The following is a 57,671-nucleotide window of genomic DNA, read 5'->3' as shown; positions in this document are numbered from 1 at the left end:
GGGCCTCGCCATTCCATGCTCACGACTCGTCATGCCAACTTCGGGAACACTTCATGTCGCTGTGGCGTTTGCTTCGTCCTTTCATGTGGGAATATCGATTTACCTACGCACTGGCGGTACTAACGCTGCTGTTGACCAACGTGGTGGCGATGCTGCTGCCGTGGTGGGTGGGGCGAACCGTTGATGCGCTTAGCGAACGGCAGCTCTCCGCTGTGCAGTTGGCCGAAAGCGTCGCCTTCATTGTCGCCATGGGCCTTGGACTGTACCTAACGCGCTTTTTGTGGCGACGGCTGCTGTTTGGCACAGCTTACAAGCTAGGGTTTCGGCTGCGCAGTCGTTTCTATGCCACGTTACTGACCCTCAGTCCGCAGTTCTTCCATCGCCATTCGAGTGGCGATCTGCTTGCGCGTGCCACCCAGGACAGCGACGCCGTCGAAATGGCCGCTGGAGAAGGGTTTTTGTCCAGCGTCGATGGCTCGCTAATGCTGGTGTCGGTGCTGGTATCGATGTTGATCGTCGTCGATGCGCCGCTGACGCTGCTGGCGGTGCTGCCGTTCCCGCTGCTGGCGTGGCTGTTTTATCAGACAGCGAGGCAGGTCCAGCAGCGTTTTACGGTATCGCTCGATCAATTTTCGCGCCTCAGCGAGCACAGTCAAGAAGCGCTATCAGGCATTCGCACGCTTAAGAATCACGACCTGATTGACGCGGAAATTGCCTCCTTCGCACAGCAGGCCAGCGCGACCTCCGAAGCGGACTATCGCGTGGAGCGGGCCGAGGCGCGCTACGACCCGATCGTGTTTCTGACCATGGGCGCGGCCATGTTGCTGACGCTGGCAGTGGGCACGCTGCGCTATCACAGCGGCGCTATCACCATTGGCAGTCTCACCAGCTTCACGCTCTATCTGGTCGAATTGATTTGGCCGATGTTCGCGATTGGCTGGTGCCTGAATCTGCTTCAGCGCGGGGAAGCAGGCGCGCGACGCTTGAACGAAGTATTCGATGCCCAGGTGGATATCAAGGACAGCGGCACGCGTGAGCAGCTTGAGGGAAGCGAGATGTCGGTATCCATCGCGCAGTTTTGCTATCCCGACACTCAGCGCGAGGTGCTCAAGGATATCGATCTGGCGATCGAAAGCGGCACCACGCTGGGCATTGTGGGGGCCACCGGCAGCGGTAAATCGACGCTGTTAAAACTGCTGGTGCGGCAGTACGAAGGCGACGGTGTTGATATTACGCTAGGCGGTCATGCCTTGCATGATTACCGGTTGGACACGCTGCGCAGCGCTTTTGCCTATGTGCCGCAGAACGCGTTCTTGTTTGCCGCCACGCTGGCGGATAATTTGCGCCTGGGTAAGCCGGATGCCAGCACCGCTGAGCTGAATGAAGCGCTTGAGCGGGCCGCTTTCTCAAGCGATATCGGTGCGCTGCCGGAAGGGCTCGAGACGATGATCGGCGAGCGCGGCGTTACTGTCTCGGGGGGCCAGCGTCAGCGTATCGCGCTAGCCCGAGCGCTTTTGTGCGACGCGCCCATTCTGCTGTTGGACGACACTCTGTCGGCGGTCGATTACGCCACCGAGCGACGCCTGCTCCATACGCTGTCGCAGCAGCATGGCGAGCGCACGCTGGTGATCGTGAGCCATCGACTGTCGGCGGTGGCCCACGCCGATCATATTGTGGTGCTTGAGCAAGGTCGCATTGTGGAGCGCGGTACTCATGCCCAGTTGCTGGCCCAATCAGGGCATTACGCGGCGCTGTGGCAGCATCAGGCGACGCGCCGTGATGATAGTGGGGAGGGCGATCAGTGAAGCTTCGTGATCTGCTGCTAGAGCCGCTCATTAACTCTCCGCGACGCGCCTTGGCAGCGCTGGTGCTACTAATTTTCGCCACCGGCTGCGACGTGCTGGGGCCATGGCTAGTACAGTTTTACATCGATCATCATTTGGTGCCGCAGCATTTTCCCCAGCAGGCGTTGGTGCTGTTAGCGCTGGCTTATATAACCACCCAGATCGCTGCCGCCGCGGGGCGCTATTGGCAGAGCGTACTGTTTGCCCGCTTGGCCGCTGATGCGGTGCGCGATTTGCGCGTGCGGGTGTTCAGCCATTTGCTGCGGCTACCACAGCACCGTATCGATGCAACGCCGGTGGGTGAACTGACCAACCGCGTGACCAGCGACACCGATGCAATGCGCGATTTCTATATAGGATTTCTTTCTTCGGTGCTGAAAAGCGTGGTGCTATTGGTGGGGATCTTTATCGCCATGACGCTGATCGATGTGCGACTGACGCTGGTGTCGGCGCTGTTGATTCCTGCAGGCATCGTGCTGATCTGGGTATTCCAGCGGCTGTCCAATGCGGCTGCAATGGGCGTGCGTCAGCTGCGCTCGCAGCAGAGCGCGCGGCTTAATGAAGCCATTCAGGGCATGCCGATTATCCAGATGTTCCGTCAAGGCCAGCAGTTTCTGGCACGCTTCGATCAGGTGGGGCAGCAGCAGTATCGGCTGCGGCTCAAGATCGTTCGCTTCAATGCCTTACTGCTACGCTCCGGGGTTGATCTGCTCAGCACCTTAGCGCTGGCGGGACTGATCTATGGCTTTGGCATTACCCAAATGGGGAGTGCGCATCAGGCCATTGGCATTGGCGTGCTGTACGCCTTTATCAGCTATCTGGGGCGCGTCTCCGAGCCGCTAATGGATATCTGCCAGCGCTTCTCGCTGTACCAGCGGGCGAGCGTAGCGGGGCAGCGGCTGATCAGCGTATTGGAAACACCGTTGGCAAGCGTTGGGCGCGATCAGCGGCTGATCGAATGGTCGCAGTTGGAGCTACGCGAAGTACGCTTTCGCCATCCCGAGGCCGCGCACGACACGTTGCGAGGCATTTCGGGGGTGATCTCGCCCGGCACCTTCGTTGGTATTGTCGGGGCGACCGGTAGCGGAAAATCAACGCTGCTTGACGTGCTGTGTGGTTTGAAGCCGATCAGTGATGGCGAACTGCTGCTGGATGGCCGTGCGCTATCGGGCATTGCGCCAGCGGTGCTGAGCGAAACCATTGCGGTAGTGCCGCAGGAGCCGTTTTTGCGCTCTACCACGCTACGCGACAACATCCTGTTGGGGCTGGAAGTGTCGGATGCCGAGCTGGCTGAAGCGGTCAGTGCCGCGCGCCTTGATCGCGTGGTGGCGGCGCTGCCCAACGGGCTCGACACGCCGCTGGGAGAGCGCGGGCTGTCGCTGTCGAGCGGCGAGCGTCAGTTGCTGGCGTTGGCCCGTGCGCTGCTGCGCAAGCCGGCCATCCTGATGCTCGACGAGGCCACGGCCAGTATCGATAGTGCTACCGAAGCAGAACTTGGCAAGGCGCTGGATGCGCTGCACGGCAAGGTGACGCTGATTGTGGTGGCGCACCGGTTGGCTACCATCGCCCACGCTGACCATATTTTAGTGATGGATAACGGGGTGATTGCCGAGCAGGGCCGCCACGAGGCATTGCTCGCGCGGCGGGAAGGGCGCTATTGGCAGCTGTGGCAGAGCGCTGCCAGCACTACCTGACAGCCAGCGTTGCGAGACGGCTAGAAGTCGTAGCGCAGACGCGCCTTGCTGACATCCGGCTGATGGTCAGAGGTGTTACTGAACTGGTGCTCAAATGAGACGCTGAAGCCGTAGGCGAATGCGACATTCATGCCGATGTAGTTCAGCGTTTCGCTATAGCGCTGGAAGCGAATCGCGCTCTCCGCAACATAGGGCTGAATACCTGTGACCCAGCCGCCCGCTACCGGGAAGGTGTAGCCTGCGTAGCCTTCCCAACCGTGGGCATTGCCTCTGAAGTATTGGTTGGGATTGAGGTCGGCGGTCGATACCTGTCCATCGCGACCGGCCGGAATGAAGTCCTTGTAGTAGCCGATCATGCCGGCGACATACCAATTGCCCGGGGTCCAGGTGACGGCCGTGCCTAACGACTGTTGATCCCAGGTCGATTTCTCAGGGTTGCCATCCTTGCGCAAATCCGCCTTGTTATAGCTGTAAGCGGCACCCCATTTCAAATCAGGCTCGATGGTATAGTTTGCCCCTAACGCCGCGCCTCCTTTTCGGCGATAGGTAAAGTCGCCCTTGTAGTAGTCGGAGTCAGCGAAGTTGGCACTGGCGTAAAGCTGTACCGGCCCGAAGGTATTGGTGTACATAAAGATATCGCGGGCGCGGTACGAGCCATCGTAGTCGCCGCTGATACCGTTGGCCGGCCCCTGGCCCTTCATGTCCATGACCCAGGTATCGGTAGGTTTGCCCACCACGGTATAGAACACGCTGTCCTGCTTACCGAAGGTGAAGGTGCCGTAAGTGGGGTGAGCTACGCCAACATAGAGCTTGCGTCGGGTGGTGCTATCGCCACCGGGTTTGGCGGTGTGATGGTGCCAACCCAGATCGTGAAGGACGTCGGTGCCCACTTCGTAGCGCCCTAGCAACTGCCAATCGTTGGGAAGGTAGTAGTTGATGTTGAAGTGAAAGCGGGAGCCGTCGTCGGTGCCGCGATGCGCGCGTGCGCCATCATCGATGCTACCCATCTGATTGCTAAAGCCGACACGCACGCTGCCGCCAGCCGTTACTTCCAGGTGATTCAGAAAGCGTGTGCCGTTATCCCGTGGGAGCAGGGTGAGTTCGGCTTTCGCCATCGGGGCACACAAGGCGGTGCTGATCAGCGTTGCGCTGACGGCCGACGCTTTAAACTTTTTCATCAAAACTAGAGTCCGGTCATTTCGTAATGTATTGATTATCTTGTCGAATGGCAGCTAATTCTATCTTAATAGTCTGCTAATAATATAGGACTTAAGGTCACTCTACGAAGGGAGATTAATCGTTAGTACCGAGCGTTATGGAAAAACCGCGTTGGCTGTTGTGCTGCGAACGTTAGCGGAGCACTCCTCACGTCGATGCTGGCGTCGCCTCGCGTGAGAATTATCGGTCGATATAGCAGTTGGCTATTTGGCGCTTTCGCAGCGCTCAGGCACAGTGGTGGTAACCCTATCAAGTGCTTGAACCGAGGAGCCACCTATGTGCGCACAGCGTCAACTGAAACTAGGCGCCTTTATGCGTCCGGTCAGCATTCATACCGGTGCATGGCGATATCCGGGCGCATGGCCCGATGCCAATTTTCGCGCTGACCATCTGATCGAATTGGCTCAGAAGCTCGAAAAAGCCCGCTTCGACGCCTTCTTTATGGCGGACCATTTGGCGCTTTTGAATATGCCGATCAATGCGCTCAAGCGCAGCCATACCACCACCTCTTTCGAACCCTTCACGCTGCTGTCAGCGTTAAGTCAGGTAACGCAGCGCATCGGGCTGGTCGCCACCGCATCTACCTCTTACGACGAGCCGTTTCATGTGGCGCGCCGCTTTGCGTCTCTGGACCATTTGAGCAACGGTCGGGCAGGCTGGAATATCGTCACCACCTCCAACCCGGCCGCCGCGCGCAACTTTGGTCACGAGCACCAGCCCGATCACGCCGAGCGCTATGCGCGGGCGCGTGAGTTTTACGATGTTGTCACAGGGCTGTGGGATAGCTGGGCAGACGACGCCTTTATTCGTGATGTCGACAGCGGTGTCTATTTCGATCCCGATAAGCTGCATGCGCTTAATTACCACGGCGAGTATCTGTCGGTTGCGGGGCCTTTGCATATCGCGCGACCGGTGCAGGGCTGGCCGGTTATCGTGCAGGCGGGCGCGTCGGAGCCGGGCAAGCAATTGGCGGCAGAAACCGCAGAAGTGGTGTTCGCGGCATCTTCCACCCTGGAAGATGGCCAAGACTTCTACCAGGACGTTAAGGCGCGTATGCCAGCGCTTGGTCGCGATCCTGACGATTTGAAGATTTTACCGGGCGTGCTGGTTATTGTCGGCGATACCCAGCAGGAAGCGGAACAGATTCGTCGTGATCTCGATAGTCTGGTCAACTACGACAGTGCCATCGGCTCGCTGTCGGAAGTGCTAGGCGTTGATGCCTCCGGTTTCGACCCCGATGCGCCGCTGCCGGAAATTCCAGATACCAACCAAAGTAAAAGCGGCCAGCAGCGGGTGGTGCGTTTGGCCGAACGTGAAGGGCTGACGGTGCGTCAGCTTGCTCAGCGTGTCGGTGGCTATGCCGGGTTAGCCTTCGTGGGTACACCGCAGCGTATCGCCGATGATATGCAAGAGTGGTTTGAAAGCCGCGCCTGCGATGGCTTCAACATCATGTTTCCGTGGCTGCCGGGCGGGCTCGACGCGTTCGTCGAGAAAGTAGTGCCAGAGCTGCAGCGCCGAGGTATTTTCCGCACCGAATACGAAGGCGCAACGCTGCGTGAAAATCTCGGTCTACCGCGACCGGCCAACCGCTTTTTCACCCGCTAGACGTTCTACGAAGATGGCTAGGGGCGGCGTTTGAACGCCGCCCCTATTGGGTGATGAAAATGGTAGCGCAATGCTGCTACCAGACTGCGTAAGCGCGGGTGTTGTTTTGGCACGTGGGTCCGGCGCTCCGCCGGCCTGCGTATGCTCTTTGGCGGCCGCTTATCCGACAGGTTGCGCTCCTGTGCATGCCACTATGCGCTGGGTAGCGTCGTATTCGGCCCATGGAGGGTTGCACTGACGGAGCGCGGATGGCTTCTCGTTTGCGCGCAGAACTAGCTAGCGGCCACTGCTCGTGCCGATAGTTGCATGCGTCATAAGGAACCTAAAGCGCTCCAGCGCTTCGTTTGGCCGCCTCTGTGTCAGGGGGCGGTGTTGGGCACATAGTTAGCCGTCACATAAGGCCGGTAGTCCTCTTTCACCGCGGGAATGCTGTGCTGCTGGTAAAGAAACTGCGCCGTCGACTTCAGTGCTTCAGCCAATCCGCCGCCCAGCAGCTTGTCGGAACGCTGTGCCTTGGCATCCGGGTAAACGCCGCCTTGCAACTGTGCAGGAATGTCGGCGGGGTTCGCGCCTGTGAGCTTCGCAACGGCCTTCACCGGGGCTGAATCCGCTGTCCACTCGCGCTGGTGCTGCGCATAATCGTCAAACGCTTGCAGCGTGGTGGCGCTGAATTTTTTCAGCGCGTCGGGGTGTGCTTGCGCATAGCGGTCGAGGGTCACCCACACGTCGAAGGTAGGCGCGCCCCATTTGCCCACTTCACCTGCGCTGGTGAGCACCTTGCCGGATTGCTTGATGGCGCTGAGTGCGGGGTCCCAGGTGAACGCAGCGTCGATGTCACCGCGTTTCCACGCGGCAGCAATGCCGGCAGGATCAAGATTCACCAGTTTGACGTCGCGGCGGCTTATCTGCCAGTGCGCTAGCGCATTCAGCAGGCTGTAATGACTGGTCGACACGAAGGGCGTGGCGATGGTCTTGCCCTTCAGCGAGGCGGGTGCGTCGACGCCGCTGCCGTCGCGAGCGACCAGCTCTTCGTTGCTGTTATTCAAGGTATTCACCAGAAATACCTTGATGGGCAGCCCCTGAGAAATCGCTGAAGCAGTCGGCGTGGACCCCACGTAATCAATATCAATGGAGCCAGAGGCCAGCGCTGCAATAATGGCCGGGCCGGTAGCGAAGCGTTTCCAGTGAACCTTTTCGCCCAGTGCCTGCTGGTAGCGGCCATCGGCAATCGCCACCTTGGAAGGATCGGCACCTGTCTGGTAGCCAACGGTGACATCTGCGTGCGCCGTAAGCGACGCTGTCGTTATCGCAAGTCCCGCCGCGAGTGCGGCCCATCGAGTCCATGCCTGCATCAGTGTGTTCCCTTCCAATAAGTAGAGGTGTGCGCTGCTTGGATTGTGGTGCTGCTGTTTTGAAGCGCAGTGGTTATTTGCTCGACAACGAGCAAGAGATGCCTTGTGTCGCCACCAGTGCAGCGGAATGTTTCAAGGCGCTGTAATGGAGGGCTAAACGTGCGATGTGGCGGGCATTAGCGCCAATATTAAAAGAGAATATCCGTGCGATTTCTGGAATATCACCGTAGTGATGCGCGCTAATAGCCATCGCTTTAGCGTTAATAACGATGCCAGGAATAATCTTCCAACGAGTGAGTATTTATTGACCAAGGTGCTGTGCCGTTAGCATGAAAAACGTCTTCCCTGTGAAGGCGTTTTTTTATCCTTGATGCTGGTGGCACGCTGCTATGTCTGATCCCGGCGAACGCCAATTACATCTTAACGTGAATGTGTTTCTGCAAGGCTTTGCGCAAGCCGCCTGGCGCGCGCCTGAGCTTGATCCCAAAGGCACCTTGACCCTTGAGCACTACCTGACCTGCGCCCGGATTGCTGAGCGCGGCAAGTTCGACGCGCTGTTTCTGGCAGACTCCAACGCTACCTCGTCGCTCGCCAGCGGTCCCGTAACGGCACTGGAACCGACGATCGTGCTGGCGGCGCTGGCGCAGCACACGTCTCATCTGGGGCTGATTGCCACTGCGTCGACGTCGTTTAACGAGCCGTACAACATAGCGCGGCGGTTTGCCTCGCTCGACCTGATCAGCGGTGGGCGTATCGGCTTCAACGCGGTCACTACGGCGGATCAGTCGTCGGCGGAGAAGTTTGGCCTGCGCGATGCGCTGGAGCATGCCGCACGCTATCGCCGTGCCGATGAGTTTTTGCAGATTGCCAAAGCACTCTGGACGAGTTGGGAAGACGGTGCGCTGCTGGCGGATCAGCACAGCGGGCGCTTCGTCGATGCCAGCAAACTGCATCCGCTGCACTACCGTGGCGAATTTTTCACGGTGGATGGCGTGCTCAACCAGCCGCGCTCCGCGCAAGGGCACCCGGTGATTGTGCAGGCGGGCGGCTCAGCCGATGGTCAACGCTTGGCTGCTCGCCACGCCGAGGCAGTGTTTTCGGCCTCTGCGTCGCTGTCGGAGGCAATCGACTACGCGCAAGGGCTAAGGCGCGCGGCGGCGTCAGCAGGGCGTGGGCAGAGCGCGCTCAAGGTGTTTCCCGGACTGGGCTTTTTCCTTGGCGGCACCGAGCAGGAAGCACAGCAGCGCCAGCGTGAGCTGATCGGGCTAACGCCGCTGGAACATAACCTGCAACGACTGGCGGGGCGCTTGGGTGTTACTCCTGAGCAGTTGGCGCTGGATAAGCCGCTGCCGCCCGATTTGCCACTGCCCAACGGTGGGCGCGGCGGTCACACCTTCTTCCGAGTGATTCAGGCGCGTTTCAAGGAAACCGGCTTTACTGTGCGCCAATACCTTGAACATTTCGGCGGTGGCGGTGGTCACCGCGAGTTTGTCGGCACACCAGAGCAACTCGCAGACGATATCGCGCAATGGTTCACCGCGGGTGCTGCCGATGGCTTCAATCTAATGCCCGATCTCACTCCGCACGGGCTCGAGACGTTTGTCGAGCAGGTGGTGCCGCTATTGCAGCGTCGCGGGCTATTTCGCACCGACTATCGTGGCAGCACGCTGCGCGATCATCTGGGTTTGCCTTTCCCTACTGCGTACCAGAGCGCCTCTTGAGACGGCCCCGCCCGCTGTGGCGCATCGCGTTGCTGTGCAGCCGCTGGCTGTCACGTTGCTTCTCTATCCCAACCATTGTCACAAGGAGTCGCCATGAGCGTCGCAACCCCAACGTCGAATCCTGTTAGCGCCACGCGCTTCCCATGGGGCGCTGCGCCCAGTCAGCGCTATGAGCAACTGGCACAGCGCTGGCGGCCGCTGTTTGCCACCATTCGCGAGGGCGCGGTCGAGCGCGACTACTATCATCGGCTGCCAAGCGATGAGATCCGGCTGCTGCGCGATAGCGGCTTTCTGAGCCTGCGCTTGCCCGAGCGGCTGGGCGGTAGCGGTGCGACGCTGCCCGAACTGGTGGCGCTACTAATTGAGCTGGGGGCGGCGGATACCAATGTGGTCAATGCGATTCGCTCACACTTCGGCTTTATCGAGGATGTGCTCACGGCCGCGCCGAGCGAGTGGCGCGATCGCTGGCTTGAGCGGCTGGGCGAAGGCGTGATGATCGGTGCAGGCTACTCTGAAGGGGCTAATCGTGCCAAGGCTGGCACCTTCGTGACGGAACTCGAGCGCACCGAGCAGGGGCTGGTGCTCAATGGCGAGAAGTTCTACACCACCGGCTCGCTGTTTGCTGATTGGATGACGGTGGGCGCGCAGGATGGCGACGACACGCGCGCCGTGCAGGTGCCGACCCGTCAGCCGGGCGTTGAGATAATCGATGATTGGGACGGCTTCGGCCAGGCGCTGACGGCCAGTGGTACGGCGCGCTTTACCGATGTTGCTATCGATCCCGGTTGGGTGCGACCTGATACGGCACGCTTTCCTTATGCGGTGCCGTTCTTCCAGACCGTGCACCTGGCATCGCTGGCGGGCATTGGGCGCGCGCTGGCGGAAGATCTCGCGCAGCAGGTGGCCAAACGCGATCGCATTTACACCAACGGCAACGCATCACGGGTGAGCGAGGATCCGCAAATTCTACAAGTAGTGGGGCAGGTGCATGGCGCTGCTTACGCGGCACGGGCATCGGTGCTGCAATCAGCGGCGGCGATCCAGCATAGCTACGAGGCAGCGCTCAGCGAGACGCTATCGCCGGAGCAAATAGAGCAAGCGCATGCACAGGCACATCTCGAGGTGGATTGCAGTGTGTCGGTGGTGACCAAGCTGATTCTCGACGCTTCGACGGTGCTGTTTGACGCGCTGGGGGCCTCTGCCACGCTGCGGCCAAAGGGACTGGATCGCTATTGGCGCAACGCCCGCACCATTACCTCGCACAATCCGCGTATCTATCGCGAGCGCCAGTTGGGTAACTTCGCGGTCAATGGCACGCCGCCGCCTAACTTCTATCGCGTCGGCAAGGGCGATGCATAGGTGCGGGCCGCTAAGGCCGCACGGCATGGTGCGGAAGGTGGCGGGGCAGCGTCGACGTTTCGGGACGCACATCACGGCGCTGTGCACTCAGCGCGACGGTGATGATTGAGGTGTAGGGCCGCAAGGTGGCGCGCCCGCGCCCGCGCCCGCTTGGCATTGGCAGCGCGGCCAGCCTTGAGGGCGAATGCACATTTCGCCAGCAGCTCCGGCGTTTTAGCCTGGTGTTGCCATTGCTGCGTTACCTACCTTCGCGTGCCCCTTCATTAGAGGCGGCGTAACCGTCTATGATGGAGCACCATTTTCCTTCGTTAGAAGTGCTGTTAAATGTCCGATGCTACTGCGCCATTGCCTCCCGCTAGCCTGAGTGAACTCGAAGCCCAGCTCGCTCGTGAGCTGTCGTTGCTTAACTTTCCGCCCGCTGCATGGCTGCCTGAATACGTGACGAGCGCCGGCGAACGCGTGCTCTCAGTAGCGATTGTCGGTGCAGGGCAGTGCGGGCTGGCCGCGGCATTCTCGCTTAAACGGCTCGGCATTGATGATCTGCGTATTTTCGATCAGGCCCCCTGCGGCAAGGCGGGACCGTGGATCGACTATGCGCGAATGGAAACGCTGCGCTCGCCCAAACACCTGCTCGGGCCTGCCTGCGATATTCCCGCGTTAACCTTCCAAGCGTGGTTTCGCGCTCAGTTTGGCGACGATGCCTGGCAGGCGCTGGAGAAAATTCCGCGCCCGCAGTGGCAGCAGTATCTCGAATGGTACCGTCAAGTGCTGAAGCTTGAGGTGGAGTTCGACACACGCATAACGCGAGTTGCCGCTGAAGGAGAACTGCTTCGCCTTACCCTTGAACGCAGCGATGGGCACCGCGAACAGTTGCTTGCACGTAAGGTGGTGTTCGCCACCGGCCGTGATGGCCTTGGCACGCCTTCTATTCCTGAGCGTATTGCGCAACTGGACCGTCGTTACTGGGCACATTCTGCCGACGCTATTGATTTTGCGGCGCTGAAGGGCAAGCGCGTAGTGGTGGTGGGGATGGGCTCGGCGGCGATGGATAACGCTGCCGAAGCGCTTGAACACGGCGCGGCCGAAGTCAGGCTGCTGGCGCGGCGCCCCAGCATGCCCACCATCAACAAGCTGATGGGCATTGGCAGCCCCGGCTTCACCCACGGTTTTCCGCGCCTAAGTGCGGCATGGCGCTGGCGTATCATGTATTACTCAGCGGCCACCCAAACGCCGCCACCACACGGCTCGACACTGCGCGTTAGCCGCCACGACAACGCCTATTTTCACTTCAATGCCGGGCTTGCCTCAGTCACACAGCAAGGTGATCGAATCCATCTGGAAACGGTGAACGGTCAGCGCTTCGAGGCCGACTATGTGATTGCCGCCACCGGTTTCAATGTCGATATCGCCGCGCGAGCCGAATTGACCGATCTCGAGCCCAGCATTGCGCGCTGGCGCGATCGCTACACCCCGCCCGCCGAACTGGAGAGCGCGGGATTGGGCGCCTTCCCCTGGTTAGGAGACGGCTTCGCAATGACCGAACGCCACGCCGGTGAGTGCCCCGCACTCGGCAACCTGCACGCGTTCAATTACGCCGCCTCGCTATCGCTGGGCAAGGTCAGCGGCGATATCCCCGCCGTCAGCATCGGCGCACAGTGGCTCGCCCAGGCAATCGCCGGGCAGCTTTACTGCGCGGATATCGACAACCACTGGCAAGCGCTACTCGACTACAGCAAGCCGGAACTCGACGGCAGCGAATGGCGCGATGCCGATGGTGGAGAGGGTGCTTAGCGGTTGCGTTGAAACGTCAGGTTTCCCCGCACTGCATCGCACACCACCACGCGTTAGCGTAACGGCACTCAGGGGTTGTGCGTTACCCAAGACAGCTTCAGGCAAGCATTCGTGGCGGTGATACGCTATTTTATTCCTTCGTGCGCTATCGATTATTGGCTTTGGACTGATTCGACGGCGTCTTCTACGCCCTTTGCAGTGGGTGACTCACAGCGGACGCGCCGTGCGCCGCTCTCCATATCGACAAGGAGCTCTTACGTGAAACGTGCCACCTTTCTCACTCTGTCTCTTCTGGCGGCCGTGCCGTTGGTACTGTCTCCTTTGGCAAGCGCTGCCGAACGCGTCAATGTGGCGGTCGAAGCTGGGTCGAAGCCGCTAAGTTTCGAGGACGATGAAGGCCAGTTAACCGGCTATGAAGTCGATATCCTGAAAGCGGTCGACAAAGCCTTGCCCGATTACGAGTTCAACATCGAAGCGGTCACCCCCAACGCGGCCGAGGTAGGACTGGTGACCGGGCACTACGCGCTGATGGGCGGCGGACTCTATAAGAACGCCCAGCGCGAGAAGCGCTACTTATTTACCGGTGAACCTACCGGCGCCAGCGTCATTACTATCTACGTAAAACAAGGGCGCGACGATATTCATAGTTTGGACGATCTGATCGGCAAGAAGGTGGCCCCGGTCACCCCGAGCGGTGGCATTTACACCATGCTGAAGGAATTCAACGAGGCGCACGAGCACAAGATCGATTTCAAAGGTGCTCAGGGTATCAGCAGTGCCGACAAGCTTAAGCGTTTGGATAGCGGCGTCTACGATGCGATTGTGTCGCCCAATAACGTTGGTTTCGATCAAATCAACAGCCAGTTGGGTCTGCACACCGAAGCAGTAGCGCCCATCAAGGTGAATTCGACCTGGTTTGCGCTCAATAAGCGTGAAACGCGTCTCAAGTCAGAAGTGGATCGCGAGCTAAAAACGTTGCGTGAAGACGGTACGTTAAGCAAGCTGAGTGAAAAGTGGTTTGGCACTGACAATATCAAGTACCTGTCGTCGAACAACGATGGTGAATAATAGTGCCGGGTATTAGCACCTGCTGGAGAAACAACATGCCGATCAACCCGGAGCGCTGCGCATGTTGCTAGGCGTTGATATCACGTACATGGTCACGGTATTCCCACGGTTGCTGGGCGGAGTACCGATTACGCTGCTGTTATTGCTAGTGTCGTACGTGCTGGCGATGTTGGGCGGCGCGCTGTTTGCGGCGGTTCGCATTCAGCGTATTGCGGTGCTGAATGGCCTGGTGGGGCTGATGCTGTCGTTTTTTCGTTCGCTGCCCAACGTGCTTACGGTTCTGCTGATCTATTATGGCGTGCCGGTGTTGGCCAACATGCTTGGCATTCAGCTCGACTGGGGCAAGGTAACGTCCTGCATTGTGTCGTTGACGCTGGTGTATTCCTGTTATTTCGCCGAGTACATTCGTCCCGCGTGGCAGTCGGTGCCGCGCGGTTTGCGTGATGCCGCCGATGCGATTGGCATGTCGCGTGCGCAGCGCACACGGTTTATTGTCGCGCCATTGGCGACACCGGTTGCGCTCCCTTCGCTGACCAACGGCCTGATCGACATGCTGAAGGACACGTCGGTGCTGTTCATTATTGGTATGCCCGATATTTTGGGCACGGTGCACAGCATTATTTCCAACGATTATGGGGTGAAGAAGCTCGAAGTCTACCTGGCGGCGGGTATCATCTACGCGGTAATGATCGGTGTACTTACGCTGGGCATGAAGCTGCTTGAACGTCGCTTTGGCCGCCATCACCATGCGGAGGCTGCCGCGTGATTTTCGACCTCGATACCTTCTTTACTTCGCTGATCGATATTCTGGATGCAGTACCGCGCACGCTGTTCATGGCGATCGCCGTACTGTTTTTCAGTATTGTGGTGGGCGGCCTGCTGGCAAGCATGAAGCTATTTGGCGGGCCGATCCTGCGCTTGATTCCCTCGCTGTACGTTGGCTATGTGCGCGCCATGCCGATGATTATTCACCTCTACCTGATATCGCAGCTGCTCGAGCGCAACGTGCCGGGCACCGATCTCACGCAACTGCCGGTGGTGATTGCGATCTATTCGCTCTATGTCGGGGCAAGCCAAACCGAAAACATCCGCGCGGCACTGTTGTCGATTGATCGTGGTCAGTTCGATGCTGGCTATTCGATTGGCATGGATCGCAAGCAAACCTTGCTGCACGTGGTTTTCCCACAGGCGCTAAGGGTGGCGCTGCCAGTGTTCATGAATACCTACCTCACCATCATCAAGGGCCTGTCGCTGATTTTCGTGATAGGCGCGGTGGATATCTTTGCCCGGGCGCAATTAGAGGCCGCTAATAACTTCGCCTATATCGAATCCTATCTGGCGGCGGCGCTGATCTACTGGGTGTTAAGCGTAGTGTTGACGATGCTGGTGACACGCGCCGAGCGCTTCTTTTCGAAACATGTCGCGGTCACCGACTGACCGCGCCAACTGCCGAGACGTGAGATGCTGGAACTGCGTCAGTTATGCAAGTCATTTGGTACTGCGGCCAAGCCAGTGCCAGTATTCGACACCATCAATTTGCGGGTGGCCGAGGGCGAAGTGCTGGCCATTGTAGGAGGTAGCGGGGCGGGCAAGACCACGCTGCTGCGCTGTACCAATTTTCTCGAGACGCCCACTGCCGGACAGGTGAGCGTCGATGGGCTAACGCTCGATGCCAACTCATCGCAGCGCAATATTCTAGCGCTACGGCGCAAAACCGCGATGGTGTTTCAGCACTACAATCTGTTTCCGCACCGTACCGCGTTGGGCAATGTGACCGAGGGGCTGGTGCGGGTTCAGGGGTATTCGCGTGAGAGTGCTGAACAATTGGCCCACCAATGTCTCGATCAAGTAGGTATGGCGCGCTTTGCCGATCATTATCCAGAGCGCTTGTCCGGCGGACAGCAGCAGCGCGTAGGGATCGCTCGCGCCATGGCGCTAAAGCCGAAAGTCATGCTGTTTGATGAGCCGACATCGTCGCTCGATCCCGAATGGGTAGATGAGGTGCTGGCCGCGATGCGCACTGTCGCGGAATCGGGCATTACCATGGTGGTGGTGACCCACGAGATGGAGTTTGCGCGCCATATCGCCACCAAAGTGGCCTTCATGGATGACGGCAAGCTGCTTGAAGAAGGCACTCCCGATGAGATTTTTACTCGGCCGAAAGAGCCGCGCACGGCTAAATTTCTGGCTCGCTATTTGAAACGGGCTACCCTATAGGGGCATGGCGTTTTTAGTGGGAAAAAGGTAGTAAGGAGCCTTTTTCCCGATCAATAACAACTTCCTGGAGTTTGCATGTCAGATGATATTCTCGACCTTTTGTGCAGCGAGCAGCACTCATCGTCGCTCGCGTTCGCACGCGAAATCCGATCAGGCGTAACCCAGCACACCCAGCGTGCTTTTAACCTGCTGTTTCGCACCCAATCCCACCATCCCTCCCGTGCACTTCGCTTCAAGATAGCCGAGAAAGTTGCCAGGGTAGAGCAGCGCCCTGAGCTGGAGCATTGGTATCGTGATCATGCCCCTAGTGAAGCGCCCGCTGAATCGGAGCATCAGTGCAACGAAGTGTATCGCTTCGCTGAGCGTATTATCGCTTCGCCCATTGAAGGCGAAGCCAGCTACATCAATGCGTTGAGCGAAGCAGGCTTAAGTGACGACGAGATTGTCACGGTGGCACAGTTGGTCGGATTCGTTAGCTTCCAATGTCGGCTGTTGACCGGCATGAAACTGCTACAGGGGGTTGGCCGAACCGAGCGCAGCGAGCCACCCGTAGCGGGGCGCTGGCTGCGCCACTCGACGACGCAGCGTGGCTCCTCGGCACCGACGCGGTTTACGCGCGAGCAGTTGGCATGGGAGCCGTGGCTGGCACCGCGCAGCAGCGAGGATTTCTCCAAGGAAGAGTGGGAATCACTGAGTCACCACGGTCAAACCGGCTCGCTGTATTTCAGGCTGCTGGGGCGCAATATGCCGGTGTTGGAACAGCGCACGCTGATTGACCGCGGTATTTTCTACACGCCAGGGGGCTTGCCGCGCGGTGAGCGCGAACTCGCGGCGACGGTGACCAGCCGCGTGAACGGCTGTATCTATTGCGCTTCCGTGCATTCCCGTAAAGCGGTGCACTTTCTGAAGCGTGAAGATGTCGTGGACAAGCTGCTGAGCGTAGCTGAAGGGGGCGTACTTAGCGCCGGTCAGGATTCGCGTACGGCGGCGATTATCGACTTCGCTGGCGCGCACTCAATGGCCCCTTCGCAGGCGTCGCTGGATGATATCAAGCGGCTCAAGGATGCCGGCCTCGATACGTTGGAGCTGCTCGATCTGGTGCAGTCGACGGCGTTTTTCTCATGGGCCAACCGGCTGATGCTAACGCTGGGCGAGCCGCGCACGCTGCAATAGCTGTGCACACCGCCACGCTGCGACGGTCGCTAGCCGCCTGTCGCAGCGATGGTCGCGCTGCTTCAGCCTTCAGCCATCATCGGTGCCGCTGATGATGGGTGCCAAAACGCGGCTACTTCTTGCTCGCCAGCAGCTGCACTTCCTCAATCAACTGGCGTAGCACATCCGAATGCTCTTCTTCGCGCCATGAGAAATAAAGATCGGTGATGCCGATGCTGCCCAGATCGTGAATCTTCACCGAGCTGCTGTGATGCACACGGTCGAGGTAAGCGGCAGGCACCCACGCCGCCCCCGAGCCCCCGCTAATGCACGCCAACATTACCTCGTAGGATTCCATCTCAATCACGTTGGGTGATGACAGTCCGCCTTGCTGCAGCCACTGATCGAACCTCAGCCGATACGAACAGTTTTTCTGGAAGCCGTAGATATCGACGCCTTCCAAATCCATCGACGAGGTCACCTTGGGATGATCCTTGTCGGTCACCAGCACCAGCTGCTCGCTGAAGACATATTCATTGCCAATGCCCGGCGCATCGACCGGCCCATCGTTAAGCACCGCATCCAGAGTGCCGTTGAGCAACTCGTCGCTTAACACCTCTGACGGCGCCTGACGCACATATATTCTGGCTTCGCTGATGCGCTCGCGCACGCTGCCGATGGCTTGCGGCAGATAGGTTTCCAGCGACACATCCAGTGCGCCCAGCGACAAGTGGTGGCCGCGGTTGTACTCTTTCATGGCGCGTTGGGCGCGATCGAAAAGCGGTAGCAATTGATCGGTGTATTGCAGCAAACGGCGGCCGGCAGAAGAGATCACCAAGCGATTTTTAATGCGCAAGAACAGCTGCTGATCGAATTCTTCTTCGAGCTGATGAATACGCGTGGTAATGCTCGATGGCGCGCGATGCAGCTGCTGCGCGGCGGCAGTCACCGAGCCGCTTTGCGCCACTGCCTGGAAGGCGCGAATTTGGTTGATGTCCATATCACTCCCTTGGATCGGTATTACCAAGAGTATCGGTGTTCTCGCTATCCGAGTCCAAGAATAGGCGGGGTTAGAAAGTAACTGGCGCTCTGTTACGCAAATGTGAAAAAAATAAGCCATGGTTGATGTTGTTGCGTATCGTCCGCACACCTAGATTTAAGATAGTGATAAGCTTTTCGGTTTGCCGCGCGCCATGTGCGTGAACGATGCAGTCGCCATTGACCAGTGAGTCCCAATAAAAGCCACGCAATGTCGTGTTAATAAAAGGAGAGATAGGCATGTCGTTCAATCCAGAACGTTACGACCACATGAAATACGGACGTATGGGTAAAAGCAGCCTGAAGCTGCCTAAGCTTTCGTTAGGGCTTTGGCACAACTTCGGCGGCGACACGCCATTTGAGGTGTCGCGTGCCATTCTGCACAAGGCGTTTGATCTTGGTATCACCCATTTCGATCTCGCCAACAACTACGGCCCCGAGCCCGGCCACGCTGAGGCGCTGGTGGGTAGCCTGCTGAAACGTGAGTTTCGTACCCACCGCGACGAGCTGCTGATTTCATCGAAAGCGGGCTATGACATGTGGCAGGGCCCTTACGGCTTCGGTAGCTCGAAAAAACACATCATTGCCAGCTGCGATCAGAGCTTGCAGCGCTTGGGCGTGGATTACGTTGATATCTTTTATTCCCATCGCCACGACGGCGAGACGCCCATCGAGGAAACTGCCGATGCGCTGGCCAAGCTGGTGCGCGATGGCAAGGCGCTCTATATCGGTATCTCTTCCTATAACAGCAAGCGCACTGCCGAAATGGTGTCCGAGCTGGAAAAACGCGGCGTGCCGCTGAGCATTCATCAGCCCAGCTATTCAATGCTGAACCGTTGGATTGAAAGCGACGGCTTGCTTGATGAACTCGAGAAAGTGGGCGCTGGCTGCATTGTCTTCTCGCCGCTGGCGCAGGGACTGCTGACGCCCAAATACCTCGACGGCAAAACCAAGCCGACGCGCGGCTCCTTCAGCGAGAAATTCCTGACTGAAGAGAACCTCGATAACATTCGCTCGCTGAATGAAATTGCCAAGCGTCGTGACCAGTCACTGCCGCAGTTGGCGCTGGCGTGGGCGCTGCGCGATGAGCGAGTGACCTCTGCGCTAGTTGGCGCAAGCAGCCCCGAGCAGTTGGAAAGCAGCGTTAAAGCGCTCGATAACCTGGAGTTCTCCAAGGATGAGCTTGCGGAAATCGATCGCTATGCGAAGGATGGCGGTATCAATTTGTGGGCGGCATCGTCCAACCGCTAAGCCATCAACAGTGCGGCGCGGTAGCTAACGGCTGAAGCGTGGTCACCGCGTGTTGATGCTTTTAATGCCAGCGATGCCCACCCAGGCACCGCCATGCGGGTGAAACGCCCGCAATGTTATACACCCATGTCTTCACACAGGAGGCAAGTCGATGGAATATCGTCAGTTGGGCCCTAACTGTGGTCTTCGTGTCAGTCCGCTGTCCTTGGGTACTATTACCTTCAGCGGCACCAATGGATTCGAAACCTTTGGTCACGTGGATGTAGCGGGGGCCAAGCGTTTATTTGATATTGCGCTGGAAGCGGGTATCAATCACATCGATACCGCCAACATGTACTCGCTGGGGGCGGCCGAAGAGGTTACCGGTGAAGCCTTGGCTTCCGAAGCCAAGTACAAGGATCTGCTGGTTACTTCCAAAGTGCGCATGCCGGTAGAGGATGGCCCTAACGGCGGCGGAGCGTCGCGCTGGCACATTCTCGATCAGGTCGAAAAATCGCTGCGTCGCTTACGTCGTGATCACATCGATCTTTATTACATCCACGAGTGGGATGCTCAAACGCCGATGGAAGAGTACCTGCAAACCATGGATGGACTGGTGCGGCAGGGCAAGATTCGCTACTACGGCGTTAGCAACTTTTCGGCCTGGCAGCTAATGAAAGTGCTTAACGTGTGTGAGCGCAATAACTTCATCAAACCGGTTAGCCAGCAAATCTACTACACCCCGCAAGCGCGCGAAGCTGAATACGAAGTTATTCCAGCAGCCATCGATCAAGGCATCGGCAATCAGGTATGGTCGCCGCTGGCAGCGGGGCTTCTCACCGGCAAATTCAAGCGCGGCGGAAGCGATCCAAGCGAGGAAACGCGTCAGGGGGCAGCCGATTGGGCGAACCCGGCCGTGTCCGACCGTGAAAGCGTCTATCGCGTCGTTGAGGCGGCCGAGAAAGTGGCGAATGCACACAGTGCGTCTATTTCTCAGGTAATTCTCGCGTGGCTGCTGGCGCGTCCGGGCATCAATCAGGTGGTCGTAGGAGCGCGTAACGAAGATCAGTGGAAAGACTCTGTTAAAGCGTGCGAGCTAACGCTTAACGATGAAGAAATCGCCCTGATCGATGCGGCCAATCCGCCGGCATATGCATACCCATTCTGGCACCAGGCGGTGTTTGCTTGGGAGCGTCACGGCAAGGCGGAGGCCGACATCCTGCGTGTGATGAAGCAATATCATGGCATGTAAGCGCCCGGCTCGCCTTGCGCGCAGCAGCCGATAGGGGCTGGCTGCTTTAGGATCATTGGTTCGGTTCGCCTTCAGGTACCAAGCGAGGCGGCTGGGTCGAGTGATTCCGCATAGGCGTCGCGCTCCGCCGGGCTATTCACTGCGCTGGCGCGACAACACAATGCCGCCCGTTCTGAACACTCAGAGCGGGCGGCTTTTCAACGTATTGCTTACATAAGAAGAGGCTAGCTATGCCAATTGCACTTTGGGTGCTGGTAATCGGCTCGTTTGGCGTGGGAATGGCGGAATTCGTGATCGCGGGGATATTGCCGCACATCGCTTCCACCTTTAATGCCAGCATTCCTGCTGCAGGCTACATGGTCACGCTCTATGCGCTAGGGGTGTTCATTAGTGCGCCGCTGATGGCGATGTTGGGTACCCGTTTCAGGCACAAGTACGTGCTGGTGGGCTGCATGGGTATCTTTATCGTCGGCAACCTGATCACGGCCCTGGCGCCGACGCTCGGTATTGCCTTGCTTGGTCGTATCATCACTTCGCTCAATCAGGGGGCGTTCTTTGGTATCGGTTTCCTGGTGGCGATGTCGCTGGTAGCGAAAGAAAAGCGGGCCAGCGCCATCGCTTACGTCTTCTCAGGGCTGACCGTCGCCAACCTGGCAGGCATTCCGGTGGCGAGCTGGCTGTCGCCGATAGTGGGCTGGCAGCACCTGTTCTACGGGATGGCACTGATTGGCCTGGTGTCCGCGCTGGGGATTGCGATCTTCGTGCCGTCGCGGCCGGTAGAAGCCACGAGCATCCGCACAGAAGTAAAGGCGTTTTTCGATCCGCAGGTGGTGATGGCGATGGGGGTAACGGTATTGGGCCCGAGCGCCTTTATCGATGCGATCACCTACATTTCGCCGATCGCTACTGAGGTGGCGCACTTTTCGGCTGGCAGCGTGCCGTGGATCATGGTGATCTTCGGATTAGGTCTAGTGATCGGTAATCTGCTGGGCGGACGCTTTGCCGATCGCTCGCTTTACGGCACCTTGTTTACCTCCTTGGCGATGCAAGTCGTGGCGCTGGTGGTGCTGTGGCTGGGTGCGGAAAGCCGGATAATAGTGGCAGTGGCTATCTTCTTTGTAGCGGCGTTTGGATTTGCCGGCACTCCGCCCATCCAGAAGCTGGTAATGGATCGCGCCCATGCGGCCGGTGCATCGGTGCTGGCGTCGTCGGTGAATATCGGCATGTTCAACTTGGGCAACGCGTTGGGCGCATGGTTTGGTGGCGTAACCATCAGTGCAGGATTTGGCTATCAGTCGGCGGGATGGAGCGGCGCGCTGCTGGCATTGGCTGCCTTGGTCATGACCGCGGCAACCTACGCCACTCGCCACGCCAACAAAGCACATTCAGGTGAATAATGGGCATCAACCGTCATGCGACTGCCGCGATGATCAGTGGTGGCAACGGCGGTTGACGCGCGTGAGTTCGGGTAGCAAAATAAGCGCTATGAATACTCTATATGTCTCTGCACTCGGTTTTGATTGGTGGCGCGCTCCCTGAGCGCGGCGCCTTCGCTTGTCTGCCTATCAGTACCGAGATAGAGCCTGTATAGAAGAAGATGCCGCCCACCGAGGCGGCATTTTTTTGGCTGGCGAGCGTGGGTGGCGATAGATGAGGCGCTGCACTGCGCCAGCCAATGACATCCTTAAGGGGGTTCCTGTGAACGTCTTGATGATCGATAACTACGACAGCTTCACCTTTAATATCGTGCAATATCTCGGTGAGCTTGGCGCCACCGTGCAAACGCTGCGCAACGATGCGGTCACGATTGAGCAGGCTGAAGCGCTTGAGTTCAGCCACTTGGTAATCTCCCCCGGCCCCTGTTCGCCCGATCAGGCAGGCGCGTCGATGGACCTGATTCGTCACTTTGCCGGCAAGGTACCGATTCTTGGTGTCTGCCTTGGGCATCAGGCCATCGGTCAGGTGTTCGGCGGTAAGGTGATTCGTGCGCCGCAGGTGATGCACGGTAAAACCTCGCTGATCGAACATACCGGGCAAGGGGTATTCGAAGGGCTGGAGAATCCGCTCGAAGTGACTCGCTATCATTCGCTGGTGGTTGAAGCTGCGTCGCTGCCGAGTGAGCTGGAAGTCACCGCGGTAACGCCTGACAACGATGTAACGCCTGGACTGGTGATGGGCCTGCGTCACAAAACGCTGGAGATTGAAGGCGTGCAGTTCCACCCCGAGTCGATTCTGTCGCGGCAGGGCCACGAGATGCTCGGCAATTTCTTGAAGCGTCGCTCGGCGACGCGCGACGACAAAGTTGCGGAAGCAGCGCTGTAAGCTGTCACGCTGCCGCTACTATCAATAAGGGTTAAGCATGATCATACGCGAGGCGCTGGCGCGGCTGACCTCTGGACAGTCACTTGATTTCGCCACCATGCATCAGGTGATGCAGCAGCTCATGGCCGGTGAACTGGGCGATGCACAAATCGGTGCACTGCTAGCGGCGCTCGCCACTAAAGGCGAAACCAGTGCTGAAATCTCGGCCGCCGCGCAAGCGATGCGCGATGTGATGCAACCGGTTTCCATCGCTGCGGCACAGGCGGTAGATATTGTCGGTACCGGTGGCGATGGCGCGAATCTGTTCAATGTGTCGACGGCGGCTGCCTTCGTCACTTCGGCGGCAGGCGTGCCGGTAGCCAAACATGGCAATCGCAGCGTGTCGTCGTCGTCGGGCAGTGCTGATCTGCTGGAAAAAGCCGGCATCAACCTTGCGCTTAGCGCCGAGCAGGTGGCGCGCTGTATAGATGAAGTGGGCATCGGCTTCATGTTCGCGCCTAACCACCATCAGGCGATGCGTCACGCCGCACAACCGCGCCGCGAACTGGGCATCAAAACGCTGTTCAACATCCTCGGCCCGTTAACCAACCCCGCTGGCGTTCAGCATCAGGTGATCGGTGTCTATTCGCCGCATTTGCTCAATGTGGTTGCTGAAGCGTTCCAGCAGTTGGGCAGTCAGCACGCGTTGGTGGTGACCGGCGACGATGGCCTCGATGAGTTCTCGATTGCGGTGCCTTCTCAGGTGTGTGAGCTGCGTCAGGGTGAACTGCGCAGCTACAGCGTTGCCCCTGAACAGCTCGGGCTTAAGCGTGCATCGCTCGACTGCCTGCGGGTAGAGAATACCGAGCAGAGCCTGGCGCGGGTAATGAGCGCACTGCGCAACGAGGCGGGGGCCGCACGTGATATGGTGGCGCTTAACGCTGGCGCTGCCATCTATGCCGCCGACCGCACAGCCACGCTCGAAGAGGGAGTAACGCTGGCGCTTGAGGTGATGGCATCGGGCAAGGCGGTTGCGCGTCTTAAGGAACTGGGCGACTTCACACGTTCTCTTTTGTAACGACATCAGCGGTAGCTTTAACGAGGTAAAGCATGAGCACTATCCCAACGGTTCTTGGCAATATCCTGACGCGCAAGCGGGAAGAGGTTGAAGCGCGCAAGGTCGAGCGGCCGCTTGAACAACTGATCGAGGCGCTTGAAACAGCTCCTGCACCGCGCGGATTCGTTGCTGCACTGCGTGGGCGTATCGCGGCAGGCGATGCGGCCGTGATCGCCGAAGTTAAAAAGGCATCGCCTTCCAAAGGCGTGATTCGTGAAGACTTCGATCCCGCTGCTATCGCTCGCAGCTATCAGGACGGCGGCGCAGCCTGCCTGTCGGTACTGACAGACGTCGACTTTTTCCAGGGCAGCGACGCTTATCTGCAGCAAGCGCGTGAGGCATGCCAACTGCCTGTCCTGCGTAAGGACTTCGTGATCGATGAATATCAGCTTTACGAAGCGCGCGCGCTGGGCGCCGACTGTGTACTGCTGATTGTCGCCGCGCTAAGCGACAGCGAACTCGCAGCACTGCACCAACGCGCCGTCAGCCTAGGGCTGGACGTTCTGGTCGAAGCGCACGACGCCGAAGAGCTAACGCGCGCGCTGGCGCTCGACATTGACCTGGTGGGTATCAACAACCGCGATCTGCGCACCTTCGATACCACCCTCGACGTAACCTTCGATCTGCTACCGAGTATTCCCGAAGGCGTTACGCTGGTCACCGAATCCGGCATCATGAACCGCGAAGATATCGACAGGCTACGCAGCGCCAACGTCAACGCCTTCCTGGTTGGCGAGCGATTCATGCGTGAAGCAGAGCCCGGTAAAGCGCTCAACGAACTGTTTTTCTGAGCTTAGGTGCTCCCATAAAACGAACAGCAAGCTCGGTAGGGTAACAGCGCCGCCAAATGGTTTGATGGCAGGTTTGCTGCGCAGGTAGGCGGTAATAAAAAGCGCCGCGCTCTGTGAAAAGGGGCGCGGCGTTTTTTTGTTTAGCGAATGATGGAGGCATATCGCCTAAGAAGGGTGCCGGAAGTGCGGTGAATGTGAGAGTAGACTCACTGACAGTAGCTTCGTTTCAGCAACTGCTGCTGAGTATTGTGGGTGGACAGCATCAATTGTACAATAAACTGTACAAACAGAGGGCTTGCCATGAAAAACATTAGTTACAGTGAGGCGCGTCAGAACCTTTCTGCCGTCATGTATGAGGTCGCAGAAGACAATGCACCGATTCTTGTCACGCGCCAAAATGGAGCGGCTTGTGTTCTTATGTCCCTGGATGAATACAACGCATTGGAAGAGACGGCTTATTTGCTGCGTTCTCCCGCTAACGCACGCCATCTTATGGATTCGATCGAAGAATTGAGAAACGGTAAAACCGTCGAGAAGGGCACGATTGAGTGAAACTTATTTGGTCAGAAAAGGCGTGGGCTGACTACATTGACTGGCAGCAGACTGATAAGAAAGTCGTTAAGAGAATTAATGAGCTTGTGAACGACGCCCTGCGTACCCCTTTCGCAGGGAAGGGCAAGCCAGAGCCTTTAAAACATAGCCTATCCGGCTTCTGGTCGCGACGCATCACCGCAGAGCATCGTCTCGTGTATACCGTTAACGAGGACAGCTTGCTGATAGCAGCATGTCGCTATCATTACTGATGGTATTGCTCGTTTCGAGGGCTGAGTGCACTTCTTTTGCTACTCAACGCGTCGGCTTTATTGTTCAACGCGTTGGGTTATTTCACGATATAAACCATTTGCTCTAATACACTCGCTAATTTTCTTCATTAAAATCGCCGCGCTCTGTGAAAGGGGCGCGGCGGTTTTTGTTAAGCCTTCGCATCCTACGTGATTCGGCGATTGCGATAGATACTCGCCCATTCCGGATAGGAGCCCAATTGGAGCCAGTTCCGTGGTGACGTGGGCTACGCTTCCTAGTCCTGAAGTGCCTCCTCTGCCCGTTCATTGGTAATGTTTTGAGTTGTATCCATCATTATTCTCGCTAATATTTAAGCCTTATTAAGTAGTGATAAATGCTTTTCGAGCGGAACTGATAGCGTTCATCGCTGCTGGTACACCGGCATACACGGCAACCTGGTAAATAATTTCGACGATTTCTTCCCGAGTGACCCCAGTGTTAAGCGCCGCACGCATGTGAAAATCGAGCTGTCCTTGAGCGGTACCCATCGAAGCCAACATGGCAACGGTGAGCATCTCTCGGAGGCGTAGATCAATACCCGGGCGTGAAAGAACATCTGTAAAGGCAAAGCCGAGGATTAATTCAACTGCCTCGTGATCGAAGGAATCGAGGTTATTAGTGACCTTTTCAGGTGCTTCTTTTTCGAGCTGTTTTAGAAGCGCCAGGGCGCTGTCTCGACGATTTGAGGATGTGGTCATGCGTTAACTCCCTTCATTCCTTCAGGAGTGTAGCGTTCACCGATGATCGGAAGCTGTTTGATGGCCATTTCTAAAACACCACACTCGTCTTTCGATAGAATGATTTCGGATGCCAATACATTCTCCTCAAGATATTTCAGACGTTTTGTTCCCGGAATAGGCACGATGTAGTCACCCTGAGCGAGCAACCAAGCGAGTGCGAGCTGCGCTGACGTACAGTTTTTCTCATGGGCCATCGTCGCGATCACATCAGCGATTCTCCGGTTGGTTCCAATGACTCCTTGTGCAAAACGGGGCAAGCTGGCTCTAAAATCGTCGCCTTCAAATTCTTCGTCTACTTGAAAGCGCCCGGTCAAGAAACCTCGACCCAAAGGAGAATAGGGAACAAAGCCGATACCTAATTCACGACACGCGGGTAAAACGTTATCTTCTACACCACGTGACCAGAGGGAATATTCTGTCTGCACGGCTGTTATAGGATGAACAGCATGTGCCCGTCTAAGAGTTTCTTCACTGACTTCACAAAGGCCGATTCGAGCAATTTTGCCTTCTCGAATAAGTCCGACCAGTGTCTCCATGGTTTCTTCAATTGGATGATTTAGATCGACGCGATGAACGTAATAAAGGTCAATCTGTTCAATGCCCAAACGCCTTAGAGATCCTTCACAGGATTGTCGCACATAAGAAGTACTGTTATTTATCTCACGTGTGTACTCACGGGGCTTACGAACGATGCCGAACTTGGTTGCGACTTTGATATTCGCACCGCTCTGACGAATAAACTTTCCGATCAACTCTTCATTGTGGTGAGGCCCATAAGTATCGGCAGTATCGAAAAAGTCGATACCCATATCAGCGGCTCTGGATAGTACGCGAAGTGACTCATCATCGTCTGTTGGGCCGTAGAACTCACTCATACCCATACACCCCAAGCCAATAGCCGAGACTTCGAGATCTGCACACAGTTTCCTTTTCTTCATGATTATTTCCTCCCGACTGTATTGACGTTACAGTGGCATAATCAGTCCGTGAAAAAACTGGAGAAAAATAAAAAGATGGTTTCCAAAAATGAAAAACAACTATCCCAAAAACTTGTTTGGGATGATGTTTACGCGCTTTTGGCCATTGCTCGCCACGGTACTTTGAGTGCGGCTTCTATCCAAATGGGAACAGGCATTGCTACGCTGTCGAGACGCATTGATCGGTTAGAGAAAGCATTGGGAGTGCCGTTATTTGTGCGTCAGCAAAGTGGATACAAGCTGACCGAAGAAGGTAGTAATTTGATTGAAAAAGCAGAGGCGATGGAAGCGGCGGCTATCGCACTGACTTCCGGATCGGATCGCTCGACTCAGATGTCAGGGACCGTTCGGCTAGCCACTGCTGAAAATCTTGCTACCGGGCTTATTCTCCCTAATTTGAGAAAACTTCAATCAACTTACCCAAATATTGTCGTCGAAATTGTCACCAACGTATCCACCGCTAATATTCACCGGCATGAAGCAGACTTGGCCATCCGTATGGTGAAACCAGAGCGAGGCAACGTCAGCTTTCGCCGACTTGGCACTATGGGATATGGACTGTACGGCAGTGTTGACTGCGCGAATCGGTTAGCTAGATCAGCCGGCCGCGGTAGTTACGAAAGCAGTTCATTCATAGCCTGGTCAGACATGTTTTCGCACCTTCCTGCTGCGCAATGGATGGAACGCGTATTACGAGGCAGACGCCCGGCGCTGATCGCAACGTCCTTAACCACACAGATTTCCGCAGTCTCCGCTGGACTGGGGTTAGCTGTACTTCCTCACTTTGCTGCACGTGACGCAGGATTAGTCTGCATCGATGCGGATATAGGCGTGCAACAGCCAATTTATTTGGTCATTCAATCGGATTTGGCACAATCTAGCCGTACGCGAGCTGTAGCCGACTTTCTCAGTGAGTTAATAATTGACAATAGGGTACTTTTAGAGGGCGCAGAAATATTCACTGGCTGACTCCCAGCGAAGGCACGCTGATCCAACGCCTCCCGTTTCGTTTTTCATTATTGGAAAAGGGTTTCCCTTTCTCCGGTAAAGATTTCTAGATAAAGAAAGTTATAAAATCTTTCTGTAGCCAATGCGGTGTGATGCCTCACTAATAGCGATATAATAACATCTTCATAAAAATACTTATTTCGAGACGTAGTTGTTTTGAATGCGCACTTATATGTTGCGTGTTGTGCGCAATAACTTATTATATATTAATGAATGTTCTATTTTTTAGAAAAGAGGGCTCAATTATAAAGCGCCGCGCTCTGTGAAAAGGGGCGCGGCGCTTAGTGTTTGGCGACTGATGGGGAAAGTTGGCTAACCAGAGTGTTGGCCTTATTGACCAACGCCCTTAGTTACTTCAGGAAATAAACCATAACGCCGTTGATGGCGCTGAAGGTGGCGACCAGCATGCCCATGGCGGTGATTAATTTCCACGTTTGGCTGTTAATCGCTTGGTAAACGCTGACCAGGTCGTGTTTGGTCGCATGGCTGCTTTTTATAGCCGCCACGTCGGCGCTGAGATCTTGGATAGTGAGTTCCAGCGTGTCGACGCGTTTTTCCAATCTGTCCATTGGTGGCTCTCCGCCGTTACCAGTGCTGCTTTGGCTATTGTCGATGCTTCTTGATGAGGCTGGCTTGTGAGCCATCCCGATTACCTTGTTAGGGTAGCGCATGGTATATGTTTGTCCCAGTGATCGTGGCGATGGCTGCCCCATTGATCCGTTCTCTCTATCAACTGGGCTTGGTGTAAAACGTATTGTTTTTCATGAAGTTGTCGAGGTAAAGCAGAATTCTCGAGCCGCGTTGCTGTTTAAGCTATGTGACAGCGGTGGAATGAATGCTATGTTGCCAACGCAGGTGGGTAGGGGCTCGGAGATTCTTTAGTCATCTCGCTTTAATACGGTCGCTCATATATTTCACCCAAAAAAAGCGCCGCGTCCTTTTCACAGGGCGCGGCGCTTCGCATTTAGCCACCAGCCGCTTCAGCTATTCGCCGATGGGATCGCTGGGCTGATGCTCATTGTCGCGGCCTTGTGGGTGCTCGGAGGTGTCGTTGAGCTGGCTGAATAGGGTGGGGTCGTCCGAGATGACGGCGTTAACGCCGCACTGCCACCAGGGCGCGAATGCATCGGGGTCGTTGACGGTATAGCACACGACTTCGAGGCCTTTTTGGCGCATTTCCTTCACGATGTCAGGGTTGAGATTCTCCCAGTTGGGATGAATGCTGACTGCGCCAACGCGCTCGACGTCCCACTGCCACACCCGTGGCACTTTCTCATCGTAAAGAATGCCGAGATTCAGCGAGGGATCGAGGCGGTGTGCGCGGTAGAGCGCTTCCTGATTGAAGCTTGAGAGCAGTAGACGCTCACTTGGAAGGGCGCCGCTGAGATGCGGCACTACGGCTTCGGTGAGGCGCAGTGGATCTCGCGCGGTGCTGACCTTGATTTCAAGGTTGAGACCAAGCCCGAGCTCGTCGACGGTAGCGAGGGCTTCTTCCAGCGTGGCGATACGCTCACCGGCAAATTCAGGTGAAAACCAGCTGCCTACATCGAAGCGACGTGCCTCGGAAAGTCCGATTTGAGAGAGATAAGCGCGGCTGTTGCTACAGCGCGCCATGTGCGCGTCGTGCCAGATAACCGGCGTGCCGTCGGCAAGCAATTGAACGTCGAGCTCAACCCAACGAATACCGGCCTCGGCGGCCGCTCGGATGGCAGAGAGGGTGTTTTCGGGCGCTCTTGCAGCGAATCCACGGTGACCCATCAAGCGTGGCAGTAGCATTGATATTTCCTGACATAGAGTGAAAAACGAACAGCGCGTCGATCGTGCATCTTTCGAACGTACCGGACATGCCGAAGCGCTGCTGGTTGCAGTGCTTCTCAGCAGGTGTCGCGCTGCAGTACCGCTCGAAGAATAGCTGTCCGGCCGCGCGTTGACGTGTGCAGTATTCCCAGCGCTGTACCACGCGGCTCGGCACTCACTCGACCATAAAAGGCGCGCAAGGTGGGCGCAATAATGATGCGTGCCTGATTTTCCGCAGCAACCTCGTTATAGTGCCCGCTACACGCCAGTTAATCACCTTTTTGTGATGGAATTATGATGAGAATGATTGAGATAGCAGCGGGGCAGCAGCGTGACGACTGCGTAGCGCTGCTGTGCGCAGAAGTTTTCGGTAGCGCTGCCGGCCTAACACCGCTGGTGCGTTTCGCTGCGATAACCAGCGAATTATTGCCTAACCACGCGGCGCGTATGGTGGCATTAGCCGATGATGGTGCGCTGAAAAGCGTGGCGTTACTGGTGTTGGAAGAGCAGGGGCGTGCCGCTGAGCTGACGCTGCTGGCAACCCCCAAGACGTTGCGCGGCCAAGGCTACGCAACGGCGCTGGTAGAGCGCATTACTGCCTCCACCGCGCTGCGGGTGTCGGTTACCCAGCCGACACTTGAAGCGTTTTTCTCGTCAGCCGGGTTCTCACGCTGGCTTGATGCGCCCGCAGGTGAGAATGCGCGAGTAGGGCTGAACGCTCAGCATCCTGCGCAAAACGTGGCGGAACTCGATGAGGTTATTGCCGTTGACGACGCGCGTATTGTGCGCACGTTCAAGCACGATCCCGCCACCTTCGAGCGTTTCAAACAGCAGTTTGTCGATGGCTTGGCGCGCGCCGAGCGTTATTTCTCGGTGGTGCACTAAGCTCTCCAGAGCGCGCTTCAACTTGGGCCGTTACTGAGAAGAAGGCGGCCCTGATTTACTGCTTCGAGCGTCGCCAGTAGCGCAACTTATCGAAGTAAAGATAAACCACTGGGGTGGTGTAGAGCGTTAGCAGTTGGCTAACGATCAGGCCGCCCACAATGGTAACCCCAAGCGGGTAGCGGTAGGCGGCGTTCTCATCGTGTCCAATCAGCAGTGGCACTGCGCCAAGAATAGCCGCCATCGTGGTCATCATGATCGGCCGGAAGCGCACCAGCGCGGCCTCGGTAATCGCCTCCTGGGGCGATTTTCCATAATGTCGTTCGGCGTGCAGGGCAAAGTCCACCAGCAAAATGGCGTTCTTTTTCACCACGCCGATCAGCAGCACAAGGCTGATCATCGCCACCATCGTGAAAGGCTCTTTGACCAGCAGCAACGCCAGCAGCGCGCCCACTCCGGCTGACGGCAGCGTCGACAAGATCGTGAATGGATGAATGTAGCTTTCGTAAAGTATGCCTAGAACCAGATAGACGGTCGCCAGTGCCGCCAGCAGTATCCACGGCATGGCTTGGGAGCTCGATTCAAAGTCGGATGCCGAGCCATTGAAGTCGACAATGATATCGCCCGGCAGCATCAGGCCATCCACCTTGTGTTTGATGGCTTCGGTAGCGTCCCCTAACACCACGCCATCCGCTAGATTGAACGAGATGCTAATCGACGCAAATTGATCGAGGTGATTAACCTCAACAGGTGACACCGAGCGCTCTACGTGTGCGAACGCGGTAATCGGAATCTGCTTGCCATCGTCATTCACCAGATACTGGTGGCTCAGTGAATCAGCGCTGGCCTGATAATTCTCTTTCACGTGCATGATCACGTAATACTGATCGGTGCCGCGATACACGCTCGATACCTGGCGCTGCGCGAAGCTGTTTTCCAGCAAGGTATCGACATCGCGCATGCTGATTCCAAGCGCGCTGGCACGCTCGCGATTAACCACCAGATTCAGCGCTTGGCCGTTAGCGCTGTGGTCGCTGGTCACCCCGGTAAGCTGCGGCATGCTATCCATTGCGTGAGTGACCCGGTCAGCATACTTGTTCAGCTGTGCAACGCTGTCGCTGCGTAGGGTCAGGTCGTATTGGCCGTTACCGCTGCCGCCACCGATATCCTCTGCCGCAAACATGCCAATGCGTAGCCCGGCAAAATGGCTAACGCGCTGGGTTAACTGATTGGCGATGGTTTGGGTATCGGCGTCACGGTCATTCTTCAGCGACAGTGACATGAACGCGCTTGCGCCACCGCCGTGGCGACCGCCGGTACTCACATAGCCGGCCACGCTCTCCACCCGCGGGTCTTTCATTAGCACATCGCGCACCTGCTCAATCTTGTCGCGTGTGGCGCTGAAGCCGAGGCTTTGGTCGGGGCGAATCGAGGTTTGAATGCGTCCGGTGTCCTGAGTGGGAACGAACGCTTTCGGCACCACCACGAATAGGTAACCGTTGAGTCCTATCACGGCAAATAGCGATAGCAGGGTTAGCCGGTGGTGTTTGAGCGCGACGGCCAAGGTAGTCGCGTAACCGCGCTGCACCAGATTTCCCATTGCAATTAGCCAGCGCTCTGGGCGCCTTACTTTATGGGTATGACGTGACGCAAACAGATACGCACACATCATTGGCGTTAGCGTCAGCGATACCACCATCGAAATCAGTAGCGCAATCATCAGTGTGGCGGCAAACGAGCTGAACAATAACCCCAACAGATCGGGAAGCAGCATAATGGGGATGAGCACCGCCACCAGCGAAAGCGTCATCGAGACCACGGTAAAGCTGATTTCAGCGCTGCCCTTGAGCGCAGCAGAGAAGGGCGGCTCGCCACGATCGATATGTCGCGCCACGTTCTCAACCACCACAATGGCATCGTCGACCACAAATCCCACCGACACAATCAGTGCCATCAGTGTCATGGTGTTAAGCGTATAGCCGCACATGTATATAGCGGCGAAGGTGCCAATCAAGGTGATAGGAATGGCGACGCCGGGTATCAGCGTGGGGCGTAGCGAGCGCAGAAACAGGAAGATAACGCCGACCACCAGCAATACCCCAATGATGAGCGTTAGCTGAGTTTCGGTGAGCGATGCGCGGATACCCGGCGAACGGTCCATGGTGACGTTCAGCTCAGTGGCTTCAGGCAGCAGCGAGGTCACATTGGGCAATTCGGCGCGAATTTGATCGACGGTGTCGACGATATTGGCGTCTGCCGTTGGCCTGACCACCAGAATGACCGCGCTGCGCTGATTATAGAACCCGGAGCTGTAAGGATTTTCGACGCCTTCGCTCACCTCGGCCACATCGCCAAGGTGCAGAATGCGCCGGCCGTTATCGCTGCTGTGCACAATCAGCGAGCGATAGTCTGATGCGTTAAACAGCTGGCTGTTAGTGCCTAACATCAGGCGCTTGTCGCCGCTATCTATATTGCCGTTGGGTTGCAAGGAGTTGGCGTTATCCAACACGTTGCGCACGGTATCGAGGGAAATCCCTGCATGCTGTAGCTCGAAGGGATCGACGCCCACGCGAATGGCGGGAGAGGAGCTACCGCCCACGCTGATCGAGCCAACGCCTGAAATGCGCAGTAATCGCGGGGAAATGGTGCGATCTGCCAATTGATAAAGCTCGCCTTGAGAAAGCCGTGGCGAACTCAGGCTCATTAGCAATATGGGGGCGTCAGTGGGATTGACCTTGCGGTAGCTGGGGCGACTGCGCATAGCGGTTGGCAGCAGCGCCTGTGCCGAGTTGATGGCCGCCTGTACCTCGCGTGCCGCCTCATCGATGTTCTTCCCGAACTTGAACTGCACCACGATCTGGGTGCCGCCTTCAGAACTGGTGGAGCTGATTTGCTTGATTCCCGAGATCTGCCCAAGCGAGCGCTCCAGCGGCGCTGCCACGGTAGAGGCCATGGTATCCGGATTGGCGCCGCTCAAGGAGGCATTGACCATAATGACCGGAATACGCATGTCGGGCAGCGGCGCCACCGGTAGCATGAACCACGCCAGCCCGCCCAGCAGCAGCGTCGCTACCGATAGCAGAATGGTAGCGATAGGGCGTTTGATAAAGGGCGCAGTGATATTCACTGCGACGGCCCCTCATTGCCATCATGATGATGGGACGATGCATGGCGAACGCGTTGCCACCAGTCGGATAGACGCTCGAAGTAAAGATAAATCACTGGCGTGGTGTAAAGGGTCAGCAGTTGGCTGACCAACAGCCCGCCCACCAGCGAGAAACCGAGCGGTTTGCGAAGCTCAGCGCCGTAGCCTGAAGCAAACATTAGCGGTAGCGCGCCAAGCAGGGCGGCGAAGGTGGTCATCATGATCGGCCGGAATCGCAGTCGGGCCGCCTGGAAAATGGCTTCGCGTGGACTCATCTGCTGATGACGCTGCGCATCGAGGGCGAAGTCGATCATCATGATGGCATTCTTCTTCACGATCCCGATCAGCAGAATAATCCCGATAATGCCCACCATTCCCAGCTCCATGCCGCCCAGCTTCAATGCTAACAGTGCGCCGATGGCTGCTGAAGGCAGCGTCGACAGAATGGTGAGCGGATGAATATAGCTTTCGTACAGGACGCCAAGCACGATATAGGCGGCCACTATGGCCGCTACAATCAGCCACAGCGTAGAACTATTGTTGTTGGCATACACCTGCGCCGAGCCCTGGTATTCAAGGCGGGTGTCGTTATTCAGGTGGGCGCCCTGACGCGCCTTGTCGATGGCAGTAAAGGCATCAGAGAGTGAATAGCCAGCGCCCACGTTGAAGGAAAGCTGGGTCGAGGGCAGTTGGTTGTCCTGATTCAGCGCCAGTGGTGCTTCGCGTTTTTTGACGGTTACCAGTGAGGTAAGCGGCACCATCTTGTCGTCTTCGCCGCTCAGATAAAGCCGCTCCAAGGTGCTCGCATCGCGACTCAGCGATTTTTTCAGGCCAAACACCACGCGGTATTGAGTTGCCTGACTGAAAATCGTCGATACCAGCCGCTGGCCGAAGGCGTTGTAAAGGGTCGCGTCGATATCGCTCATGCTGATGCCAAGGCGACTGGCGGTGTCGCGATCGACTTCAAGATAAAGCTCACTGCCCTTGTTTTGCATGTCCGAGGTTGCATTGCTGATCGCCGGCGAGGCGTTCATGCGTTCCAGCAACGCACTCACTTCCCGCTCCAGCACGCTACGATCTGGATGAGTCATGCTCATCTGGTACGGCTCGCGGCCAATCTGATCCTCCAGCACCAGTTCCTGTACCGGCTGCAGATAGAGCTTGATGCCGGCGACCTGCCGCGCCTTGCGGCTGAGGCGATCCATCACGGTTTGGGTATCATCGCGTTCGGCAATCGGCTTCAGCACGATCGACAGTCTGCCCGAGTTGAGCGTGGCATTGGTGCCGTCGATCCCGATCATCGAACTGACGTTCTGTACCGCAGGATCCTCTTGTACCAAGCGAGCGAGCATCTGCTGACGTTTCGCCATGGCGTCGAACGAGGTGTTTTGGCTGGCATCGGTAATGCCCTGCAGCATGCCGGTGTCTTCACTGGGCAACAGCCCCTTCGATATCGACACGTAGAGAAGGGCAGTAACGACAAAAGCCCCCAGTGCCACCAGCAACGTCGCAAACTGATGGTTAAGCACCCAGCCAAGCGTTGTGCCATAGCCACGTTCGATACGGCTGTTAACGCTTTGCTCATCGTACTGAGCGATGTGACTGCCCTGATCTGAACCTTGAGCAGTAGCGTGGTGCGCATCGGCTGATCCGTCAGCGTGGTGATGCGGCGGCTGGGCATCTGGATGATGGTGCTGGATGGGCTCCAGCAGCTTGGCGCACAGCATCGGCGTCAGCGTTAGCGAAATAAATGCCGAGATAACAATGGCGCAGGTGAGCGTTAGCGCAAATTCGCGGAACAAGCGGCCAATCACATCCTGCATGAACAGCAATGGAATCAGCACCGCAATCAGTGAAATGGTCAGTGAGATAACCGTGAAGACAATCTGGTGCGAGCCTTCCAGCGCGGCCTTGAGCGGCGGCTTGCCACGCTCAAGATGGCGAATAATGTTCTCCAGTACCACGATGGCATCGTCTATTACGAAGCCGGTCGCGATGGTAAGCGCCATCAGACTGAGGTTGTTAACGCTGAAGCCGAACAGGTACATCGCCGCGAAGGTACCGATCAGCGTTAGCGGCACTGCGACGCTGGGAATCAGCGTCGCTCGCAGGTTGCGCAAGAACAGGAAGGTTACCAGCGTCACTAGCGCAATCGCGAGTACCAGCTCGAACTGCACATCCTTGATAGAGGCGCGAATGGTTTGGGTGCGGTCCGCCAACGGCTCGATATGCACGCTAGGCGGAAGCTGAGCTTGCAGCCTTGGCAGTAGTTGCTGAATTTGATCGACGGTAGAGATAACGTTGGCGCCGGGCTGGCGTCGAACGTTCAAAATCAACGCCTCTTGACCATTGGCGTAGGCGGCCAAGTAGCGGTTTTCAGCGCCTTCGCTTACGTCCGCGACATCGGAGAGCCGTACCGCTGCGCCATTGCGGTACTTGATGATCAGGTCACGGTATTCGTCCGCCGAGGCAAGCTGATCGTTGGCATCGATGCTCAGCGTGCGGTAGCGCCCGTAGATGCTGCCCTTGGCAAGATTGACGTTGGCGTTATCAACGGCTTCTCGAACATCCTCAAGGCTCATGCCTGCCGCTGCCGCCTTGCGCGCATCGATATCCACCCGCACTGCCGGCTTGTTACCGCCTTCCAGATTGATCATGCCGACGCCCTGCACCTGACTAAGACGCTGGGCAATGCGTGTGTCGATCAGGTCATAGACTTTCGCCAGCGGTAGACTGTCGGAGGTGATGGCCAGGCTCAGAATAGGGGAGTCCGCTGGATTGACCTTGCGATAAGCAGGCGGCATCGGCAGATCAGAAGGCAGCAGCGACTGCGCCTGGTTAATGGCCGCCTGCACGTCCTGCTCGGCAACGCCAATATCAGTATCGAGCGAAAAGCGCAGGGTAATGATCGACGCGCCGCCGGTGCTGTTCGACTTCATGTCCTGCAGCCCGGAAATTTCTCCCAACTCGTTTTCCAGTGGAGCAGTCACGTTCGACTGCATGACCTGCGGCCCTGCTCCGGGGTAGAGCGTCTGCACCTGAATGGTGGGAAATTCGACCTCCGGCAGCGAAGCCACTGGCAACATGCGATAGCCCAGCACGCCGGCGATCATGATCGCCAGCATCACCAGCGAGGTGGCGACGGGCCTGAGAATAAACGGTCGCGATGGATTCATGAGGGATCGCTGTCGGTTGCCTGGGTGTCTTGCGCCGTTTGCTGATCGCCGGGCAAGTGGTGGCTAACGACGTTGACCGTTGCGCCGTCGCGCAGGCGGTCGATGCCATCAACGACTACCTGATCTCCTGCCTCAAGGCCGCTTTCGATAGCCACCTGTTCGGCGCTGGTAGCGCGCTCTACAATCTTGCGCCGTTGTACCTTGCTGTCACTGCCTACTACATAAACGAATGAGCCGTCCTGCGCGCTTTGCACGGCGGTTTCGGGAATTACCACCGCATTGGGCAGGCGCGCTAGTTCTACCTGAACGTTAACAAACTGATCGGGGTAGAGCGCTGTACTGGCGTTATCGAAGCGCGCACGCATGCGCAATGTGTTGGTTTCGCTGTCGATCTTGCTGTCGATGCTTTGCAGGCGGCCCTGCGCAAGCTGCTGCTTTTCGCCGCTTTCAAACACCTTGACTACCACGCCTTGCTCAAGGCGCGCAGCAATCTGCTGGCGATAGCTCGCGGGCAGCGAGAACACCACGGAAATCGGATCAAGCTGGGTGATGGTCAGCAGCGGAGAACTGCTGCCCGACGACACCAGGTTGCCGGGATCGATGTTGCGTACCCCGACAATCCCATCGACGGGCGAGGTGATGGCGGTGTAGCTAAGGCTGGCTCGGGCATTTCGGACCGCTGCCTGCTGCGCATTTACGGTGCCTTGATATTGGCGAACCTGATCGCGCTGGTCGTCGAAGGTTTGTCTCGAGATGGCGCCGCGCTCGAGTAGCTTACGATTGCGCTCTAAATTCTGCTGCGCATTGCTCAACTGCGCTTGAGATTGCGCTAATTCGCCTTGCGCCTGCTGCAATGACGCGTTGGAGGTGCGATCGTCGATGCGGGCGATAAGATCGCCACGTCGTACGTGATCACCTTCATTCACATTGATCGATTCAAGCGTTCCTTCCACCTGAGGAATGACATTGACCGTGGCCAGCGACGTAACCGTGCCCAGCGCTGATACGTAAACTGGAAAATCTTCACGAACTGCTGGCATCGCTGATACGGCATCGCCGCTTTGACGCTCGCTGTTCGTCGACGATTCGCCGCTGTCGCGATGGCTGTACCATCCAATGCCGATGACCAGTAGCACGATGACGGCCACCACCAGCCCAATTCGTTTTCTAATCGTCACGCTGTTGCTCATAGAGGAGTGGACTCGTCTCATGCCTGGAAAGCGGCTAGTGGATGCAAAAGAACATTGTTGGCCAGTCGTTGGTCGCTAGCCGTTTATTTAATACTCTATCTCGCTGAGCCCGGTGCTTAGAAGGGCACCGCCAATGAGTGCTGAAGCGATGCTTATAATTGTAGTCTAAGTGTTATCTCAAACTTAAGGATATAGTGTATCAATTTAGAAGAGAATCAATAGCATGTGGGTAAAAATATGTAGTAATTCTCGGCATTGTCTATTTCTTTATACGCAAAAAAAACCGCACCCTTTTCAGGGCGCGGTATGTGCGGGTATTGCTTGCGTGTCTATCGTTAATAAGCGGTGCGAAGCGTTATGCCGGGAATAGGGCTAAGATCGCTGGCAGCGTCGCCCTGGGTCTCGGCTTTGAAGTAATCGGCAGTGCTCTTGGCGAGCGGTTCGCGGCCACGAATGCGATCGGCAATTTTCTCGGCCATCATGATGGTGGTGGCGTTGAGGTTACCGGTAACAATCAGCGGCATCAGCGAGGCGTCAACCACGCGCAATCCTTCCATGCCGTGCACGCGCCCCTGTCCATCAACTACCGCCAGATCGTCGTCGCCCATGCGGCATGAGCCACACGGATGGTAAGCCGTTTCGGCGTGGCTTTTGACGAACTCATCCAGCTCCGCGTCGCTCTGTGCGCTGGCGCCCGGCGCAATTTCAGCGCCGCGGAACTTGTCGAAAGCGGGCTGATTGATAATGTCGCGCGCCTGACGAATACAATCGCGGAACTCAATCCAGTCCTGCGGATCGCTCATGTAGTTGAACAGAATGCTCGGTGCATCTTCAGGGTTGCGCGAGGTCAGTTTGATACGGCCACGGCTGCGCGAGCGCATTGAGCCGACGTGTACCTGAAAGCCGTGAGTTTCAGCGGCGCTCTTACCGTTGTAGCTGATCGCCAGCGGCAGGAAGTGATACTGCACGTTGGGCCAGGGCTCTGCTTCATTGGTACGCGTAAAGGCACCTGCTTCGAAATGGTTACTGGCACCAAGCCCTGTGCCTTTGATCATCCATTCGAGGCCGATCTTGGGCTGATTCTGGATTTTCAGTGCAGGATAGAGCGACACTGGCTCCTTGCACTCGTATTGAATGTACATTTCGAGGTGATCTTGCAGGTTCTTGCCTACGCCGGGCAGTTCGTGCACGACCTCGATTCCCAGCTCGTTGAGCCACTGTGGATCGCCAACACCGGAGCGTTGCAGCAGTGCCGGCGACGCAATAGCGCCACTGCATACCAGCACTTCACGACGTACCCGCACCTGCTGGCGCGTGCCGTTGCGCAGATACTCGACGCCGCGCGCCTTTTTACCTTCGAACAGCACGCGGTCGGTGGTGGCGTGGGTTTCGATGGTAATATTGGGGCGCTGTTTGGCGGTGTCGAGATAGCCACGGCTAGTGGCGGCGCGGCGGCCTTGCGGGGTCACCGTGCGGTCCATCGGGCCAAAGCCTTCCTGGCGATAGCCGTTGAGATCGTCGGTTTCGGCGAAGCCTGCTTGCTTGCCGGCTTCAACAAAAGCGCGGTTGAGCGGGTTGTCGTTGACATTGGAGGTCGCTACCGACACCGGGCCATCGCCGCCGTGGTAATCATTAGCACCAATATCGCGGCTTTCGGCCTTGCGATAGTAGGGCAGGCAGTCGGCATAGCTCCAATCCTCAAGACCGGGCTGCTGCGCCCAGTTATCAAGGTCCATGGCGTTGCCGCGGATATAGCACATGCCGTTGATCAACGATGAGCCGCCCAGCCCTTTACCGCGTCCGCACTCCATGCGGCGATTGTTCATGTGCGGTTCCGGGTCGGTTTCATATGCCCAGTTATAGCGTTTGCCTTGTAGCGGATACGCCAGTGCAGCAGGCATTTGGGTGCGGAAATCAAGGCGGTAATCGGGACCGCCGGCTTCCAGCAGCAGTACGGTTACCGAAGGATCTTCGGTCAATCGAGTGGCGAGCACGTTGCCCGCTGAACCTGCACCTACGATGACGTAATCGAATTCTCGAATCTCGCGGTCAGCCATCAGGTAACTCCTTGTCAAGGATGCCGCAGCGTTGTTGGCGCGGCATCAAGATCGTCGGGGCCGACGCCGCTGGCGCCGGAAGATGGGAGGGCAATGCGATAAAGTGCGCAGTGCCAAAGGCTAAGCGTTGTGCCTGCGAACAAGCAGTACTTACCCGCAGCACGTAAAGGACATCGCTGCGTGGCGCTTGCGGCAAGCGTCGCCTTGGACGACGCCTGCATGCCAATGTTGTTCGCGGGTCGCGTGCTTAGAACGCGGGTGGGAACTCGCCCATTTCAATCAGTACCGACTTCGATTTGGTGAAGTGCTTGAGGGTTTCGGCACCATTTTCGAAGCCAACGCCGGACTGCTTGTAGCCGCCGACCGGCATTTCAGCGGGGGATTCGCCCCAGGTGTTCACCCAGCAGATGCCTGCTTCGATCTGATGGATGACGCGGTGCGCACGGTTCAGGCTCTCGGTAAAGACGCCGCCCGCCAAGCCATAGCTGGTGTCATTGGCGCGACGCACGACTTCTTCTTCGCTGTCGAAGGAGAGAATCGACATTACCGGGCCGAAGATTTCTTCCTGCACGATGCGCATGTCATCGCTGCAGTCGGTATAAACGGTGGGGGCAACATACGCGCCCCTGGCCAGTTCACCTTCGGTCATGCGCTCGCCGCCGGTCAGCAGCTTGGCGCCGTCCTGCTTGGCGATATCGAAGTACGACAGCACTTTATCGAGATGCTCGAAGCTGACCAGCGGGCCATAGTTGGTGGCAGCGTCGAGTGGGTCGCCGGCCTTGAGCGCTTTGATGCGTTCCAGCACTTTCTGCTCGAACTCTGCCTTGATGGAGCTTTCGACAAAGACGCGCGTGCCGTTAGTGCACACCTGACCGGTAGAGAAGAAGTTGGCCACCATCGCACCTTCGACAGCACGGTCAAGATCGGCGTCAGCAAATACGATCAGCGGTGACTTGCCGCCCAGCTCCATGGTGACTTCCTTCAGCGAGGAAGCCGCAGAAGCGGACATCACTTTTTTACCGGTACCCACTTCGCCGGTGAACGAGATCTTGTCGATGTGCGGATGGTCGGTCAGAGCGATACCCACGTCGGCGGCGCCATGTACGACGTTGAATACGCCGTTGGGCAGACCGGCTTCGGTATAGATTTCGGCCAGTTTCATCGCGGTTAGCGGGGTAACCTCGCTGGGTTTGAACACCATCGCGTTGCCAGCGGCCAGTGCCGGTGCCGACTTCCACAAGGCAATCTGGATCGGATAGTTCCAGGCACCAATGGCACCACACACACCAATCGGCTCGCGACGGGTATAGAAGAAGGCGTCGCTGCGCAGCGGCTGCTGGATACCTTCAAACGCCAGCGATGCACCTGCCATGTATTCGAGGACATCCGCACCGGTCACAATATCGACAGCGCTGGTTTCGCTGAACGCCTTGCCGGTATCGATCGATTCCAGCTTCGCGAGCTCATCGTTGCGCTCACGCAGCAGCGCCACCGCACGGTTAAGAATGCGCGCACGCTCCATTGCTGTTTTGGCGGCCCATTCGCGCTGACCACGGCGTGCCGCAGCAACGGCGCGATCGACGTCGGCGCTGGAGGCTTCCTGCACCTGAGCGATCACGTCACCGGTTGCAGGGTTAACGGTATCGAAGGTTTTGCCTGAAGTGGCGTCGACCGGTTTGCCGTCGATGTATTGCTGGATGATCGGCAGTGTGCTCATGAAACGTCTCCTGATAGATGAAGAGTGCGTAATCAATCGTTGAGTGCTTATGCGTTACTGTGCCAGTGCTGCTTGACTGTCACATGAATGAAGCTGTTCGTTGGCGAAGTGGCGCGCAATGCGCAGCGCGGCATCGACATCGAAGCGCTCGGGCATTAATGCGCCGCGCAGCCACAGGCCGTCAATCAAGGCGGCTAAACCACGGGCCGCGTCGCGTGCCTTGTCAGGCGGCAAACGCCGACTGAATTGATAGCACAGATTGGAAAAAAGGCGTCGATCATTGACGCTTTGCAGCCGTTTGAGCTGCGGCCGATGCATGCTCGATACCCAAAAGGCCAGCCAGGTTTTCATGGCTGATTCGCTGACCTGACTGCGGTCGAAGTTGCCCTCGATAATGGCGTTAATGTGGCCTTCGACATCGTGATGGGCGGTGGCGCGGCGGCGCTCGGCAACGGCAGCGCTCAATTGGCTCAAGACTTCCCGCATGGTCGCTTCAATCAGACCATCCTTGCCGCCAAAGTAGTGGCTGATAATGCCCGCAGAGACTCCGGCACTTTTCGCGATTCGTGCAATGGTGGTGTCTTCCAGACCGAAGTGATCGATGGTGACCAAGGTCGCATCGATTAACTGACGGCGGCGAATCTGTTCCATTCCTATCTTTGGCATGAGGCGTTCCTGATGGTGCGACTCAGATGGCGGGCAGTGTAGATTATTTTTATTGAACGTTCAATCAACAAAAATAACGCCGGTAGATGAGCGACTTACGCAATGTCGCTACTCCCTTGGTAGCTAAAGCGAGGTAAGCGACGTGCTTTTCCGATACCATGACATCGCATAGATGAATCCATCGGGCATGGCAGCGGCGTCTGCGCCAACAACCAAGGACGATAGTGCGAATGCGGGTACTGGCGGCACTCAACAATAGCGACAGCGCTCCGGGCGTTTTTCTAATGGTGGCAGCGCTGGCGGCGTTGATCGTTGCCAACTCACCACTAGGCGAGGGCTATCACGCGCTGTTAGAGATTCACGCGGCGGGGTTATCAGTGGAAGAGTGGATTAACGACGGCGTAATGGCGCTGTTCTTCCTGACCGTAGGATTAGAGGTGAAGCGCGAATTCGCCGTTGGCCAGCTCAATCGCTGGTCACTCAGGGTGCTGCCCGGGTTGGCTGCGGCGGGCGGGGTGGTGGTGCCGGCGCTAATCTACGTCGCGCTTAACGCTCACTCTGCTGAAGGGTTGCACGGCTGGGCGATCCCGACCGCCACTGATATCGCGTTTGCGCTTGGCGTGCTGGCGTTGGCAGGCCCGCGCGTGCCGCTCTCTCTAAAGGTATTGCTGACCGCGATCGCGGTCATTGATGATTTGATCGCGGTGGTGATCATCGCGTTCTTTTATACGGCGCACATCGAAATGCTGTATCTGGGACTGGCGGCAGTGATCACGCTGACGCTGGTAGAGCTTAATCGGTTGGGGGTAGTGAAGCTGACACCCTATCTGCTGCTGGGCGTGGTGCTATGGTGGCTGGTGCTCAAGTCGGGGGTGCACGCGACGCTAGCGGGAGTTGTGCTGGCGCTTACCATCCCGTTGCAGGGGAACAAGGTCAGTCGGCAGGTGCACCCGCTCGAAACGCTCGAGCATGGGCTGGCGCCGTGGGTCGGCTTTCTGGTTATCCCGCTGTTTGGCTTCGCTAATGCGGGTGTATCACTGGCGGGATTGAACGTCGAGATACTCACCCAGCCGGTGCTGATGGGCGTGGCGCTGGCGCTGTTTTTCGGCAAACAGCTGGGTATTTTTGCGACCATTCGTCTCTGCGCGCTAACGGGCATTGCGCCTCGGCCTGAGGGCGCTAACTGGTGGCAGGTGTACGCGCTGGCGGTGCTGTGTGGCATCGGCTTCACCATGAGCCTGTTTGTCAATTTGCTGGCCTTCGATCATCCCGAACTACAGCAGTATGCACGCTTGGGCGTCTTTATCGGCTCGCTGCTGTCGGGCGTGCTCGGGTGGGGGCTGTTGCGCTTCTTCAGTCGCCGCTCGGCCGTGGAGCACTAGAAGCAGGCGCATGGCCTTGCAGGCGCTTGGCGGTATCTGGCGCTGGTTGGCTCGATCATCTGCGGCGGTAAATAAATCTCAGCTGCCGTTGTTAGCGCCTACCCGCGACGGGCGGGTGGGTAAGCAATGTTGCCTCGAGTGCTGCTAGAAAGCATCACGGCATCTTGCGGGCCCTGCGCCGCCCGTAGTGCGTTGTCAATATGCGGCGTACGCTTGCGCTAACGCACGCCCCTCATGCGGAAGATCGGTATCAGACTCGCCAGTACTACCACCATGGCCGCACCAAATAGCGCATTGAAGTTGTGCCCCTCGCCCATGCCCAAAAACCATGGCGCTACGATGGGGGATATCACCTGCGGTGCCATTACCGCCATATTGAAAATCCCCATATTCTTTCCCGCGCTGGTGTTTTGGTCGGGCAGCACGTCGATCACCATGGCCTGATCAACCGCCGCGTAAATTGCCGAACCAAGCGAGGTGGTCGTGACTGCCAGCAGAAATCCCCAATAGTTATGGGTCAGCATGAGCAGCAGCACGCCTAAGGCAAACAGCAGGATGGCACCAATCACAAAGGGTTTGCGGCGGTCGAGTCGATCCGATAGCCAGCCGGTCAGCGACGATGCCATAACGACACAGGCGCCGGTCACCGCTGTTGAAATGAAAATTCCGCGAGCCACTGCTACCGCATCAAACCCCAGCCGATCGGTCAGGAAGTAAACCTGATAGGCCCCCACCATCGAACTTCCGAAGAACAGCAGGAAGGTGTTTAGCCACGCCAAAGAGAAGGGCGAATGCGAGAAAGGGTGACGGCGAAACTTCAGCATCGCCGATTTGATGTCCAGTAGCGGGTGCTCTTTAGGCGGCAAGGCATCGGGCAGTGGCTCCTTGAAGAAGCATACAAAGACCAGCGTGCACGCCAGCCCGATTAACGCAGGAATCAAAAACATGCCCAAATGCGCGGTGCCGACGATATTAATGACCACTACTCCCGCCATGATGGCGAGGGTGGTCGACATGCTGTGCAGTGCTGAAACGAAGCCACGCTGCTGTTTGGGCACCTGATCAGGAATTACCGCCACCAGCGACGCGAGCGCCGCATTAATGGCAACCTGCGCCAGACACCAGAAGGCCACCAGCGCCAGCAGCGATGTCGCAACGCCCAGCCCCCATAGCGCGAGTGTCGCTAGACACATACCGGATAAAATCCACGGCCGTCGCCGCCCCCAGCGAGTACGAGTCAGGTCTGAAAGGTAGCCGCACACCGGGTTCGCAATCATCGAGCCAAGCGAGCCTACGCCTAGAATAATCCCCAGATAGGCCGCTTTGTGATCGGGAAATAGGTCCGCCACGCGAATCGCCATGGTGATGCTGACGGGTGTCATGACAGCCAGAAATATCCCGATGTCTGCCAGCCAGTACAGCAGAATAAACAGACGGGACACGCGGGTGGTGGAGGGTGAGTGAGCAGCCGGATGGGAAGTGCGCGCGGTGGATTCAACCATGTCAACTCCGATCCAAAGGGCGTCTCACGAGGCACTGCAATGCTGTCATGGGGGCCTGTCATGTAGTGAGACAACAGGCACTGCCGGTAAGGACAGCGGTGGCGCGTTGTCGCTGGAAGAGCCATTTATCTTGTTACGCCTATTCCGCTATGACAAGCAGCGACACCGTATTCACGACTAAACGCTAAAGGTTGAGCGACGCCACCGAGCAGTGGTTGCGTCTAGGCAGCTACGCTAGCACCGAGCGCATGCACGATAGACGATGACACGCTGTCCGGCGGGGCCAACCGCGGGCGCACTCACTGCGGCGGTTGTTGAGAGCGCCGGTCACGGCTCACCCTCAAGGAGCTTGCCCATCATTGTTGTTGCGGTAGCAGCACCAGTTCATCGCTGGCCATCAATCGACCCCAGGTGATGCATGCGTGAAGCAAGCGGGGCGGTCGATGGGGCTATCCCAGTGGGCCGCCCTGAATGGTGTCGCGTAGCCCTTTGATAATGCGCTCGCCGGTTTCCTGTTGAAGCTCTTGATACCAGGCGTGGGTGAGCGCCATATCCTTGCCATGGGTAACATCACAGCGCTTGCGCGCCTTCAGCACTAGATCACGTACGCGCGCACAGCGCTCACGTTCGTAGTGGCGCAGCGCCGTGGCGATATCACTGTGGGTACGCACGCATTCGCCCAACACCACGGCGTCCTCCATCGCGGCACAGCCGCCCTGACCGATATCGGGTGTGGTGTTGTGCGCGGCATCACCGAGTAGCGCTATGTTGCCGCGAACCAGCGTATCGAACGGTTCGATATCATGAATCTCAATGCGGTTAGTGGTGTTGGGATCGAGCGCTGCAATCAAGCGCTGTACTGGGGCCGCCCAGCCATCGAAGTAGCGAGTGAGGTCATCGCGCAGGGTGCTACGGTCCTCGGCCAGTCCGGCAGGCAGCGGTACATCGAAGAAGAAATAGAAGCGTCCATCGGCGATGGGCATTAGCGATACACGCTTACCTTCCCCAACAAAGGTGGTCCATTGCTCGGCAGGAGCAATTGCCTCGTCGATCTCCACCAAACCGTTCCAATTGACATAGCCCGCATAGCGTCGCTCGGGGGCAAAGCCCAGCACGTGGGGGCGCAAGGCCGAGTGGCTGCCGTCAGCGGCAATCAGGAAGTCGCCATGGGCCTCGGAGCCGTCAGCAAATTTTACGCTAACGCCGTGATCGTGCTGTTCTGCGCTGACGACTCGCTTACCGAACTGCACTGAATCACGTCCCCAAAAGTCGAGCATATCTTGCTGCAGCAAGCTGCGGGCGACCGGAGAAGGACGCTCGCCGGTTTGCTCGATAAGCGGAGCAAGGCTGAACTGAGTCAGGTCCTCTGCGCTGCGGTAGTCCTTATAGGCGAGAAAGTGCATAGGCCCGCCGTGGGTATCGATAATGTCGCCCATCCCCAGGCGTCGCATGCACTTCACGCCGTTCGGCCAGATCGAGAGAGCGGCGCCTACTGGCTTGATCTCCTTGACGGCTTCGTACACATCACAGTCGATGCCTGCTTTTTTTAGCGCCACTGCGGCACACAGGCCGCCAATACCTGCACCGATGACCAATGCTTTCATGCGCTTCTCCTTGTCGTGTGGTGTATCGCAATAGAGCAATTTGCGTACCAGCTTTCGTTATCGCGGTCTGTTAAGGGGCGCTATAGTGAAAAGTAGTCGATGCCGCACCTTGATGGTGCAAAAACGGTAGACGGGTGCGCTTTTTTGAGTCAAAAGTTTCTTTTCATAAATTTCTGAAACTGTTATTTCATTGGTAAATGAATAGCCCGGCCATCGATAAACATCGTGCAAGCAGTGCATGTGATTGAAAGTAAAGAGAGAGTGAACGGATTTTTACGTTTCGTCTCACTCTGGCCTGCTTTGTGCACTAGCAGATAACGCTTGGTCACAACGGTCTAAACTACCATGTCTGATAACAACAGCTTGCTCTACGGTCTCGATCAGCGCGTTCCCCCGTTGCCTGCGTTTTTCAGCGCGCTACAGCACGTGTTGGCCGGCGTGGTGGGAGTAATTACGCCGCCGCTGATTATTGGCGGCGCGCTGGGGCTCGGTGAATGGCTACCTTACTTGATCAGCATGTCGCTGTTGGTCTCGGGTATAGGCACCTTCTTACAGTCGAACCGCGTGTGCGGCATTGGCGCAGGCATGATCTGCATGCAGGGCCCCAGCTTCGCCTTCGTGGGCGTTGCTATTGCTGGCGGTATGTGGGTCAAACAGCAGGGCGGCGGTGCGCACGACGTGCTGGCGATGCTGTTTGGTGTGAACGCGGTGGCGGCACTGGTGCCGATCGTGGTCAGCCGCTTCATCGAGCCGCTCAAGAAGGTATTCACGCCCATTGTTACCGGCAGTGTGATTGCGCTGATCGGCATCAGCCTGATCAAGGTTGCGATGGTGAATTGGTGCGGCGGCGAGCAGGCGAAGGACTTCGCCAGTCCTGGCAATATCGCGCTCGGCGCTATCACCCTCGCCGTGATCGTGCTGCTGGGCTGTGCCAGAAACCGCTGGCTGCGGCTTTCATCCATCGTCATTGGTATGGCGATCGGCTGCGTGGTAGCAGCGCTCAGTGGCAAGTTTCACTTCACTGGGGTAGGCGATAGCTGGTTTCGCCTGCCGGCGTTGTTTCCTTTCGGCTTCCATTTCAATACCGCTATCTTTCTCCCCATCGCACTTATCTCGCTGGTATGTATTCTCGAAGCGGTAGGCGATTTAACCGCTAACTGCCTTATCTCTGGCCGGTCGATCACCGATGCGGAATTTCGTTCGCGGTTAAAGGGCGGCGTGTTGGCCGATGGCATTAGCTGCGTGCTAGCCGCCATGCTGTGCGCCTTTCCGAATACAACGTTTGCGCAAAATAACGGCGTTATTCAGATGACCGGCGTCGCCAGTCGCTTTGTTGGGCGGTACATTGGCGTGATTTTGGTGCTGCTGGGACTGTTTCCGCCATTTGGCGAGCTGTTGCGGCAAATTCCTGCGCCAGTGCTGGGCGGCGCGACCATGGTAATGTTTGGTTGCGTGGTGGTCGCAGGTATCCGCATTATCACTCAAGCGCCGCTTGAACAGCGTGACGTTATTATCGTCGCACTTACCTTTGGAGTGGGATTGGGCATTCAGGCAGTGCCTGAGTTTCTGGCTCATTTCCCGTCATTTATCGCTAACCTGCTGGGATCAGCGGCGGCTAGCGGTGGTCTGGTCGCGATCGTCTTGAGCATGGCGATTCCGCATCAGAAGTCCACCACAGCGCCTGAAGGAGAACGCAGCCATGATCGCGCTTGATCACTTTAACCACCTGCCGCGCGCTAAAGCGCAGCCGCTGATTGCTCCCTGCGTAGCGATACCTGGCTGGATCGACGCCTTGCTTAAGCATCGCCCGTATTCGAATCACGCGGCGCTGATGGACTTCGCGAATAAGCTGACCCAGCAGTGGGGAGAAGCAGAGCTTGAGCAAGCGCTGAGTGCGCATCCGCGCATCGGTGAGCAGCCTGGTGGTAACCAGGCTCACGCGGCGCTGTCGCGTCAGGAGCAGTCGGCCGTCGATCAGCACGACGCGCGGCTCGCTGAACAGCTGCGCGAGGGCAATGCCCGCTACGAGGCGCGCTTTGGGCGAGTGTTTCTGATCCGTGCCAAAGGCCGTAGTGGGGAAGAAATTCTACAGGCGCTAACCCAGCGGCTTGCTCATGGTGATGCAGAGGAAGTCACCGAATCTCTGCAACAATTGCGGGAGATTACCTTGTTGAGATTAGCAGGAGTGATAGGCGAATGAGCACATTGAGCACGCATATTCTGGATGTAGCGAGCGGTAAACCTGCCCAAGGCGTGGTGGTTCGGCTGATCCGTGAAGGTGACCTGGTTGCCAGCGCAACCACCGATGCACAAGGGCGTATTCCTGCGGCGGCATTTGGCGAATGTGAGGGAGGGTGCTATCAGTTGGTGGCAGAGATAGGCGACTGGTTTGCACGTCATCAGCGCGACACTCTGTATACACAAGCACAGATCGATGCGGTGCTATCAAGCAAAGCGGACGAGCATTATCACCTGCCGTTTCTAATCGCGCCGGGAGGCTGGTCGACCTACCGCGGCAGCTAAGTGTGCCAGCGCCGGCGATGTACCGCGCAACGCTGCGGAAGTCGCACCCTTAGGGTGAGGGCCTTGCGCGTAAGACAAGGCGTGAATAAGGCGTGCTTCGCATGGCAGGCGTGTGCGAGCGTGGTATTGGCTAGCTCATCAAACTCACGTGAGCGGCCACAATCCGCCAACCGCTTGGAAAGCGCGCCCAGGTCTGCTGCTGGCGGCCGATCCGCTCGCTTCCTTCGCGGGTAAATTCGGTGCTGCATACCGCCATGTCATCGCCAAAGGTCACGATATGGGGATTTCGTAACTCGCGGGCCAATCCTTTGGACGGGCGGGCGTCTCGAAAGGCGCGGATGGCATCGATACCGTAGAGATTCTCTCCGGCACCCAAACGCACGGTGTGCTCATCCTGCCAAAACAGCTCATCCAATACCGCGATATCATTGCTTACCAGTGCTTTTTCATAGCGATAGAACGCCGCTGTTACCTCAGCCACTACTTCTGGCTGATTAATTTGCTGTTGTTGGATCATCGCGTACTCCCATTATTGTTTATTGACGAAGGACGCTTATCGCCAGCGACACATCGACGATGCGAAAACGACGCGGAAACCGTTGTGATATGCCGTGGCGGAAGGGGCGTCGTTCACGCCCCAACGTGGTAGCCACCCCCTGTAAGATACTCGCTAAAAGCCCGCGGCTGAGCCATTACTGCGGGGGTCGAATGCGCCTTCCAGCAAACCATCGGTGTAGCGGACCACAGCGCCTGCGTGGCCGACCACTTCACTAAAATCGTCCAGCAGCTCAACGTCGTGCCCCAGCGCCTTCAAGCGCGTTACGGTGGCGTTGGGTAGGCGACCCTCGACTTTCAGCGAATCCGACGCTTGTCCCCAGGTTCTGCCCAGCACCCAGCGCGGTTGGGTAATGCTCTGCTGGAGCGACTCTCCCTGTAAAACGTAGCGGGTGAACAGCGCGGCCTGCGTTTGCGGCTGACCATCGCCGCCCATCGAGCCATACACCATGACGCGACCGTCGTTGAGGCGTGCGGCAGCGGGATTGAGGGTATGGAACGGCTGTTTACCCGGTGCCAGCGCCAGCAGATGAGTGGGGTCGAGGCTAAACGACGCACCGCGGTTTTGCCACACGATGCCGGTATCGGGAAGCACCACGCCGCTGCCGAATTCGTGATAGATACTTTGGATGAAGGAAACCGCCAAGCCACTGCTATCGATGGCGCCCATCCACACGGTGTCGCCGGGGCCCTTTCCAGCGCCCCAGTTGGCCGCTTGCTGGTCGTCGATCTGGGTGGCGAGCTGTTTCAGCGAGGCGGGTGCGAGCAGTTGCTGAACATCCACATCGTAGTGCAGCGGATCAGTGATATGCGCATCGCGCAAGCCGAAGGCCAGTTTGGTGGCTTCGACAATACGGTGGATGGTCTGGGCATCGTCGGTTTGGTGCGGGGCGAGTTGGTCAGTGATCCCGAGTATCGCCAGCGACACCAGCCCTTGAGTAGGCGGGCCCAGATTCCACAGCGTGCCCGTTGAATGGTGCAGCGTTAGCGCTGAGCGCCTTCGGGCGCGGTGGCGATGCAGGTCGGTGAGGGTAATCGGCAGTCCAAGACGCGTCATTCCTTGCGCCAGCCGCTCGGCCAGTGCGCCTCGATAGAAGCTATCGAGCCCTTCATCGACCAACTGTTGCAGCGTTGCCGCTAGCGCTGGCTGTGTGAAGCGACTGCCGGTGGCAGGCGCTTGACCATCCACCAGAAAGGTGTCGGCAAAGCCGGGCACATCGCGAAGTTCGGCCAACTTGTCGGCGCTGGCGTGCGCCTGCGATGCCGTTACCGGCGCGCCGTCGGCAGCGTAACCGATGGCGTCTTCCAGCAGACGTGCGAGTGGCAGTGTTGTGCCATTAAGCTCCTTCGCCACCTTGAGCGCCTCGTCCCAACCGCTGACGGTTCCCGCTACGGTAAGCGCCGCACGCGGCCCTCGATGAGGAATATGGGAGAGCCCTGCGTAGGCATCGAGCGTTGCCAGACTGCCTGCCGCGCCGCTGGCGTCGATGGTAATCGGTTCGCCTTCGGGGGGCACGATCAGCCAAAAGCCGTCACCGCCGAGGCTGTTCATATGCGGATAGACCACCGCAATGGTTGCCGCAGCCGCCACCATGGCCTCTATGGCACTGCCACCATCGCGCAGCACAGCAGCCGCACTTTGACTGGCCAAATGATGGGAAGTAACCGCCATCCCGTGAGTAGATACATTGCTCTGCATAGGGGTAAACCTCTTGATCCAGTGATGATTCAAGCCTGCAAGCTTTGTTCCACATCAGGCATCAACACAGCCGTTATACCGTTAGCGGCGAGCTAATGAGCATGTCGAGGACATCGTTACACTGGGCAAGAGCCGTTATTGTAAGCCGCGTGCAGCTACAAAGTCGTCGTACCAAAGAGCAGAGTCATAAGCGACGGTAACGATGGGGAGATTCTTGAATCGTTTCGCCGCTTTTACCCGTTTGGCTACTGCGAGATTGGCAGCACTGCTATTGCCGATCAGAAGTCCGGTTTGCGCATAGCACCAGCGCTGAGTGTCGAGTACTTCTTGTAATTGCACGTGTTGTACTTCGTCGATAAGCGCCCAATCGAGGAAGGGCGCGGGAACGCCGACTGAAATACCTTCGATGCGGTGCTCGCTGAATAACGATGACTGCATATCGCAGCCATCGGGTTCGACCAGGAGGGTGGTCACGTGGAGGTGAGCGTCCTGAAGAGCTAGCGTGATGCCCATCAGACTAGCGCCGGTGCCTGCACCGGCAATTAATACGACGTTTCGTTGCATATTGCCAGCCTGTTGTCGTTGTAGTGCCAACTCTTGGCCTGTCCCTTGGCGGTGGGCGGTAGTGTTGGGGATGATTCCGCGCCTTTCTTTGTGGGGTTAGCGGTGTTAGTGGGTTACTCGGTGGCGGATTTTAGCGTTTGCGCAGGTTTGCATTGTCGGTATTTTTATCTGGACGATTGATTTTGAATTCTGCGCAGCCTTTCACTTTTAGCGTCTTTTCAAACGTTATTGATGGATACTGAAGGGGACCTTGCAGGCCCCTTCACACCGCCTGCGTCGGGCGCGTCAGACCATCCGCTTGCAAAACCGCGCTGCAAGCGGGTGGTCCTGTGCCTTCCTTTGATTGTTGCGATAGCCGCTGGCTAGGCCGCAAGATCGAGCGCTTGGCTATCGAGATTGACGCCAACCACCACGGGGTCGTGGTCGGACGCACGGAATGCGTCGGGGGCATAGAAGTCGTTGATCTGCTCGTCGCTCTTAAATTCGGTGTTGTAGTCGAAAATAATCGGTTCGTCTGAGTTGATGTGCCAAGTGGAGGTGCCGGTCACTTGCTGCTGCATGCTGTCACTGGCGAGCGCATGATCCAGCGAGCCCCAGGCGCCGTCGAAGCTGTAAGAGTAGTCATCGTCGAGCAGAGAGTAGCCCTGTTGCTCGAGCAGTGTGATGGGGTCTTCCTGGGCATAGCTGTTGAAGTCACCAACCAGCAGATAATCGCTGTCGTGACTGTCGGTGGGGTCGGTAGCGAGCCAGTCGGCAAGTTGCTGGGCCGCCTCGGTGCGCACGCCGACGTTGTTACCTTGGCCGTCACCGATGTCCTCTTGTCCGTCGAGCACGCTGCCTTTGGATTTCAGGTGATTCACCACCAGCGTGAAGGTTTCGCCGCTGCTGTTCTCTCTGAAGGTTTGGGCCATTGGCGGGCGGTTGCCATAAGCGAAGGCGCCGTCGTCGTTGATCGCCGCGTTACCTTCTGGGGTGACACTGCTGGCCTTGTAAATCATGCCAACGCTGATGGCATCGCTGCCGGGGGACAGGATGTTGCCGTTAGCATCGCGTGGAGTGATGTAGTGCCAGTCGGCGTCAGGATTGTCGGAATTCAGCGCAGTGACCAGGTTAGCGATGGCACTATCGTCGCCATACCCGTTGTTTTCGATTTCCATCAGGCCAACCACATCCGCGTCACTGTCGTTGATCGCTGTCACAATCTTGTGCTGTTGACGCTCGAATTCCTGCTCGTTATCCGCACCGCGGGGGGCGTGCTGCGTACCCGCTGGCGTTGTGGTGGTGGCGCCCTTGGTATCAAGGGTGTTGAAGTAATTCAGCACATTGAACGATGCCACCTTGAGATTCGCATCGCCGAGGGCATCGGCATCGGGATGATCCGGGCGTGGATTGGCGGGCTGGAAGTCTTGGCCTTGCTGGGTTTGCACGCGCCATTGCTGATGGTTGAAGTCGAGGATGCCTTCGGCGCGCTGCAGCGTGTCGCCCGAGCGCAATGGATTGTCCATCGATAGCGGTTCGCCGCCGCGCCCAAATAGCACTTCGGCAGGGTTCTGCGCGTTGCTGGCGTCGTCGAGCACAATGGTGCGTGCTTCGGTGTCATCGAGCCACTGCTGATAGCCGGCCTGATCGGGGCGGTGATCTTCGGTGTATTGAATAACGCGACCGCCCGACGACAGGGTAACGCTGCCGTAGCGCCCTAGCTCGTAGGTATCGGTGACGGTCAGTGGGGTGCCATCCTCGGCCTCGAAAGCAACGCGCATCCCTTGATAGGAGAACAGGCTGGAGGTGTCGAATACCGGCAGGGTGACCGTGGTCATCGAGGGCAACGCCTGATCGTGATCGAGCACATCGAGCTGCGTCACGTTCTTCAGCTCGTTTTTGCCTTGATAGTTGTCGACGGTCGCGCTCAGGCGCACCTTATCGCCTTCATGGAGCGTCTCAGCCTCGGGAGCGTAAACGAAAATCCCTTCCGACGTCGTATCGTCGTCGTCCCAATCAGCGTCTTCTTCTTCAATAAAGAAACCACTGAGCCCGTCCTGAGCGTTCATGGTCACCACGGCCTCAACAGTCACCTGATCGCCCACTAGCGGGCTAACCGGGCCGCTGCCCTGGATACTCGAAATCAAGGTAACGGCGTCGGGATCTGGGGGTGTATCCCCGTCGTCCGAGTCGTCATCGCTGCCGGGCTCGCTTGAGAAGGTGCCCAAATCATCAAAGCTATCGACCGGGTAGCTCTCCCACTGCGAAGAATCGAAGTGCGTAGCACCATGGGTAACGTCGGCGTCGCGACGTAGCGTCACGTCCTTGGCAAAGTTGTGATCGTCGCCGATGGTGCCGACAATATCGAGCACCTCGCCTGAGCTATCGGCGAGCGCGATTGCGTCGTTGCCGTTGAAGTTAACCACGCCGCTGGTGATGTCAGCATGGCTGAGTAAGTCGGCATCCGCACTGGGATGAGCGATGGTCAGGGATTGCCCTGCGCCTAACGCGCCTTGATTGCTAAGGTCGAGCACGCTGTTGGCGGTGTGGTTGCCGTTGCTGTAGAGCGACAGCGTGACACCGTCCAGCGCCAACGCTGAATCCCCGATATTGGTGATTTCGATGGCTTTGTTGTAGCCGCTGCCTTCTACGTATTCCGAAATAATAAGCTGATTGGACGCGCTAGCATTCTGTGATTGCGGCTGGGCCACAAACGACCGGGCAGGCGAATACCACAAGGATTGGTTGGCGGGTTGGTTAAGCGATAGCTCAAGCGATGCGGAAGCGTGCTGGCTGAACAGGTCGTCACGCGAGTGGCTGTAGCGTGCTGTGCGGTAATCATACGCAGAATAAGGCAGCATAACGGTACTCCAAGGAGCGTGCAGATGGCGAAAGGGGCAATCACTGATAGTGAGCAGGGTGCACTCACTGTGTTGCATTCAGGTGTCAGCAGGCGGCGACGGCTGCATGGATATCACTATTCACTATTGAAATTCTGCCAACAGCGTCCATGATCAGTGTTAGGGCGCAACAGCAGTCCCACCTGGCGAGGAAGCGCTAACGTTCGTCGCCTATCTAATTGGTATAGCATCCAGGAGTGACTAATGAGCGGAAAATTCGAACTGTTTGTGGGTAAAAACGATAAATTTCACTTCAATTTGAAGGCAGGTAATGGTGAAGTCATTCTCTCCAGCCAGTCTTATAGCTCGAAGTCATCCGCTCTCAACGGCATTGCCTCGGTGCAGAAAAACAGCTGCGATGATGCACACTACGAGCGCTTAACGGCCAAGGATGGATCGCCTTATTTCACGCTCAAGGCGGCTAACCAGCAGGTGATTGGCACCAGCGAAATGTACAGCTCCACCCAGTCGCGCGATAAAGGCATCGAGTCGGTCAAGGCAAACGGTGGCAGCGAGAAAATCGATGACAAGACCCAGTAAGTTCTTTTGATGCACCTGCTGTTGTGAATGTCGATCGACAGCAGCGCACATAGCACCAAACGGCCCACCATGTTGCCATGGCGGGCCGTTTTCGTCGGTGAAGCGAAGAGGGTGAGAAGGGCAGTTGATCGCTTACCGCTTACCGCTTACCGCTTACCGCTGGTGGGTTACGCTTTGCGACCCACGACCCACGACCCACGACCCACGACCCACGACCCACGACCCACGACCCACGACCCACGACCCACGACCCACGACCCACGACCCACAATGCGGCGCATTCTCAATGCTGGGAAGGAGCCGTGTCCTGCTGAATGCGTTGCATTTGCCGATGCTCGTGGCGCTGTCCACCCAGGATATGGTTGGCCAGCGCGATCAGCGACTGATCGCGGCCATAGTGCACTTCGGTTTCCGCATAGGCGATCGCACGTTGATGGTGAGCGTCCATCAACCGCGCAAACTGCGCATCAAGCGTGCCTACCAGTGGTTGGGAGAAGGCCGCACGAGCGGCGCTATCGGCCTTGGCAAGACGAGCGTTTACCGCTTGGCGCTGTGCTGAATCTAGCGGAGCAGCGGAGGTGGTGACGGGGCGGTCGCGGTCGGCGTGGGCGACAATTCCTTCTGCAATAGTGCGCAGCACGCTGTTGTGCCCATGCGCTAGCTCAACTCTCGCCAGTTCCACCCCGGAGCGATGCTGCGGCTGCAAGAAGCCGCTGAAGTCTTTATCGATATTGCCGCTAGGCGGATGTGCGTCGATGCGCTGTACGTACGCTTTACGTGCTTCCTTGAACGTCGTAGCAGCGGGGGCGGAGGTCGTCGCTGCGTGCGCAAGGGAAGCGCTGGCTAGCGCGCAAAAAGGCAGCAGTGCGGCAAATAGTCGCGTTTGGAAGGAGCGTGCTGAACATGGCGCAATCATGGAGTGGCCCTCATGGTGGCGGTTTTCACTGCTGTGACTATAGCGAGCGCTCAGCGGCGGTAGAAGCAGATGACTGCCTGCGCTGAAGTGGCTCGATTGCCCTGTGACGATTGCACCGTGCGCGTGAATCTGTCATTACTTTGTTTAGCGTAAGGGCTGATAACAATAAAAGATTCTGCGCTATCCCTACTGCGTTCTAACAATAACAGCGAAAAGCACAGAGGTGTCCAATGGAATCGTCTGGTGATTTGAAGAAAGGCCTAGGCCTGCTTGACCTAACGCTGCTCGGCGTAGGCTCAATGATAGGCTCTGGCTGGCTGTTTGCCGGCGCAAAAAGCGCTGCGCTAGCAGGCTCTGATGCGGGCTGGGCTTGGCTTCTGGGGGCGGTAATCATCTTGCTGATTGCGCTCACCTTTGCTGAGCTTGCTTCCGCCTTGCCCCGCGCAGGCGGGTTTCTCCGCTACCCCAACTTCACCCACGGTAACGTAGTGGGGTTCGTGATCGGGGTAAGCTCGCTGCTCGCTTATACCAGTACCGCTGGCGTTGAAGTTGAGGCGGT

General features: G+C 57.5%; 48 protein-coding genes (1 of these 48 cut by a window edge). 28 read left to right on the top strand and 20 right to left on the bottom strand.

Going from position 1 to position 57,671, the window contains the following annotated elements:
* Positions 1-53 precede the first annotated feature (53 nt).
* Together R84865_RS07340 and R84865_RS07335 are read left to right on the top strand one after the other, a co-directional pair.
* The gene (locus R84865_RS07340) at positions 54-1,805 is read left to right on the top strand and encodes an ABC transporter ATP-binding protein (RefSeq protein ID WP_435639264.1); all 1,752 of its coding nucleotides are present in this window, start codon (positions 54-56) and stop codon (positions 1,803-1,805) included.
* Positions 1,802-3,538 (top strand): ABC transporter ATP-binding protein, encoded by a 1,737-nt coding sequence (locus R84865_RS07335; protein WP_435639263.1) that lies wholly within the window; start codon positions 1,802-1,804, stop codon positions 3,536-3,538. The genes R84865_RS07340 and R84865_RS07335 overlap by 4 nt, the downstream gene beginning before the upstream one ends.
* A 20-nt stretch (positions 3,539-3,558) precedes the next feature.
* Here the strand turns inward: R84865_RS07335 and R84865_RS07330 are convergent, their stop codons facing one another.
* Positions 3,559-4,716, bottom strand: coding sequence for a porin (locus R84865_RS07330; RefSeq protein ID WP_435639262.1), 1,158 nt, complete (start codon positions 4,714-4,716; stop codon positions 3,559-3,561).
* Positions 4,717-5,032: 316 nt separating this feature from the next.
* On the opposite strand from R84865_RS07330, the gene R84865_RS07325 reads away from it, so the two are divergent.
* Complete coding sequence (locus R84865_RS07325) at positions 5,033-6,361, top strand: LLM class flavin-dependent oxidoreductase (RefSeq protein WP_435639261.1); 1,329 nt, start codon at positions 5,033-5,035, stop codon at positions 6,359-6,361.
* 359 nt (positions 6,362-6,720) lie between these two features.
* On the opposite strand, the gene tauA is transcribed toward R84865_RS07325, so the two are convergent.
* Positions 6,721-7,713, bottom strand: coding sequence for a taurine ABC transporter substrate-binding protein (gene tauA, locus R84865_RS07320; protein WP_435639260.1), 993 nt, complete (start codon positions 7,711-7,713; stop codon positions 6,721-6,723).
* A 389-nt stretch (positions 7,714-8,102) separates the two neighbouring features.
* On the opposite strand from tauA, the gene R84865_RS07315 reads away from it, so the two are divergent.
* The 8 genes from R84865_RS07315 (at position 8,103) to R84865_RS07280 (ending at position 17,042) form a co-directional block, all read left to right on the top strand.
* On the top strand, positions 8,103-9,434 hold the full coding sequence (locus tag R84865_RS07315) for an LLM class flavin-dependent oxidoreductase (RefSeq protein ID WP_435639259.1): 1,332 nt from the start codon (positions 8,103-8,105) through the stop codon (positions 9,432-9,434).
* A gap of 93 nt (positions 9,435-9,527) precedes the next feature.
* Positions 9,528-10,793 (top strand): acyl-CoA dehydrogenase family protein, encoded by a 1,266-nt coding sequence (locus R84865_RS07310; protein ID WP_435639258.1) that lies wholly within the window; start codon positions 9,528-9,530, stop codon positions 10,791-10,793.
* Between the two features lie 324 nt (positions 10,794-11,117).
* Complete coding sequence (locus R84865_RS07305; RefSeq protein ID WP_435639257.1) at positions 11,118-12,584, top strand: NAD(P)-binding domain-containing protein; 1,467 nt, start codon at positions 11,118-11,120, stop codon at positions 12,582-12,584.
* 258 nt (positions 12,585-12,842) lie between these two features.
* Positions 12,843-13,652 carry a transporter substrate-binding domain-containing protein gene (locus R84865_RS07300; RefSeq protein WP_435630901.1) on the top strand — a complete coding sequence of 270 codons (810 nt, stop codon included), beginning with the start codon at positions 12,843-12,845 and terminating at the stop codon, positions 13,650-13,652.
* A 61-nt stretch (positions 13,653-13,713) separates the two neighbouring features.
* A complete protein-coding gene (locus R84865_RS07295; protein ID WP_435630900.1) occupies positions 13,714-14,418 on the top strand; it encodes an amino acid ABC transporter permease in 705 nt (234 codons plus the stop codon).
* Positions 14,415-15,089, top strand: coding sequence for an amino acid ABC transporter permease (locus tag R84865_RS07290; RefSeq protein ID WP_435639256.1), 675 nt, complete (start codon positions 14,415-14,417; stop codon positions 15,087-15,089). The genes R84865_RS07295 and R84865_RS07290 overlap by 4 nt, the downstream gene beginning before the upstream one ends.
* A gap of 24 nt (positions 15,090-15,113) precedes the next feature.
* On the top strand, positions 15,114-15,869 hold the full coding sequence (locus tag R84865_RS07285) for an amino acid ABC transporter ATP-binding protein (RefSeq protein WP_435639255.1): 756 nt from the start codon (positions 15,114-15,116) through the stop codon (positions 15,867-15,869).
* Positions 15,870-15,944: 75 nt separating this feature from the next.
* Positions 15,945-17,042 (top strand): alkylhydroperoxidase domain protein, encoded by a 1,098-nt coding sequence (locus tag R84865_RS07280; protein ID WP_435636614.1) that lies wholly within the window; start codon positions 15,945-15,947, stop codon positions 17,040-17,042.
* Positions 17,043-17,154: 112 nt separating this feature from the next.
* Here R84865_RS07280 and R84865_RS07275 read toward each other — a convergent pair whose 3' ends face one another.
* Positions 17,155-18,021, bottom strand: a complete 867-nt coding sequence (locus tag R84865_RS07275) for a LysR family transcriptional regulator (protein ID WP_435639254.1) — start codon at positions 18,019-18,021, stop codon at positions 17,155-17,157.
* Positions 18,022-18,299: 278 nt separating this feature from the next.
* Between R84865_RS07275 and mgrA the strand changes: the two genes are divergently transcribed.
* The 8 genes from mgrA (at position 18,300) to R84865_RS07235 (ending at position 25,553) form a co-directional block, all read left to right on the top strand.
* On the top strand, positions 18,300-19,310 hold the full coding sequence (mgrA, locus tag R84865_RS07270; RefSeq protein WP_435630895.1) for an L-glyceraldehyde 3-phosphate reductase: 1,011 nt from the start codon (positions 18,300-18,302) through the stop codon (positions 19,308-19,310).
* Positions 19,311-19,461: 151 nt separating this feature from the next.
* Positions 19,462-20,541, top strand: a complete 1,080-nt coding sequence (locus R84865_RS07265; RefSeq protein WP_435630894.1) for an aldo/keto reductase — start codon at positions 19,462-19,464, stop codon at positions 20,539-20,541.
* A gap of 230 nt (positions 20,542-20,771) precedes the next feature.
* Positions 20,772-21,938, top strand: a complete 1,167-nt coding sequence (locus R84865_RS07260; RefSeq protein ID WP_435630893.1) for an MFS transporter — start codon at positions 20,772-20,774, stop codon at positions 21,936-21,938.
* Positions 21,939-22,239: 301 nt separating this feature from the next.
* On the top strand, positions 22,240-22,863 hold the full coding sequence (locus R84865_RS07255; RefSeq protein ID WP_435639253.1) for an anthranilate synthase component II: 624 nt from the start codon (positions 22,240-22,242) through the stop codon (positions 22,861-22,863).
* A gap of 37 nt (positions 22,864-22,900) precedes the next feature.
* Entirely contained in the window at positions 22,901-23,920 is a 1,020-nt protein-coding gene (gene trpD / locus R84865_RS07250; RefSeq protein ID WP_435639252.1) for an anthranilate phosphoribosyltransferase, read from the top strand.
* Positions 23,921-23,952: 32 nt separating this feature from the next.
* Positions 23,953-24,750: an indole-3-glycerol phosphate synthase TrpC gene (trpC, locus tag R84865_RS07245; protein WP_435639251.1), complete on the top strand. Its 798-nt coding sequence runs from the start codon at positions 23,953-23,955 to the stop codon at positions 24,748-24,750.
* A 300-nt stretch (positions 24,751-25,050) separates the two neighbouring features.
* Positions 25,051-25,302, top strand: coding sequence for a YoeB-YefM toxin-antitoxin system antitoxin YefM (gene yefM / locus R84865_RS07240; protein WP_435636619.1), 252 nt, complete (start codon positions 25,051-25,053; stop codon positions 25,300-25,302).
* Entirely contained in the window at positions 25,299-25,553 is a 255-nt protein-coding gene (locus tag R84865_RS07235) for a Txe/YoeB family addiction module toxin (protein WP_435639250.1), read from the top strand. Before yefM ends, R84865_RS07235 begins: the two co-directional genes overlap by 4 nt.
* Positions 25,554-25,913: 360 nt before the next feature.
* On the opposite strand, the gene R84865_RS07230 is transcribed toward R84865_RS07235, so the two are convergent.
* Positions 25,914-26,291, bottom strand: a complete 378-nt coding sequence (locus R84865_RS07230) for a carboxymuconolactone decarboxylase family protein (protein WP_435639249.1) — start codon at positions 26,289-26,291, stop codon at positions 25,914-25,916.
* Positions 26,288-27,271: an aldo/keto reductase gene (locus R84865_RS07225; protein WP_435639248.1), complete on the bottom strand. Its 984-nt coding sequence runs from the start codon at positions 27,269-27,271 to the stop codon at positions 26,288-26,290. Before R84865_RS07225 ends, R84865_RS07230 begins: the two co-directional genes overlap by 4 nt.
* A 48-nt stretch (positions 27,272-27,319) precedes the next feature.
* Between R84865_RS07225 and R84865_RS07220 the strand changes: the two genes are divergently transcribed.
* Positions 27,320-28,279, top strand: a complete 960-nt coding sequence (locus tag R84865_RS07220; protein WP_435636623.1) for a LysR family transcriptional regulator — start codon at positions 27,320-27,322, stop codon at positions 28,277-28,279.
* A 389-nt stretch (positions 28,280-28,668) separates the two neighbouring features.
* On the opposite strand, the gene R84865_RS07215 is transcribed toward R84865_RS07220, so the two are convergent.
* A complete protein-coding gene (locus R84865_RS07215) occupies positions 28,669-28,887 on the bottom strand; it encodes a hypothetical protein (protein ID WP_435639247.1) in 219 nt (72 codons plus the stop codon).
* A 415-nt stretch (positions 28,888-29,302) separates the two neighbouring features.
* Positions 29,303-30,094, bottom strand: coding sequence for a glycerophosphodiester phosphodiesterase family protein (locus tag R84865_RS07210; protein WP_435630888.1), 792 nt, complete (start codon positions 30,092-30,094; stop codon positions 29,303-29,305).
* A gap of 324 nt (positions 30,095-30,418) precedes the next feature.
* Here R84865_RS07210 and R84865_RS07205 point away from each other — a divergent pair, with 324 nt between their 5' ends.
* Positions 30,419-31,000, top strand: coding sequence for a hypothetical protein (locus tag R84865_RS07205; RefSeq protein ID WP_435639246.1), 582 nt, complete (start codon positions 30,419-30,421; stop codon positions 30,998-31,000).
* 55 nt (positions 31,001-31,055) lie between these two features.
* Here R84865_RS07205 and R84865_RS07200 read toward each other — a convergent pair whose 3' ends face one another.
* The 6 genes from R84865_RS07200 to betI form a co-directional block, all read right to left on the bottom strand.
* Positions 31,056-34,124 (bottom strand): efflux RND transporter permease subunit, encoded by a 3,069-nt coding sequence (locus R84865_RS07200; protein WP_435639245.1) that lies wholly within the window; start codon positions 34,122-34,124, stop codon positions 31,056-31,058.
* Positions 34,121-37,318 (bottom strand): efflux RND transporter permease subunit, encoded by a 3,198-nt coding sequence (locus R84865_RS07195; RefSeq protein WP_435639244.1) that lies wholly within the window; start codon positions 37,316-37,318, stop codon positions 34,121-34,123. Before R84865_RS07195 ends, R84865_RS07200 begins: the two co-directional genes overlap by 4 nt.
* A complete protein-coding gene (locus tag R84865_RS07190; RefSeq protein ID WP_435630884.1) occupies positions 37,315-38,496 on the bottom strand; it encodes an efflux RND transporter periplasmic adaptor subunit in 1,182 nt (393 codons plus the stop codon). Before R84865_RS07190 ends, R84865_RS07195 begins: the two co-directional genes overlap by 4 nt.
* A gap of 347 nt (positions 38,497-38,843) precedes the next feature.
* On the bottom strand, positions 38,844-40,565 hold the full coding sequence (gene betA, locus R84865_RS07185) for a choline dehydrogenase (protein ID WP_435639243.1): 1,722 nt from the start codon (positions 40,563-40,565) through the stop codon (positions 38,844-38,846).
* A 247-nt stretch (positions 40,566-40,812) separates the two neighbouring features.
* Positions 40,813-42,282: a betaine-aldehyde dehydrogenase gene (gene betB, locus R84865_RS07180; protein WP_435639242.1), complete on the bottom strand. Its 1,470-nt coding sequence runs from the start codon at positions 42,280-42,282 to the stop codon at positions 40,813-40,815.
* A gap of 54 nt (positions 42,283-42,336) precedes the next feature.
* The gene (betI, locus tag R84865_RS07175) at positions 42,337-42,948 is read right to left on the bottom strand and encodes a transcriptional regulator BetI (RefSeq protein ID WP_435630881.1); all 612 of its coding nucleotides are present in this window, start codon (positions 42,946-42,948) and stop codon (positions 42,337-42,339) included.
* 230 nt (positions 42,949-43,178) lie between these two features.
* Here betI and nhaA point away from each other — a divergent pair, with 230 nt between their 5' ends.
* Positions 43,179-44,330 (top strand): Na+/H+ antiporter NhaA, encoded by a 1,152-nt coding sequence (gene nhaA / locus R84865_RS07170; protein WP_435639241.1) that lies wholly within the window; start codon positions 43,179-43,181, stop codon positions 44,328-44,330.
* Positions 44,331-44,548: 218 nt separating this feature from the next.
* Here nhaA and R84865_RS07165 read toward each other — a convergent pair whose 3' ends face one another.
* A complete protein-coding gene (locus R84865_RS07165) occupies positions 44,549-45,832 on the bottom strand; it encodes an MFS transporter (protein WP_435639240.1) in 1,284 nt (427 codons plus the stop codon).
* Here R84865_RS07165 and R84865_RS07160 point away from each other — a divergent pair.
* Positions 45,831-46,013 (top strand): hypothetical protein, encoded by a 183-nt coding sequence (locus tag R84865_RS07160; protein ID WP_435639239.1) that lies wholly within the window; start codon positions 45,831-45,833, stop codon positions 46,011-46,013. The genes R84865_RS07165 and R84865_RS07160 overlap by 2 nt on opposite strands.
* Before the next feature lie 268 nt (positions 46,014-46,281).
* Here the strand turns inward: R84865_RS07160 and hpxO are convergent, their stop codons facing one another.
* Complete coding sequence (hpxO, locus tag R84865_RS07155) at positions 46,282-47,436, bottom strand: FAD-dependent urate hydroxylase HpxO (RefSeq protein ID WP_435639238.1); 1,155 nt, start codon at positions 47,434-47,436, stop codon at positions 46,282-46,284.
* A 345-nt stretch (positions 47,437-47,781) separates the two neighbouring features.
* On the opposite strand from hpxO, the gene R84865_RS07150 reads away from it, so the two are divergent.
* The 3 genes from R84865_RS07150 to uraH are packed head-to-tail and all read left to right on the top strand — an operon-like array spanning position 47,782 to position 49,959.
* The gene (locus R84865_RS07150; RefSeq protein WP_435639237.1) at positions 47,782-49,149 is read left to right on the top strand and encodes a nucleobase:cation symporter-2 family protein; all 1,368 of its coding nucleotides are present in this window, start codon (positions 47,782-47,784) and stop codon (positions 49,147-49,149) included.
* A complete protein-coding gene (gene uraD, locus R84865_RS07145; protein ID WP_435639236.1) occupies positions 49,136-49,636 on the top strand; it encodes a 2-oxo-4-hydroxy-4-carboxy-5-ureidoimidazoline decarboxylase in 501 nt (166 codons plus the stop codon). Before R84865_RS07150 ends, uraD begins: the two co-directional genes overlap by 14 nt.
* The gene (gene uraH, locus R84865_RS07140; RefSeq protein WP_435639235.1) at positions 49,633-49,959 is read left to right on the top strand and encodes a hydroxyisourate hydrolase; all 327 of its coding nucleotides are present in this window, start codon (positions 49,633-49,635) and stop codon (positions 49,957-49,959) included. Before uraD ends, uraH begins: the two co-directional genes overlap by 4 nt.
* Before the next feature lie 130 nt (positions 49,960-50,089).
* Here the strand turns inward: uraH and hpxZ are convergent, their stop codons facing one another.
* From hpxZ to R84865_RS07120, 4 genes are all read right to left on the bottom strand, one after another.
* On the bottom strand, positions 50,090-50,476 hold the full coding sequence (gene hpxZ / locus R84865_RS07135) for an oxalurate catabolism protein HpxZ (RefSeq protein ID WP_435639234.1): 387 nt from the start codon (positions 50,474-50,476) through the stop codon (positions 50,090-50,092).
* Positions 50,477-50,629: 153 nt separating this feature from the next.
* On the bottom strand, positions 50,630-52,213 hold the full coding sequence (locus tag R84865_RS07130) for a gamma-glutamyltransferase family protein (RefSeq protein WP_435639233.1): 1,584 nt from the start codon (positions 52,211-52,213) through the stop codon (positions 50,630-50,632).
* 135 nt (positions 52,214-52,348) lie between these two features.
* Positions 52,349-52,849: a pyridoxal-phosphate dependent enzyme gene (locus R84865_RS07125; protein ID WP_435639281.1), complete on the bottom strand. Its 501-nt coding sequence runs from the start codon at positions 52,847-52,849 to the stop codon at positions 52,349-52,351.
* Positions 52,850-53,139: 290 nt separating this feature from the next.
* Positions 53,140-55,617, bottom strand: coding sequence for an ExeM/NucH family extracellular endonuclease (locus R84865_RS07120; protein ID WP_435639232.1), 2,478 nt, complete (start codon positions 55,615-55,617; stop codon positions 53,140-53,142).
* Positions 55,618-55,860: 243 nt separating this feature from the next.
* On the opposite strand from R84865_RS07120, the gene R84865_RS07115 reads away from it, so the two are divergent.
* A complete protein-coding gene (locus R84865_RS07115) occupies positions 55,861-56,196 on the top strand; it encodes a YegP family protein (protein WP_435630870.1) in 336 nt (111 codons plus the stop codon).
* A gap of 283 nt (positions 56,197-56,479) precedes the next feature.
* Here the strand turns inward: R84865_RS07115 and R84865_RS07110 are convergent, their stop codons facing one another.
* Positions 56,480-57,112, bottom strand: a complete 633-nt coding sequence (locus R84865_RS07110; RefSeq protein WP_435639231.1) for a DUF305 domain-containing protein — start codon at positions 57,110-57,112, stop codon at positions 56,480-56,482.
* A gap of 230 nt (positions 57,113-57,342) precedes the next feature.
* On the opposite strand from R84865_RS07110, the gene R84865_RS07105 reads away from it, so the two are divergent.
* Positions 57,343-57,671: the 5' end (the start) of an APC family permease gene (locus R84865_RS07105; RefSeq protein WP_435630868.1), read on the top strand. The gene runs 1,222 nt beyond the window's last position; only the first 329 of its 1,551 coding nucleotides appear in the window; it begins with the start codon at positions 57,343-57,345; the stop codon falls past the right edge of the window.

The sequence above is a fragment of the Carnimonas bestiolae genome (assembly GCF_051251145.1).
Classification (GTDB): Bacteria; Pseudomonadota; Gammaproteobacteria; order Pseudomonadales; family Halomonadaceae; genus Carnimonas; species Carnimonas bestiolae.
This window is presented reverse-complemented; position numbering and strand designations above follow the sequence as displayed.

Excerpts from the sequence above, each read along its gene's own strand:
- betB (WP_435639242.1), bottom strand. The coding sequence starts at position 42,282 with ATGAGCACACTGCCGATCATCCAGCAATACATCGACGGCAAACCGGTC.
- R84865_RS07295 (WP_435630900.1), top strand. The coding sequence starts at position 13,714 with ATGTTGCTAGGCGTTGATATCACGTACATGGTCACGGTATTCCCACGG.
- R84865_RS07285 (WP_435639255.1), top strand. The coding sequence starts at position 15,114 with ATGCTGGAACTGCGTCAGTTATGCAAGTCATTTGGTACTGCGGCCAAG.
- R84865_RS07110 (WP_435639231.1), bottom strand. The coding sequence starts at position 57,112 with ATGATTGCGCCATGTTCAGCACGCTCCTTCCAAACGCGACTATTTGCC.
- trpD (WP_435639252.1), top strand. The coding sequence starts at position 22,901 with ATGATCATACGCGAGGCGCTGGCGCGGCTGACCTCTGGACAGTCACTT.
- R84865_RS07230 (WP_435639249.1), bottom strand. The coding sequence starts at position 26,291 with ATGACCACATCCTCAAATCGTCGAGACAGCGCCCTGGCGCTTCTAAAA.
- R84865_RS07275 (WP_435639254.1), bottom strand. The coding sequence starts at position 18,021 with ATGGACATCAACCAAATTCGCGCCTTCCAGGCAGTGGCGCAAAGCGGC.
- R84865_RS07225 (WP_435639248.1), bottom strand. The coding sequence starts at position 27,271 with ATGAAGAAAAGGAAACTGTGTGCAGATCTCGAAGTCTCGGCTATTGGC.
- R84865_RS07210 (WP_435630888.1), bottom strand. The coding sequence starts at position 30,094 with ATGCTACTGCCACGCTTGATGGGTCACCGTGGATTCGCTGCAAGAGCG.
- hpxZ (WP_435639234.1), bottom strand. The coding sequence starts at position 50,476 with ATGATCCAACAACAGCAAATTAATCAGCCAGAAGTAGTGGCTGAGGTA.
- R84865_RS07315 (WP_435639259.1), top strand. The coding sequence starts at position 8,103 with ATGTCTGATCCCGGCGAACGCCAATTACATCTTAACGTGAATGTGTTT.
- R84865_RS07215 (WP_435639247.1), bottom strand. The coding sequence starts at position 28,887 with ATGGACAGATTGGAAAAACGCGTCGACACGCTGGAACTCACTATCCAA.
- R84865_RS07120 (WP_435639232.1), bottom strand. The coding sequence starts at position 55,617 with ATGCTGCCTTATTCTGCGTATGATTACCGCACAGCACGCTACAGCCAC.
- trpC (WP_435639251.1), top strand. The coding sequence starts at position 23,953 with ATGAGCACTATCCCAACGGTTCTTGGCAATATCCTGACGCGCAAGCGG.
- R84865_RS07195 (WP_435639244.1), bottom strand. The coding sequence starts at position 37,318 with ATGAATCCATCGCGACCGTTTATTCTCAGGCCCGTCGCCACCTCGCTG.
- tauA (WP_435639260.1), bottom strand. The coding sequence starts at position 7,713 with ATGCAGGCATGGACTCGATGGGCCGCACTCGCGGCGGGACTTGCGATA.
- R84865_RS07160 (WP_435639239.1), top strand. The coding sequence starts at position 45,831 with ATGTCAACTCCGATCCAAAGGGCGTCTCACGAGGCACTGCAATGCTGT.
- R84865_RS07165 (WP_435639240.1), bottom strand. The coding sequence starts at position 45,832 with ATGGTTGAATCCACCGCGCGCACTTCCCATCCGGCTGCTCACTCACCC.
- uraD (WP_435639236.1), top strand. The coding sequence starts at position 49,136 with ATGATCGCGCTTGATCACTTTAACCACCTGCCGCGCGCTAAAGCGCAG.
- R84865_RS07330 (WP_435639262.1), bottom strand. The coding sequence starts at position 4,716 with ATGAAAAAGTTTAAAGCGTCGGCCGTCAGCGCAACGCTGATCAGCACC.
- R84865_RS07150 (WP_435639237.1), top strand. The coding sequence starts at position 47,782 with ATGTCTGATAACAACAGCTTGCTCTACGGTCTCGATCAGCGCGTTCCC.
- betI (WP_435630881.1), bottom strand. The coding sequence starts at position 42,948 with ATGCCAAAGATAGGAATGGAACAGATTCGCCGCCGTCAGTTAATCGAT.
- R84865_RS07280 (WP_435636614.1), top strand. The coding sequence starts at position 15,945 with ATGTCAGATGATATTCTCGACCTTTTGTGCAGCGAGCAGCACTCATCG.
- betA (WP_435639243.1), bottom strand. The coding sequence starts at position 40,565 with ATGGCTGACCGCGAGATTCGAGAATTCGATTACGTCATCGTAGGTGCA.
- R84865_RS07325 (WP_435639261.1), top strand. The coding sequence starts at position 5,033 with ATGTGCGCACAGCGTCAACTGAAACTAGGCGCCTTTATGCGTCCGGTC.
- R84865_RS07310 (WP_435639258.1), top strand. The coding sequence starts at position 9,528 with ATGAGCGTCGCAACCCCAACGTCGAATCCTGTTAGCGCCACGCGCTTC.
- R84865_RS07340 (WP_435639264.1), top strand. The coding sequence starts at position 54 with ATGTCGCTGTGGCGTTTGCTTCGTCCTTTCATGTGGGAATATCGATTT.
- mgrA (WP_435630895.1), top strand. The coding sequence starts at position 18,300 with ATGTCGTTCAATCCAGAACGTTACGACCACATGAAATACGGACGTATG.
- yefM (WP_435636619.1), top strand. The coding sequence starts at position 25,051 with ATGAAAAACATTAGTTACAGTGAGGCGCGTCAGAACCTTTCTGCCGTC.
- R84865_RS07115 (WP_435630870.1), top strand. The coding sequence starts at position 55,861 with ATGAGCGGAAAATTCGAACTGTTTGTGGGTAAAAACGATAAATTTCAC.
- R84865_RS07305 (WP_435639257.1), top strand. The coding sequence starts at position 11,118 with ATGTCCGATGCTACTGCGCCATTGCCTCCCGCTAGCCTGAGTGAACTC.
- nhaA (WP_435639241.1), top strand. The coding sequence starts at position 43,179 with ATGCGGGTACTGGCGGCACTCAACAATAGCGACAGCGCTCCGGGCGTT.
- R84865_RS07260 (WP_435630893.1), top strand. The coding sequence starts at position 20,772 with ATGCCAATTGCACTTTGGGTGCTGGTAATCGGCTCGTTTGGCGTGGGA.
- R84865_RS07265 (WP_435630894.1), top strand. The coding sequence starts at position 19,462 with ATGGAATATCGTCAGTTGGGCCCTAACTGTGGTCTTCGTGTCAGTCCG.
- hpxO (WP_435639238.1), bottom strand. The coding sequence starts at position 47,436 with ATGAAAGCATTGGTCATCGGTGCAGGTATTGGCGGCCTGTGTGCCGCA.
- R84865_RS07205 (WP_435639246.1), top strand. The coding sequence starts at position 30,419 with ATGATTGAGATAGCAGCGGGGCAGCAGCGTGACGACTGCGTAGCGCTG.
- R84865_RS07130 (WP_435639233.1), bottom strand. The coding sequence starts at position 52,213 with ATGCAGAGCAATGTATCTACTCACGGGATGGCGGTTACTTCCCATCAT.
- uraH (WP_435639235.1), top strand. The coding sequence starts at position 49,633 with ATGAGCACATTGAGCACGCATATTCTGGATGTAGCGAGCGGTAAACCT.